Source organism: Pandoraea sp. NE5, assembly GCF_024363545.1.
Taxonomy (GTDB): domain Bacteria; phylum Pseudomonadota; class Gammaproteobacteria; order Burkholderiales; family Burkholderiaceae; genus Pandoraea; species Pandoraea cepalis.
Map to the genome: position 1 here is coordinate 1827690 of NZ_AP025517.1, position 57671 is coordinate 1885360.

The following is a 57671-nucleotide window of genomic DNA, read 5'->3' on the forward strand; positions in this document are numbered from 1 at the left end:
GCAAGAACATCTTCGGCTACCGCATGATGGTCTGGGCGATCCTCGCCATCGGCGCGCTCTCGGTCGTCGTCTGGGCGCACCACATGTTCATCAGCGGCATGAATCCGTACTTCGGATTCTTCTTCGCCACGACCACCCTCATCATCGCCATCCCTACCGCGATCAAGGTCTACAACTGGGTGCTCACGCTGTGGCGCGGTGACATCCATCTGACCGTGCCGATGCTGTTCGCCATCGGCTTCATCAGCACCTTCGTGATCGGCGGCCTCACCGGACTCTTCCTCGGCAACGTCAGCGTCGACATGCCGCTGTCGAATACCTACTTCGTGGTCGCGCACTTCCACATGGTGATGGGCGTGTCGCCGCTGCTCGTGATCTTCGGCGGCATCTACCACTGGTATCCGCTCATCACCGGCAGACGGATGAACGACCGCCTCGGCCAATGGCATTTCTGGATCACGTTCCTCGGCACCTACGCGATCTTCTTCCCGATGCACTACCTCGGCATTCTCGGCATGCCGCGCCGCTACTACGAGTTCAAGGGCTACAGTTTCATCCCCGAGTCGGCGCACACGATGAACGCCTACATCTCGATAGCGGCGTTCATCGTGGCCGCCGGGCAATTGCTGTTCCTGTTCAACCTCGCCTGGAGCGTGCGGCACGGCAAGCCGGCCGGCGCGAACCCGTGGCGTGCGGCGTCGCTCGAATGGCAAACGCCCGACGTGCCGCCTGAGCATGGTAACTGGGGGCCGATTGCGCCCGTGGTCTATCGCTGGCCTTATGAATACAGCGTACCGGGCGACATCGACGACGTCGTGCCGCAGAACCTCGCCCCAGATCCACGACGCCCCGCCACGCTCGTACAGGGCGACTCGGCGGCGCTGCACCGTCGCGACACGCCGCCGCCCCCACCGCCCAAGTCACCCAAGTCACCCAAGGGAGCCGCACCATGAAGCCCGCTCCGTCATGGCCGTCCCCGCCATCGGGGGGCGTGCCCATCGCTCAGCCGCAGCGTCGCGCGGCGTCGCAGGTCGCGCTCTGGTGGCTCATGGGTGTGATCGGCATGCTGTTCGCGCTGATGCTCGTGGCGTATGTGATGCGCATGAGTCTCGGAGACTGGCGTCCGCTACCGTCGATCAACGCACTGTGGATCAACACGGGGATGCTGGCCGCCGCATGCCTCGTGATGCAGTCGTCGGTCTGGCAAGCTCGACACGGAGAGTTGCGACGCTCACGTCGGGACTGGGCGCTGGCGGGTGGGTTCGCGCTCGCGTTCGTCATCGGGCAACTTTGGGTGTGGCATGACCTGACCCTGCGCCACTTCGGCGTGGCCGGCAATCCCGCCAATAGCTTCTTCTACCTGCTCACGGGGTTACACGCGCTGCATCTGCTCGGGGGCGGCGTGGCGTGGGCGTGCCTCGCGTCGCGTCGGCTTACCCATGCCGCGCGCGCACGACGCCTGTCGTTGACCGCGCAGTACTGGCACTTCCTTTTCGTGCTCTGGATCGTGCTGTTCGCGGCCATCGTCAATCTCACGCCGGAGATCGCGCAGCGACTGTGCGGCACTGCCGCCGTCGGTTCGTAACGCGTCGAGGAGCGACATCGTGAATACGCCTTCGTCTGCATCGTCCTCGTCGACCGAATTACCCGCCGGCTGGCGCGGCGTCGTCACCGATTGGTCGGGAGATCGCGCCGCGTTCCACGTGCCATGGGGCAAGGCGATGATGTGGATCTTCCTGCTCTCGGACACGTTCGTGTTCAGCAGCTTCCTCATCGGCTACATGACGGTGCGCATCTCGACGACCGCCCCCTGGCCAAATCCGGCGGAGATATTCGCGCTCAATGTGAACGGCCATCCGGTGCCGCTGCTGCTCATCGCCATCATGACGTTCACGCTCATCACCAGCAGCGGCACCATGGCGATGGCGGTGAACTACGCCTACCGGCGCGATCGCGACAAGACGGCCGCCTGCATTCTCGCCACGGCCTATTTCGGCATGGCGTTCGTCGGCATGCAAGCATTCGAGTGGACCAACCTGATCGTGCACGAAGGCATCCGGCCCTGGGGCAATGCGATGGGCGCAGCGCAGTTCGGTGCGTGCTTCTTCATGATCACGGGCTTTCACGGGCTGCACGTGAGTGCGGGCGTCATCTATCTGCTCACGGTGATGCGCAAGGTGCTCAACGGCACACTCGAACGGCGCGGCAACTACCAGCTCGTCGAGATCGCGGGCCTTTACTGGCACTTCGTCGATCTCGTCTGGGTGTTCATCTTTGCGCTGTTTTATCTCTGGTAGGAGGAGCGATGGAATCCTCTGCGACATCCGCAACGCAAGCGTCTGGCGCCAGCGGCGAACACTCGGGCCAACAGCATTCGGTCAGCCTCTATCTCAAGGTGTGGGGGCTGTTGTTCGTGCTCTCGACGCTGTCGTACCTCGTCGACTACGCCGATCTGCAGGGCTACTTGCGATGGGGGCTGATTCTCGCGCTGATGGTGGCCAAGGCCGGCCTGATCGTGGCGGTGTTCATGCACATGCGCTGGGAGCGGCTCGCACTCGTCTACGCGATCCTGATTCCGCCGCTCGCGTTGCTTGTGCTGATGGCCCTCATGGCCGCGGAAGCCGACTACACGTTCCTCACGCGGCTGGCGCATTTTCGGTAGATCGCACCGAGCGCCCGCCGCGACGCCTCACAACAATTCCACCAGCCGCCGGTCGCTCTTGCGGCAGTATTCCGAGCACGCCGTGCGCGCGGCCGTGGCCGCCCCATGCACGAAGAGCGGGGCGTCGGCACGTCGCGACATCGACACCACGATGGACGGCGGCGCCGGCTGCAACGGCAGCTCCGCGACTTCACCGCTCGCAATCAGATCGTCGACGAACAGCCGCGGAATCGCCGCGACACCAAAGCCGTCTCTCACCAGCTGCACGATCACGGCAATCGACGGCGACCCGGTGATGCGCGTCTCCGAGAGGGGCACGCCGTGCACGCCCGCCAGTTTCGCCACGATGTCCTCGAGCGCCCGGTGCGGCGCCGTGCCGCGCCCGTAGGTCAGGATCGGATGCTGCAGCACCTGCTTCGCGAGCCCGCTGCGCGTGTTCGGAAACATGCCCGTGCGCGCGATCCAGTGCACCGGATAGTTGGCGAGCGCATCGCACACCACGCTGCTGTCGTCGCTGCCCTCCACGCGGATGATGAGATCGAGCTCGTCCGCGATCAGGCGGCGCTGCAACTGCACCGAGACGTCCACCGTCAACTCGACTTCCAGCGAGGGATAGTCGGCCGCCAGGCGTCGCAGATAGTGCGGCAGCCAGCTATGCACGACGGTCTCGATCACGCCGAGACGCAACCGTCCGCGCAAGGTGCTTTCGCCCGATGCCGCCGTCTGCAGACGGCGCGCCGCCTCCACCACCGCCTTGGCATAGCCCAGCAGGTATTCGCCGTTGGGTGTGAGACGAAATTCGCGAGTGTCGCGATCGACCAGCACGGTTTTCAGCTCCTCCTCGAGCGCCTTGAGCCGCTGTGAGATCGCCGCCGGCGTGGCGTGCAGTGCCGCGGCCGTCGCACGGAAGTTGCGCAGCTTGGCCAGCGTGACGAACGTTTCGAGAAATCGCGTGTTCATGGGACTCGGCGGGTCGGGAGCGTGCCCAAAATTTGACCTCGGATCGGAGAAGAAAAAAACAACGAACCTCGGGAAAACCCGTGACGTTGTTAAGAAATTCTATACGGCAGCGCGTAGAAAAACTCGTTAGCGACAACTTTTTTTTCTTTCTATGCTTCAGCCATCCGATGCCACCGATGCATCCCCCTCAATGCCGGAGCTGTCATGAACCATCCCGCCGTGCTCGTCGACCTCGCCTCGCAACGCGACGCCATCACGCCCTTCGCCTTCCGTCAGGCCGTGCGCAGCGGTCAGTTCCGCAAGCCGACCGCCGGGTACTGCGGCGACTTCGCGCAAGCCAACCTCGCGATTCTGCCGGAGGCTTACGCACACGACTTCCTGCGCTTCTGCCAAAGCAATCCGAAGGCGTGCCCGCTGCTCGGCGTGGGCGAGCCAGGGCAATGGCACGTGCCGGCGCTGGGTCGCGAGGTGGATATCCGCACCGACGTGCCGGGTTACAACGTTTACCGCGACGGCAAGCTCGCCGAACAGGTCGATCACCTGGCCGAAGTCTGGCAGGACGACTTCGTCGTCTTCGCCATCGGCTGCTCGTTCTCCTTTGAGGGCATGCTGGCGCAGGCGGGCATTGGGTTGCGTCACGTGGAAGAGGGACGCAACGTGCCGATGTATCGAACCAATATCGCCAATCAGCGCGCCGGAAAGTTCGGTGGCGAGCTGGTCGTGTCGATGCGCCCGATGAAGGGGGCCGATGCCATTCGCGCTGTGCAGATCACGAGCCGGTTCCCCGGCGTGCACGGCGCGCCGATCCATATCGGTGACCCGGCGGCGCTCGGCATCGCGGATTTGAATAAGCCGGAGTTTGGCGACGCCGTCACCATTCGCGACGGCGAGCTGCCTGTCTACTGGGCCTGTGGCGTGACGCCGCAGACCGCAATCATGGAGGCCAGGCTGCCAGTCGCCATCGCGCACCGGCCGGGCTACATGCTGATGACGGATATCCCGAACGCGTCGCTCGCCGTTTTCTGATCGCGCGCGACGTGCGTTGCACGGCACCCTGGCATCACGGCAATACCGGCCAGCGACGCATGACCTGAAGCACCCCGCAAATTTCACGCAAGCAGCACGCATCACTGAAGCTTTACCCGAGCACCAAGCACGACAGAAACACCGCGCCATGACGGGAGGCGGCAGGGGAAGGATCGCCTGCCGGTGACCGCACACGCCCATCGGAGAGCGCGGCCCGAGGGCACATCACACGGCAAGTCACGACATCACCGGAGCCTTTTTTTCTCATGGAAAGCAAAACCCCTCTCGCGCCCCCGGCGGCGGCAGTCTCCGCCGGCACGTTGGATACGTCTGACAAAGGCGGCAGCCTGTTCGGCTGGTACGGCGACGCCACCCCGCGCCAAAAGCGTGCCTTCTGGAGCTGCAAGGTCGGTTACATGCTCGACGGCATGGACACCCAGATGCTGAGCTTCGTCATTCCGACGCTGGTCGCGACGTGGGGCATCAGCCTTGCCGACGCGGGCTTCATCGGCACGCTCACGCTGCTCGCCTCGGCGCTTGGCGGCTGGGCGGCCGGCATTCTGTCGGATCGCATCGGTCGTGTGCGCACACTGCAGCTCACCGTGCTGTGGTTCGCCGTCTTCACCGGGCTGTGCGGACTCGCGCAGAACTACCATCAACTGCTCGCCGCGCGTGCGCTCATGGGCTTCGGTTTCGGCGGCGAATGGACGGCCGGCGCCGTGCTCATCGGTGAAGTGATGCGCGCCCGCGACCGTGGCAAGGCCGTGGGGCTCGTGCAGTCCGGCTGGGCCATCGGCTGGGGCCTGACGGCCATTCTCTACTCGGTGCTGTTCTCGCTGTTCCCCGCCGAAATGGCCTGGCGCGGACTGTTCCTGATCGGCCTGCTGCCCGCGCTGCTCGTGCTTTTCATTCGTCGCTACGTGCAGGAGCCGGAGGTCTATCAGAAGGAGAAGGCCAAGCAGACGTCGGACGACGCGCCCGGCCTGGCGGCCATCTTCAGCCCGGCATTGCTCTCGACGACGATTCGCGCCGCCCTGTTGACCACCGGCGCACAAGGCGGCTACTACGCCATCACGACGTGGCTGCCCACGTACCTGAAGACGGAGCGCCATCTCACGGTGATGGGCACCGGCGGCTACCTCGCCATGATCATCTTCGGCTCGTGGGTCGGCTATTTGGTCAGCTCGTATCTGACGGACCGGCTCGGCCGCAAGCCGAACTTCATTCTGTTCGCCGTGGGCTCGATGGTGATCGCGTTCTCGTACACGTCGTTGCCGCTGACCGATAGCGCCATGTTCTGGCTCGGCTTCCCCCTCGGTTTCTTCGCCTCGGGCATCTTCAGCGGCATGGGCGCATTCCTGACCGAGTTGTTCCCGACCCGCGTGCGCGGTTCCGGCCAGGGCTTCTGCTACAACGTCGGCCGTGCCGTGGGCGCCCTGTTCCCGTTCCTGATCGGCATGCTCTCGAAGCAATACGGCCTGGGCACGACCATCGGGATCTTCGCCGGCGTGGCCTACGGCGTGCTGATTCTCGCGGCGCTCACGCTGCCCGAGACGCGTGGCCGTGATCTCGATTCGCTCGAGGCGCACACGCAGTGACACGCGACACCCTGTGCCAATGAAATACCGCGGCAGCCGTCGCTGCCGCGTCCGATGACTTCTCTTTAATTCTCCCGGTAGCGAGATTTGCGAGTGTGTGGCGCGGCGGACGACATCGGCCGCGCCACACGCCGGGACACGCGCGCCCCGCGCCAACACAGCATGACGACGGTGCCCCGGCACCGTCACCCCGTCGATTCACGTTTGACCATTGCTTTGCGAGTGACCCCATGACGAACGCCCTCACGCCCTCCGCTCAAAACCGCGCGCCTGCGCACCAGACCGCTTCACGCTGGCAGTTCTGGATCGACCGCGGCGGTACCTTCACCGACATCGTGGCCCGGCGCCCAGACGGCACGCTCGTCACGCACAAGCTGCTCTCCGAGAACCCCGAGCAATATCGCGACGCCGCCGTGGCCGGCATCCGTCACCTGCTGGACCTCGCGCCGGGCGAGCCGATCACGCCCGAGCGGGTCGAGATGGTGAAAATGGGAACCACCGTGGCCACCAACGCGCTGCTCGAACGCAAGGGCGAGCCGCTCGCGCTCGTGACGACGCAAGGGTTTCGCGACGCGCTGCGCATCGCCTATCAGAACCGCCCGCGCCTGTTCGATCTCGATATCGCATTGCCGGAGGCGCTGTATGCGGAGGTCGTCGAGATCGACGAACGTGTCGGTGCGCATGGTGAAATCGTGCGCGAACTCGATGCCGAGGCGACGCGCCGCGCACTGGAAGCGGTCTACGCCAAGGGGATCCGCGCACTCGCCATCGTGCTGATGCATGGCTATCGTTATCAGGCCCACGAAAAGGCGCTGGCGACGATGGCGCGCGAGCTGGGCTTCTCGCAAGTGTCCGTCTCGCACGAAGTCTCGCCGCTCATGAAGCTCGTCTCGCGCGGCGACACGACCGTCGTCGACGCGTATCTGTCGCCGATCCTGCGACGCTACGTCGAGCAAGTCGCGCAGGAAATGCCGGGCGTCAATCTGCAGTTCATGCAGAGTAGCGGCGGCCTCACCCGTGCCGACAACTTCCAGGGCAAGGACGCCATTCTGTCCGGCCCGGCCGGTGGCATCGTCGGGATGGTGCGCGCGTCGAGCGCGGCAGGCTTCGAGCGGGTGATCGGTTTCGACATGGGCGGCACGTCGACCGACGTCTCGCATTACCACGGCGAGTTCGAGCGCGTGTTCGAAACGCAAGTCGCCGGGGTGCGCATGCGCGCGCCGATGATGAGCATCCACACGGTGGCCGCGGGTGGCGGGTCGGTGTTGTCGTTCGACGGCACGCGTCTGCGCGTGGGGCCGGATTCGGCCGGCGCCAATCCGGGCCCGGCAGCGTATCGACGCGGCGGCCCGCTCACGGTCACCGACTGCAACGTCATGCTCGGCAAGATTCAGCCCGCGCATTTCCCGAAGGTGTTCGGCCCGCACGCCAACGAGCCGCTCGACCGCGATGTCGTGGTGGCGAAGTTCACCGCATTGGCCGCGGAGATCGAACAGGCGACCGGCCGCCATCAGACGCCCGAAGCGCTCGCCGAAGGCTTCCTCGAAATCGCAATCGGCAGCATGGCCAACGCCATCAAGAAGATCTCGGTGCAGCGCGGTCACGACGTGAGCCGCTACGTGCTGACGACGTTCGGCGGGGCGGGCGGTCAGCACGCCTGCGGCGTTGCCGATGCGCTCGGCATGACGAAGGTCTTCGCGCATCCGCTCGCCGGCGTGCTCTCGGCCTACGGCATGGGCCTCGCGGATCAGACAGCGATGCGTGAGCGCATGATCGAAGCGCCGCTGTCGGACGACGGCTTGGCGGCGCTGGAAGACGCGCTTGGCGGGCTCGCCGACGACGCAGTGAATGTCCTGCTCTCGCAGGGCGTGCCGCCGTCACGCATCGACACGGTGCGTCGAGTTCATGTGCGTTACGCGGGCACCGATTCGGCGCTGGCGGTGCCGTTCGGTAACGTCGCACAAATGCGCGCGGCCTTCGAAGCCGCCTATCGTCAGCGCTATTCGTTCCTGATGGACGGAGCGGCGCTGATCGTCGAGGTGGCGTCGGTCGAAGCCATCGGCCGCTCGGACGCCCCCGTCGACATCGCTTCGCTCGATGCCCGCACGTCGGGCGCACCGCAGGCGGTCGATCGCGTGAAGCTCTACGCCGGTGGCGCTTGGCACGAGGCGGCGCTGTTTGCCCGCGATACGCTGCTCGCGGGTGACACCATCGATGGGCCCGCCATCGTTGCCGAGAAGAGCGGCACGACGGTAATCGAGCCCGGCTGGCAGGCGCAGATGAGCGCGCAGGGCAACCTCGTGCTGGCGCGCGTGGTGCCGCGCGCCACGCAACGCGATGCCGCTGACCGGGACACGCAAGCCGATCCGGTGCGTCTGGAGATCTTCAACAATCTCTTCATGTCGATTGCCGAACAGATGGGGCTGCGTCTGCAGAACACGGCGTATTCGGTGAACATCAAGGAGCGTCTGGATTTCTCGTGCGCACTGTTCGACCGTGACGGCAACCTCATCGCCAACGCGCCGCATATGCCGGTGCATCTGGGCTCGATGGGCGAGAGCATCAAGACGGTGATCGAGCGCAATCGCGGCAAGATGCGCGACGGCGACGTCTTCATGCTCAACGACCCGTATCACGGGGGTACGCATTTGCCGGACGTCACGGTCATCACGCCGGTGTTCGTGGGCGCGGAAGGTGCCGCGAACGCCGAGCCGCTCTTCTACGTCGGCTCGCGCGGCCATCACGCGGATATCGGCGGGATCACGCCGGGATCGATGCCGCCGGATTCGACGCACGTCGAGGAGGAGGGGGTGCTCATCGATAACTGGCAACTGGTCGCGGCGGGCGAACTGCGCGATCGCGAGACGCGCGGGCTGCTGGCCGGTGCGCGGTACCCGGCGCGCAACATCGACCAGAACATGGCCGATCTGCGGGCGCAGGTCGCGGCGAACCAGAAGGGGGTCGATGAACTGCGTCGCATGGTGAGCGAGTTCGGGCGCGACGTGGTGCTCGCCTATATGGGGCACGTGCAGGACAACGCCGAAGCCGCCGTGCGCCGCGTGATCGGCGCGTTGGCCGACGGGCACTATCGCTACGCGCTGGATAACGGTGCGGTGATCGAGGTGGCAATTCGCGTCGATCACGCGACGCAAGGCGCGACCATCGACTTCACCGGAACGTCGGCGCAGTTGCCGAACAACTTCAATGCGCCGCGGGCCGTATGCATGGCCGCCGTGCTGTACGTCTTCCGCACGTTGGTCGACGACGACATTCCGCTCAACGCGGGCTGCCTGAAGCCGCTGACCGTGATCGTGCCACAGGGCTCGATGCTCAATCCTGTGTACCCGGCGGCGGTGGTGTCCGGCAACGTGGAGACGTCGTCCGCCATCACCAACGCGCTCTATGGTGCGCTCGGACGCGTGGCGTCGAGCCAGGGCACGATGAACAACTTCACATTCGGCAACGAGACGTATCAGTACTACGAGACCATCGCGGGCGGTAGCGGTGCGGGCGAGGGATTCCATGGCGCCGACGCGGTACAGACGCACATGACCAACTCGCGACTGACCGATCCCGAAGTGCTGGAGTGGCGCTATCCGGTGCGCCTGGAGAGCCACCGGATTCGTGTCGGGTCGGGCGGCGCGGGGCGCTGGCATGGCGGTAACGGGGCCGTGCGACGTATTCGCTTCCTTACCCCGATGACCGCGTCGATTCTCTCCAACAACCGCGTGCATGCGCCGTTCGGGGCGCAAGGCGGGGCGGTGGGGGCGCTGGGGGCGAACTACGTGGAGCGCGTGGATGGCACGCGCGAGACACTGGCGCACATCGGACGCACGCAAATGCAGCCGGGCGACATCTTTGTCGTCGAGACGCCGGGAGGGGGCGGGTTCGGCGTCGCGTGAGTGAATCGTGAGCGATAAACACGCCGCGCGAATGGGAAATCACTGAAGTGCGGCGTGATACCGGAAGGGAATGCTGCCTTTGCAAAGGCGAGCGTCGAGTGTCTTTGTACGATGCGTTATGTCTTTCGACTGACCGCAACATACGGAGGCGCTTCCATGTCTGACCCGTTGCAACATCCCACCCTCACGCCCCCCGCGTCCGTCGCTCCAGTGCAGGACGCGGCGGACGATCTTCTCGTTCAGTACGAACGCGCATGCGCCGACATGCAGCTGGCCGGGCGCAAGTTGCACCGCCAGATGCAGGACTACCACGCGGTGCTCGACGAAGTGGCGCGTCTCGAAGCGGCCGGCACCCCCGACGCCCGCGAGAAGCTCAAGCGTCTTGAGGCACTCGTGCGGAGCGAGGCATTTCAACGTGACGAACGTGAAATTCGTCGCATGACGGCGGCCCTTGCGCACACGCTCGACCGGATGCGCGCCGATGCGCCCGTGCCGCTCGCCGCGGCGTCAACCGTTCCCGCGAAGCGTGCGCCCGCCGTGCGCCGCGTCTGCGCCTGAGACGAGATTCGGCATGATCGATCGAATCTCCGGCACCCCATCCCCATCGCGCGCGTACACCGATGTCGCTGGCCAGCTTCGCGCCAAGCCCACCGATTCCCAAAATCCGCTGCTCTCGACGATCGCCGTCGCCAGCGATCAGTTGACTACCCTGCAATCGATGGCCGACGCGTGGCTGGCGCAGGCGCAAACGCGCATCAACGTCGCTCGCGACGCCCGCGATTTTGCAACGGTAGTGGGGGACATGGCGCAGCGGGCTTCCCTGGGCACGACTCCCGAAGGGTTGCCGCCAGCGCTGCGAGACTTCGCGATTCGGCACGAGTTGCTGTCGACTCAGGCCGCCGACACGCCGTTAGATGCGGCCGCTCTGAAGGCGCTGGAATCCCGGCTTCAGTCGCTGGCCCTGACCGACGGGGCGTCAAGCACTAGCGAGCAGATCCAGCTCAAACGTTTCGTTACCCGCTACGACAACACCCTCACGCTCTACAACGCGGTGATCGCCAAACTTGGCGAAATCATGAAGAAGATCGTGACCAGCATCTAACCCGCATCCAAAGATCCAAAGGGCCGCGCAGGTCTGCCGTCGCGCGTCGATATTGACGCGCGTTTGCCCGCCCCGATTTCACCGACTTCAGGAATCAAGTGTCATGACGCCTATCCAGTACGCCTCTTCCCGCCTCGTACCCTCGCAAACCGGACTCACGCGCGACATCAATGTCGGTGGCGTCACGAAGTCGCTAGATTTTCACGGAACGCTCGCGCAATACGCCATGTTGATGATGGAGATGAACAACGGCGAGGCGCAGCACATGATCCAGGAAATGCAGCGACGTCAGAAAGAGGGACAAGAGGCGCGCGAGGTCGGGAACCTGATCGAATCGCTGATCAACGACATCGGCTCGGACACGTCGAAGAAGAAAACCGTCGGTGACGGCATCCGGGCGTTCTTCGACAAGCACAACATCCAGATCACCGTGTACGGCGACGGGACGAAGAAGACCATGATGGAGTGGGAGTCGCGCACCAAGCGGGTCGGCGAGCCAGGCTACACCACACCGACGGGAGGCAACGCGCAATACAACGCGTCCGATCTGCGCACACTGAAGGCTGCCGCCGAGGGCTTCACCGAGCAGGCCTCTGACAGCCGCACGGTTGACCAGATCAAGATCAACAAGAAGCTGCAGGAGTACAACGGCGCCTCCACGCTGGTGAACACGATCTACAGTTCGCAGGGCTCGCAGCTCAACCAGATCAACGGGTCGATGCGCACATGATGGCGGCAACGTCCCTGGACACCGCGCCGCCGGCCCCGGGCGCGGACGACGCGCCAGCGATCCTTTCGCGATTCTTCGAACGCGGGGGCGCGCTGCGCATGCTGGCCGATCTGGACGAGGCGGACCTCGCGCGTGTGCGCGCCCATGCCTGCCAGCGGTTCGCCCAAGGCCAGATCGCGGCGGCGCAACGGGTGTACTTCGTACTCGCCACGCTCGACCAATGGTCGTTTGACGATTGGTTCGGGCTCGGCCTGTGCTACCAGCGACTCGGGCAGCACGAACAGGCGCTGCCGTGCTTCGCGAAAGCCGGCCTGATTCACGCGTCGGACCCGCGCCCGCCGTATCTCGCCGGGATGAGCTACGAGCACGCAGGCAACCGGGAATTCGCTCGCAAATCGTTTGACGCAACGCTGCGCATCTGCGGACAACTGCCTCAGCACGACAAGCTCGCCCGCTCGGCACGGGCGCGGCGCGACGCGCTGAATGCCACTTCGGATCCTAAATCAACATGACCGCCATTTATTCCCCACGAGCCGCGTACGCGCCTGCCTGGACCGGCAACGTCGGCAACGCGCCCGCAGCTGCCGTCGCCGTTGCGAACGACGTCATCGAGTCGCCGGATGCCGCTCGTCAACGACGCGAACGCTTGGACTGGCTGCGCACCGAGGACTTTGCGCCAGACCCGTCGACCGGCGTCGACTGGCAAGACGCCGACGACGCGTTCGCCCGCCTGCTGAATCGCCTCTTTGCCGTCGGCAGCGGACTGGCGGCGAACGCGCTGGGGGCGTCCAGCGCCGACGGCACTTCGAACGCTGCGAACGCCTCAACGCTCTCTGCGCTCGAGAACGTCGATCCGTCCACGCTGGCGATGATGGCGTCGATGATCGCGATGGACGCGCTGGGCGACACCGCGAAGTCCACGCAGCGGGCGCTGACGTTGATGGGCGAGCGTCAGGAAAAGCTGCGTCAGGAGGACATCAAGAAGTATCGCGAGCAGATGGACGCGAAGACAGAGGATGCCAACAAGGCCCGCAAAGGCGGCATCTTTGGCGTGGTGTTCGACTGGCTCATCGCGGCGGTCGACGTGGTGGTCGGCGCGGTCAAGGTCGTGACGGGCGTCCTCAGCATGAATCCGCTGATGATCGCGGGCGGTGTGGCCGATGTTGGCGCAGGCATTGCCGGGCTCGGCGTGGCGTTCCACAAGACGATGGCGCTCGTCGACCCGAAGAACGCGGCCTATCACGAGAAAGAAGCGACCAAGTGGGGACACGCCCAACTGGCGTTCCAGATGCTCGGCATGGTCGTCGGCTTCGGCACGTCGATCAGGGGCTTCATTGCCAAGCGCGCGACGACCAAAGCCGCGAGCCGTGTGTTCAAGGCGGGCGCGGGCGAGGCGCTGGAGCAGGCGGTCAAGTCGGGCGACAAGGCTGCCGTCGCGGCGATCAAGTCTCGCGTGGTCTCCGAGATCGGTTTCGTCGTCGGCAACGAGGTCGGAAAGCGCGTGGGCAAGTCGCTGTTGCAAAGCGGCACGCAGAGCGGTCGCCGACTGGCGAAAGCGGGCTTCAATCGCATGGCCGAGCAGTTCACGCAGCAGATGGTCGAACAGATGGCCTCGCGCGCTTTCGACAAAGTCGCAAAGAACGCCGCGAAGCAAGTCGCCAAGAGCAAGGCGGTGACATCGAAGGAACTGACCAAGTCCTTCACGTCGAGCATGAATATTCAGGGCTATTTTGCCGTGGCGCGTGGCTCATGGTCGCTCTCGGGCGCACTGCGCGGCACGTTCACCGGCGCCAACGCCCTTGGGCAGGGGATCGTCGGCGCACAGCGCGCGAAACTGCAACTCGAAGCGCGCGATCTCGGCGTCGACATGATGTGGCTGCAGATGCTCATGCAAATGAATGGCGACGACAAGAAACGTGCCGCCAAGCGGATGGAAACGCTCGTGGGTCAGCAGAGCGACATCGCAGTGTCCACGGGCGAGCAAGTGCAGAAAACGGGCGAGATGCGCATTCGTATCGCGGCCTCGTTGTCCCGGGCGTGAGCCCGCGCGGATCTTTCGGACGCGGTTTTCCGCCGCGTCGTCTACCTACGGAGTGATGACATGACTTATGCATTGAGTTCGACGTCGGCGAATCCGCGTCAGGCCGGTATTGCCGCCTCCGACGCCCAGCAACGCGCCGCGACCGACGACGAGGGCGCGCGCGTATTGCCGCGCATTCGCGAGCAGGTCGACGGCCTTCAATCCGCGCAGGCGCTCATCGCCCTGTTTCTCGCCATGCGGGTGGCAGAGCGCAACACCGACCAGGCGTATCGCACGCGTCACGATGCAATGGTCTTCGAGCGCGGCCAGACCGCGCGCAGCGAGAAGTACAACGCCAACAACTTGCATTACCGCGCCGGGCTGTATTCGGCCATTGGCGGTATCGTCTCCGGCACCTTCTCATTGGCCGGCGGTGTGGGATCGGGCGCGGCAGGGTTTGGGGGCGAGTTGGGCAAGTTGCGAGTGGTCGGCACGGCGGTCGGCGAAACGACCAAGGGCGTCAGCCAGTTCGTGAAGTCGCCGTTCGATGTCGTGTCCAACGACGATTCGCTTGCCGGACGCGATAACGATGTGCTTGGCGAGTTCGAGATGTCGCTCACCGAGGAGACGCGTCGCACGAACGATCGGCTGCGTCAGCGCATTGACGCGACCAGTGCGGACATCCGTGAAGTGTCGCGCGCGATGTACGGCATGATCGGCCAGCAAGTCACGAAGATGTACGACACCATCCGATAAGCCCATGACCGTTTGCGAGCGCGCCGTTGCGGCATTCTTCAGAGCCCACCGTTTCACGGCGCGCGTTGAAATCTGCGAGCGCACGCACGTCGAACTGGGACAGCGCGTCGAGAACGGCGAACTGTCCCTTTGTCATCGTCTCGACCGTGTGCCTGCCGGTGTCGTGCTGACGATCACCGACTTCCGCCTCGACGCCGAAGCGAAGGCAAGCGAGCATGCCGTGAGGCGCTTCTGCCAACTGATCCGGACACTGTTGCGCACGGTGCCCCATGTCGGCTACGTGCGCGGCATGATCCTGCCCGGCGTGAGCGACACGCGCGTTCGTGCGACACGTCTTCGCCTCGGTGCGATTCTCGAACGCGAGGGGGCGTTCTGGCGTGAGGAAGACGGCGATCGATGGCTGGTCTTCTGTCGGGAACCCAGCCGCCGATAGGGGCATTCAGGGCAACATGCCGAGCAGGTGCCACCAGAGATAGTCGAGCGGGAAGAGCAGGACGAGGGTGATGAGCGTCATGACGACGGTCAGCCGCGTGCCATCGCGCATGCCGACGCCGCCCAGATGCATCGCAATCATCATCGGCGGGCTCTGATAGGGCAGGAGGACGGTGGAGAACACCGGCACTTGCAACATCAGCACGGTGTAGAGCGGCAGGCCGCTCGCGCTCGCGAGCTGTCCCGCGAGCGGAGTGAGCACCGCCGGCAGACCGGGAAGCGTGGCGACCAGTCCGATGGCCGCGCCGATGGCGATGAGCCATGCGGCATTGATCGCGGGGGTGCCCGGCGTCATGCTCACCGCATCCAGGCATAGCCGTGCGAGCTTCTCGCCCAGCCCCGAATCCGCGACGACCGCGCCCACACCGAGAAAGCCCGCGACGTAAATAAGCGGCGTGATGTGCATCTGCTCGGTGAAGGTCTTGGGCGTGATGATGTGAATCGCGGGGAGCAGGCAGAGGATTGCCGCGGCAACGGAAATCCACGCGGGCGAGATGCCGTGCCAGGCATCGGTCGCGAATCCGGCGAGCGCCAACGCCAGCAATACCGACAGGCGTCGGGCATCGTTTGACAGCGGTGGCGGGGCACCGTTGGTCACCTGGGTGAGGGGGCCGTCGTCGGGGAACAGGCGGCAGATCACCCACACCAGAATGGCGGCCTTGAGCGCACCGAGGACAGGGAAGTGCAGCAGCAGGTAGGGCGCGTAGTGCAGCTTTACGCCGTAGAACGAGTCCGCCGCGCCCATGAGCACACTGTTCGGAATGTTGGCGGGCAGGATCGTCGTAGGCGGCATGTAGCTCGCGGCGGCGACCATCATCACGAGACCGGTGCGTCCGCGCCGACCCTCGGTGAGGCCGATGCGATCGGCGAGCGCGAGCACGATGGGGATCAGCAGCAGAATGCGTCCCGTCGTCGAGGGCATGACGAAAGCCAGACCCACGCAGGCGACCATCACTGACGCCACATAACGCGCATACGTTGGGCGCTTGAGTGCGAACAACGTCGCGGCCAGCCGCGCGCCGAGTCCTGTCGTGCGCACCGCGATACCCGTCACCGCACCCCCAAAGACGAGCCACCACGCAGCCGAATGAAACCCGGCAAAGATCACTTCCGGCTTCGCGACATGCAGCAGGACGGCGAGCAGGAAGAACGTCAGCGTGGTGATCGGCTCCGGGAACAGGCCGAAGGCCCACGCCCCGATGGTGAACAGCACGAGCACGGCGGCCTGTGCCGCGGTGGGCGACAGGCCAAGGGCGGAACTGCCATGGCTGGCGGCCCACAAGGCGGCAGCGAACATCCCGTAAATGACGTAACCGCCAAGGGTGCGCACGCGTGAGCGCAGGCGTTCGCGGCGTAATGCGTCGGCCGCCGAGGGGCGGTGATGGCGGGGATCAGGGGTGTCCGGCGAGGCGGATTCGGTCATGGCGCTTGTCGTTGTGGTGTTAGGCCAGGCAGGCGTGTTACGCGGTCCGGCGGCGATGGGGGGCGCGCTTGCATCGCCGTGGGCATATCGTATGCTAGCGACTTCGACAGCGTCACCCGATCAGGACAAATTCCGTCGCGAACATGCCACGCTCTATACTCGTGCCTGCCCAGTGCCCCAACGTCTTTGCCATACCGCGCAGATCGCACGACTTCCGCCACGAATCGTGGGCGACGCGATGACGGCTGTCCCACCGAAGCCCTGGTTCCTCTACCTGCTGGAGTGCGCGGGCGGTCGCATCTACACGGGCATCGCCGTCGACGTCGAGGCGCGATATGCGGCGCACGTCGCGGGCAAGGGCGCACGCTTCACGCGCGCCTATCCGCCATTGCGCATCCTGCTCTCGCTCACCTTTGCCGATCGCTCAGCCGCCTCGCGGGCCGAGTACCGCGTCAAGCAACTGAGCGCGTCGCAGAAGCGCGCGCTCATTGCCGGCACGTTCCCTTGCGATCTCGGCGATGTCCGCGCCGCCGCCGACTTCAAGGCACCAGGCGTGCCTGACGAATGATCCGGCGCACGTCGCGCTGGATCGCGCCGAACTGGCCGCGCGACGGAATTGGCGACACCACGAGCGCCCAACTGTCGCCGGGTACGGTCTTCTCCACCACGGTGTAATAGGTCGACTGGGTGCGGAAGAAGTCGGCGATGCCGTCGTGGCTGATGCGATAGTTTCGCTCGCCCGCGCCGGGCACCATGAATACGCCAAGCGTGTAGTAAACGTCGCGATCCGCGCTGACCGGGCCGGACCGCTTGTCGAGCAACAATGTGCGCAGCGTCTTCTCCGTGAGCAGGCTCGGCCGGCGAATGTCGAACACGCGCCACACCTTGAGCAGCGCGCTCGTCGACATCTGCCACCCGGCGAACGGAGCCAGCAGACGCCAGTTGTCGGGCAGGGTGGCGCCGGTGATGCCAAGCGGCGCGAAAATGTGCGTTTCGCAGAAGTGCTTGTAATCGTCGCCGGAAACCGCTTCGATCACCATGCCGAGCAACAGGTACGACACGTTCGAGTAGACGAAATCGGACTTGCCGGTCGAGTGCCCGGCGTCGCCGGCGTCGAGATAGTTGAAGAAGTCCGCGCTGCCGCCCACACGCCGGATCGCCAGTCCGCTGAACAGGCCGTTCACGGGATCGTTGTAGCCGTTCGTGGCAAGCCCCGCGCGATGCGCGAGCAGGCGTCGCACGGTCAGCTCGCGCAACGACGGGTCGAGCGGCTTGCCGTGCTGTTTCGAATAAGTGTCGAGCAGATCGCCGAGTGTTGCGTCGAGCGAGAGTTTGCCCGCCTGCACGAGCAGCGCGATGCCGATGGCCGTCACCGACTTCGACAGGCTGGCGACGGGCAGCAACTGTCGGACGTTGTCGCCCGACGTGGCCGCTTCGAGCCCCACGCCAGCATCGGATTCCGTGCGCAGCCACACATGCGACAGGTTGTAGCGCTCCTTGAGCTGCGCCACGCCCTGCGTGAGCGTCGCCTGGCCGATGGGCACCGCCGGTTGGATCGGTTTGGGCGCGCCGGATGACGGCAGCGCCACGACCACCGGATTCGTAATCGCGGCAACGGGCGACGACGCCGCTGCCGACGTGGACGTGGCCGTCGACGCGGTTTGGGCGAGCGCATGGCCCGCGGTCATTAACATGGCAGTGCCCAGCAAGGCACTCAGGACACCGACGACAGCGCGGCGCACGGAGGCACTCCGTCGCCCCGTCGCGAGAGCGACGACATGCTCGTTGCGCCGCGATACCCGCGGCATTGTCAGACGTGCCCCTGCCGGACGGCTGTGCCGTTCGACGTACATTTTCTATTCCCCCCGCGCACGATGCTTCGAACCACAAATCGACTCTCTTCGGAGACGGAAAGGTTCGGGGTGCGCACGTGTCGCTTTGCTGCGCTCTTCGATATCGAAGTTTAGGAAAAACTTCGTTCAAATAACCAGTAAAAACGCTGAATTCTACATTAAATTGCATTTATGGAGATCAAACACCCATAGTGGCGCACAATCGCGCGGTGGCAACGTCGGGCGGCCGGGGCGGCTCCCGAGCCGTCGCCGACGAGACCTGTAACGCATCGCGGTGTAAGCTATCGCCCTGACAGGCTCTGACTCGCCCACAGGCCATGGGAGCGGCGTCCCGTAGGTGACGTCGTGCCGGCTGAAGGATCGACCGATACATGACTGAACCCTCCCGCGCGCGCCCGAGCCGGCCCGCCGATGCACCTTCCTCCGTGGCGCTGCCGATGGACGCCGTTGCGGCGTCCGCCGGTGGCGGGGCCGCGGGCGGCCCGCCCGAGCCGCCGCCCGCCGACGAAGCCGCCTGGTTTGCGTTGCCCGCGCCCCTGCGCTGGCTCCGGCGCGTGCCGTGGACCGCGGCCCGGCCGTGGCTGATCGCGGCCGGCGTCGTTCTGCTCGGCCTCTTTGTCTTCGACGCGTTGCATCACATGCTGCGTCACGTGCATTACGACGACATCGTTGCCGAGATACACAACACCCCCGTGACGCGTCTGGCGCTTGCCATGCTGGCAACCCTGGCGAGTTACGCGGCCCTCACCGGTTACGACATCTCAGGCCTTGGCTTCGCCGGGGCGACGGTCAAGCGCTCGACGGTCGTGCTCACCTCGTTCATCGCCTACGCGCTCGGAAACTCCGTCGGTCTGGGGGTGCTCACCGGCGGCACGGTGCGAATGCGGATGTACGCCGCCGCGGGCGTCGATGCATCGAAGGTGGCGCAGGCGGTAGCGTTCAACGCCGGCGCGTTCGGTCTCGGCATGACCGTGTTCGGTTCGCTCGGCATGTTGTGGGGTGCGTCGCGCGTCTCGGCGCTGGTGCCGATTCCGGCGTGGGTGTTGCAGATGCTCGCCTTGCTGCTGCTGGCCGGCGCCGCCGCGTTTCTGGTACTGTGCGCGCGCAAGCGCACGGTGCGCTTGCTCAACCGCTGGCCGATCCCGCTGCCGCCGCTGCGGGTCGCGGTGCGCCAGTTGCTGATCTCGGCCGCCGATCTGGGCATGGCGGCCGCCGCCTTGTGGTGTTTGCTGCCCGCCAACGTGGTGGATCTGCCGACCTTCGTCGTCTTCTATGCCATTGCCATGGCGCTTGGCGTACTCAGCCACGTGCCGGGCGGCGTGGGGGTGTTCGAAGCGGTGATTCTGCTCGCGACCAACGGGCACGCACCGATCAGTCAGGTGGCGGGGGCGCTGGTGCTCTATCGCGGTATTTACTATCTGCTGCCGCTGATGCTTGCCGCCTGTCTGCTCGCCGGGTTCGAGTTGCGCCAGGGCCCGGCGGCGCCGATCGGCCGGGCGGCCGTGCGGCTCTTCCCCGGCCTGTTGGCGGCGCTCACGCTCGTTGCCGGGGTCATGTTGCTGATCTCCGGTGTGACGCCCGCCACGCGCGACGCGGAAGACTTCCTTCGCCACCACGTGCCGCTGTTCCTCGTTGAAGTGTCGCACTTGCTCGGCAGTGTGGCGGGGCTGGCCATGCTGTTCCTCGCGCGAGGTCTGCTGCACCGGCTTGATGCGGCCTGGTGGGGCTCGCTCGGCCTGACGATCATCGCTGCCGTCCTCGCGATTCCCAAGGGCATTGCCGTGTCGGAGTGCTTCGTATTGGCCATGCTGGCGACGCTGCTGCTCGTCTCGCGCGAACAGTTCGACCGGCGCTCGTCGCTTTTCACGCAAACGTTCGAGCCGGGCTGGATCATTGCCGTGCTCTCGGTGCTCGGGGCCTGTACCTGGCTGATGTTCATGGCGTACCGGCGCGTCGAATACGCAAATCAGCTTTGGTGGCAGTTCACGTTCGACGGCGATGCTCCGCGTTCCATGCGCGCGTTGATGGTCGTGGCCGTGATCGGACTCGGGCTGTCCTTGTGGCAATTGCTGCGTCAGTCCGCCGGCGCGATCGTGCCCGCGAGCGAGGAGGAACTGGCGCGCGCGCGCGCCGTCATCCGCAAGCAACCGGCCGCCGACGCCTGTCTGGCGCTGATGGGCGACAAGAGCTTCCTGTTCTCGCCGTCTGGCAACGCTTTCATCATGTACGCAAAGCATCGCCGTTCGTGGGTGTCGCTCTCGGATCCGGTGGGCGACCAGAAGGAGTGGCCCGAACTGATTTGGCGCTTCATCGAGCTGGCCGATGCGCACGGCGGACGCGCGGCGTTCTACAAGACCCGCCCGCAGGCGCTGCCGCTCTATATCGACGCGGGACTGCGGGCCTTCAAGCTCGGCGAGGAAGCGTTCGTCTCGCTGCCGGAGTTCGGGCTGCAAGGCGCGCGTCGCGCCAATCTGCGGCATGGGGTGGCGCGCGGTGAACGCGAAGGGTTGACGCTGGAGATTGTGGCGGCGGAAGACGTCGCGCCGCATCTCGCGGAAATGCGGCGCGTATCGGACGCGTGGCTTGCGCGCCAACATACGCGCGAGAAGGGTTTCTCGTTGGGCGCGTTTACCGACGCGTACGTGGCGCGCCAACCCGTGGCGCTTGTGCGCCGCGAGACGCGCCTCGTCGCGTTTGCCACGTTGATGTGCCCCGACGTCCAGCGCATCGAAGCGAGCATCGATCTGATGCGGCAGGTGCCGGACGCTCCCCCCGGCACGATGGACTTCCTGTTCGCGAAGCTGATGCTGCACTTCAAATCGCAGGGCTATCAGCGTTTCGGTCTGGGAATGGCCCCGATGTCGGGCATGGAGACGCATCAGCTTGCGCCCCGCTGGCATCGCTTCGGCCGCATGATGTTCGCGCACGGTGCTCGCTTTTACAACTTCCGCGGGCTGCGCAGCTTCAAGGACAAATTCGATCCGCAATGGGAGGCGCGTTATCTGATGACGCCGGGCGGTATCGCACCGATGCTCACGCTGGCCGACGTGGCGTCGCTGGTGGGCGGCGGATGGAAAGGAATCATGACGAAATGACAGGTCACACGATGGCGAAGCACGACAAGGCGGACGATGGGCAGGCGAGATCGCGCAAGCGCGGGCGCGGCGAGGGCGCGCCGCGCTGGGTCCGCCGCGTCGCGGCGAGTGCCGCGACAGGGGCGGTGATGATGACGTCCGTCGCCGTACTGGCCCAGACGCCGGCACCCGCGCAAGCCCCGGAGATCCTGACGCATGGCCGCTTCGAGAACGTGCCCATCTTCCGTCCGGAAGGGGCGCCGAATGCGACGGTGCTCTTTTTCTCCGACGACGACGGCTGGACGCCGCGCGCCGAACGGATGGCTCGCGCCCTCGCGGACACCGGCGCGTTGGTGGCCGGCATCGACACGGCACGGTTGATGGCGAATTACACCAAGGACGAGATCGCTTGCGTATATGCGGCGGGCGATCTCGACAACTTCGGTCGATGGGTCGAGGCGGCCGTCAAGCTGCCCGGCTACACGCCGCCCATTCTCGTCGGCGACGGCGTGGGCGGCACGTTCGCCTATGCGATGCTTGCGCAGGCGGGTAACGATACGTTCTCCGGCGCGCTGTCCGTCGACTTCTGTCCGGTACTGCCGATGTCCCGGCCGTTGTGTCAGGGCGAGGGGGTGCACTTCGGACGCGGTATCACGCACACGGTCGGCGGCGCGCCGATGCGATTGCTGCCCGCGCCCGTCATGAGCGCACCATGGGTGGCAATGGGCGGGCCGGTCGGCGGACCCAACGCGCGCGCGCCGCGCTGCCCGGATCACGTGGCGCAGGCGTTCGCCGCCCGCACGCCGAATTCGAGCTGGCTCGTCGGTGGGCTGGCGGGCAGCCTGGGCGCGATGGAGGTCTCCGGCACGGCCGCCGAGACGGGCACGCCGCCGACGTCCGTGCTGGCCGATTGGGTGACGCAGTACAAGAACGCGTTCCGGCGTCTGAACGCGCACCACGTGGCGGGGACGGCCCGGCCGCCCGCCGCGGTGGCCGATCTGCCCGTCGTCGAGGTGCCGGCCACCGGCAAGCCTGCCCCCAATATGACCGACACGTTCGCCATACTGATGTCGGGCGACGGCGGCTGGGCCGGACTCGACCGCGATGTCGCGGGCGCGCTCTCCGCGCACGGCATTCCGGTGGTGGGCGTGGATTCGCTGCGCTATTTCTGGTCGGCACGCACCCCGGCTTCCGGCGCGCTCGATATCGACCGCCTCATGCGCTTCTATCAGACGCGCTGGAACAAGAAGCGCGTGATCCTGATCGGCTACTCGCAAGGGGCCGATGTGCTGCCGTTCATGGTCAATCGTCTGTCGCCGGTGGCCCGCGAGCGGGTGGCGCTGCTGGTGCTGATGGGACTCGGGCAGAAGGCGGACTTCGAGTTCCGCATGACCAATTGGGTGATGTCGAGCCAGAACGGCCTGCCGATTCGTCCGGAGGTGGAGCGTCTGCCCGACGGGATGGCGATGTGCATCTATGGGGCCGACGAAGACGACAGCAACTGTCCGGGGCTCGATCCCAAGCGCGTTCAGGTCGTCAAGATGCCCGGCGGGCACCATTTCGACGGGAACTACACTGGGCTGGCCGACGTGATTCTCCAGGGCGTCGCCAAGCGGTGACGGCCGATGGCGGAGCGGCGCCGCTTGGCGCGCCGCCTTGCCTTCCGTGCAGTGGCTCCGTACACTGCCGCCAGTTTTCCCATCGACCCACGTCCCGCACCTTCCGCACCGTTCGGATTCGGCGGCACGACACCCAGGAGAAGATCGACATGGCAGAGGGTTATTTCCCGAAGTGGCGGCAGCAGGACACGGCCTCCGGCCGCGTGATCGCCCCCGATGAGCGCCTGGCGTGGCCGCAAACCATCGCGATGGGCGTGCAGCACGTGGTCGCCATGTTCGGCTCGACCGTACTTGCACCGCTGCTCATGGGGTTCGATCCGAACCTTGCCATCTTCATGTCGGGAATTGGCACGCTGCTCTTCTTCGTGCTCGTCGGCGGACGCGTACCCAGCTATCTCGGCTCGAGCTTCGCCTTCATCGGCCTGGTCATCTCGGTGACGGGCTATGCGGGCAGCGGGCCGAACCTGAATATTCCGGTGGCGCTCGGCGGGATCATCGCCTGCGGCGTGCTCTACGCCACCATCGGCCTGATCGTGATGGCTGTCGGCACTCGCTGGATCGAAGCCCTCATGCCGCCGGTGGTGACGGGCGCGGTCGTCGCCGTCATCGGCCTGAACCTCGCGCCGGTCGCGGTGAAGGGCGTCTCGGCGACGCCCTTCGACACGTGGATGGCGCTGGCGACCGTGCTGTGCGTCGGTCTCGTGGCGGTGCTCGCGCGCGGCATGGTGCAACGCCTGTTGATTCTCGTGGGCCTGCTGCTGGCCTATGCGCTGTACGCCGTGCTGACCAACGGCATGGGCCTCGGCAAGCCGATCGACTTCGCCGTGGTGGCCCATGCCGCCTGGTTCGGCCTGCCGCACTTCGCGGCGCCAGTGTTCAAGCCGGAAGCGATGGTATTGCTCGCCCCGATTGCCATCATCCTTGTGGCGGAGAACCTCGGACACATCAAGGCGGTAAGCGCCATGACCGGGCAGAGCCTCGACCGCTACATGGGCCGCGCCTTCCTCGGCGATGGTCTGGCGACCATTGTGTCGGGCAGCGTCGGGGGCACGGGCGTGACGACTTACGCCGAGAATATCGGCGTGATGGCCGTCACGAAGATCTATTCGACGCTGGTGTTTGCCATGGCGGCGGTGATCGCGCTGGTGCTGGGCTTCTCGCCGAAATTCGGCGCGGTGATTCAGACGATTCCGGGTCCGGTGCTGGGTGGCGTGTCGATCGTGGTGTTCGGTCTGATTACCGTGGCCGGCGCGCGCATCTGGGTGCAGAACAAGGTCGACTTCTCGGATAACCGCAACCTGATCGTCGCCGCCGTCACGCTGGTGCTCGGCGCGGGCGACTTCACGCTGAAGTTCGGTAGCTTCTCGCTGGGGGGCATCGGTTGCGCCACGTTCGGCGCCATCATCCTCCACGCGTTGCTGCGCGGGCGTGGGGCGTCGGCACCGGCGGCGATGTAGGTCGACTCGCTCGCCTCACCGGTCACACCGGACGCGCTGGACCGGCTGGATTCGCCGGAATTGACGGCACGAGAGATCACGGCACGATGATTACGTCGTGCCGTTTTCATTGGTGACAGCGGGCGTGGCCTGCAGCCGTTCAAGCAATTGCCGCGCGTAGACAGGCAGGGCGTCGCGCTCACGCACGCACAGCACCAGCGTGCGCAGGGCCCACGCGTCGGAGAGCGGCACGATGCCGAGGCCCAGCGCGGCGGCCGAGCGTGCGGCGGCGCTCAGCGGCACGATGCCCAGCGCGGCCCCCGCCGCCACGGCGCGGCACAGACTGTCGAAGTCTCGCAGGCGCACACGGTAGTGCAACGGCCGACCGGCTCGCCTGGCGTGCCCGTCGAGGTGCTCGGCCAGTGCACTGTGCTCGGGCAGGCCAATGAACTCCGAGTCCAGAACGTCGATGAAAGCCACCTCGGCGCGCGAGGCCAATGCGTGCCCAGGCGGTGTGACGACCACCAGCCGGTCCTGCCGGAATGGCACCGTCTCGAGCCCCGTCAATTCGATCCAGTCCGAGACCACGCCAATGTCGGCGGCGCCTTCCAGGACCGCTTGCACGACGGCCGGGCTCGTCTGCTCGCGCAGGGAGATCTCCACATTCGGATGCTCGGCGAGGAATGCCCCCAGCAGATCCGGCAGAAACTCGGACATCGCCACGGTGTTCGAGGCAATACGCACGTTCCCCCTGAGCCCAGCCGCGTATTCGCCGAGTTCGCCGCGCATCTGCTCGATCTGGGCGAGCACGCGCCGGGCGTGAGCGAGCAGGGCGCGGCCAGCGGGGGTGGGCATTACGCCCTGGCGGTGGCGCATGAAGAGCGCGACGCCCAGCGCCTCTTCGAGCCCGCGGATACGGGCGCTGGCAGACGCCAGTGTCAGATGGGCGCGCTCGGCGCCGCCGGTGATGCTGCCGGCTTCGGCAACCAGCAGGCACAGTCGCAGGTCGGTCAGGTCGAATCGCACGGGGCAGGCAGGCCGGGAGGCTTCGGGGGCAATGACGCCAGTGTAGCGGCTTGGGCGATAGGCGCGCAGACACCCGGTGGAACGTCCGAATTTCGGACCCCGGGGAGGGCAAATGGCGATGCCGACTGACTTGGGAAAGGGCGCATGGTAAACTACGCGCTTCCAAGACACGGCCGTACCCGCGACGGCCTCGCCCGCCAAGCCGCTTGATTTCATTCGCCGGCGGGTCGTCTTGCAGGCGTCTTTCGGCGCATCGCCCTAATGAGCGCGATGCCTGTCGCACGCCCTACGCGGGCATTCCCTCAAGAACACACAACATCGATACGCGCGGGGACACACTTCGTGGAGTCCGCGCATTGGTCCATATATGTCTTTTGAAAAGCTCGGCCTGTCGGCCGACATCCTGCGTGCCGTGGCCGACCTTGGCTACACGCACCCGACGCCCATTCAACTGCAAGCGATTCCGGCCGTCCTGCAAGGCGGCGATCTCCTCGCCGGTGCCCAGACCGGGACCGGCAAGACGGCGGGCTTCACGCTGCCTATCCTGCAAATGCTCTCCACGCGTGCGCGCGCGGCGGCGGCCAACGGCAAGCGCTCCGTGCGCGCGCTCGTGCTGACGCCCACGCGCGAGTTGGCCGCCCAGGTCGAGGAAAGCGTCACGCAATACGGCAAGTACCTGCCGCTCACGTCCATGACCGTGTTCGGCGGCGTGTCGATGGTGCCGCAGGTCAAACAATTGGCGCGCGGCGTGGACATTCTCGTCGCGACCCCTGGCCGTCTGCTCGATCACATGCAGCAGAAAACGGTCGATCTTTCTGGCGTCGAGATTCTCGTGCTGGACGAAGCCGACCGCATGCTCGACATGGGCTTCATTCGCGATATTCGTCGTGTGCTGGCGGTGCTGCCGTCGAAGCGCCAGAACCTGCTGTTCTCGGCCACGTTCTCCGACGAGATCAAGCAACTGGCCGACGGCCTGCTCAAGTCGCCCGCGCTCATCGAAGTGGCGCGTCGCAACACGACGGCGGAAACCGTCGCGCAGAAGATCCACCCGGTCGATCGCGACCGTAAGCGCGAGCTGCTCGAACACCTCGTGCGCGAGCACAACTGGTTCCAGGTGCTCGTGTTCACGCGCACCAAGCACGGCGCGAACCGGCTCGCCGAGCAGCTCACGAAGGGCGGCATTCCGGCGCTCGCCATTCACGGTAACAAGAGTCAGGGCGCCCGCACGCGAGCGCTCGCCGAATTCAAGAGCGGCACATTGCAGGTGCTGGTTGCGACCGATATTGCCGCGCGCGGCATCGACATCGACCAGTTGCCCCACGTGGTCAACTTCGACCTGCCGGAAGTGGCGGAGGACTATGTCCACCGCATCGGCCGCACCGGACGCGCCGGCGCAAACGGCGAGGCCGTGTCGCTCGTGTGCGTGGACGAGCATCAACTGCTCACGCAGATCGAACGTCTCATCAAGCGCACGATCGATCGCGAAGTGATCCCGGGCTTCGATCCGGATCCGCATGCCGTGGCGCAACCGATTCGCAAGGCGCAACAAGGCCGTGGGGCCGGTGGTGGACGGGGCGGGCGCGGCGGCGACGACGACGACGCGCGCCAACCGGCCCGCGCCCCGCGTGAAGCGCGTGAGCCGCGCGATGGCGGTCGTGGCGCACGCCAGGGCAACGAGCCGAAGGCGCGTCGCGAAGGCGAGCGCGGTGGCCGAAAGAACAGCAGTGCCGTGAACGGCGGAAATGCGGGGCACGGCGCGCAGGTCGCGAACGCGGGACAAGGCGGGCAGCAACGCCATCAGGCGCAGGCGCCCAAGCGTCAGGGCGATGCCCAACGCGCGGCCACACCGGCGGCCGGTGCAGCACGCCAAGGTCGTGACGGCCGCACGGGGCAGACCGCCTCGCGCGGGCAAGGAGGCGGCGCGGAGCGCAGCGATTTCGCACAGCGCGCGCCGCGTCCGGCGCGTCGCGACGCGGTTGGCGGCGCCTTGCTGATGGGCAAGGCAAAACGCGACTGAACGGCTCAGGAAGGGCATCGGGCGCAAATTAAGTAAAATATTAAGCTTTTGCGCCCGGTGGCCCGGGCGTGGCAGGGACAATGAGGCGTCAGGCAAGGCGGCCTCATCGGCTCACCCGCGCACGTGCCGCATTCCCCTTCCCTGAGGATTTCATGATCGCCCGTATTACCCGGCTGTTCCCGTTGTGGGCTCTGCTGCTGTCCGTTTCCGCTTATTTCTCGCCGGGCAGTTTTTCCAGCGTTACGCCGCACGTCACGGCGCTCCTGACCGTGGTGATGTTTGCGATGGGCGTCACGCTCACCGTCGACGACTTCAAGCGCGTGCTCACGCGACCCGCGCCGATCGTCGCCGGGGTGGTGTTGCACTATCTCGTGATGCCGCTGGCCGCCTGGGTGATCGCGCGCGTGCTGCACATGCCGCCCGATCTGACGGCCGGCATGGTGCTTGTGGGCAGCGTTGCGAGCGGCACAGCCTCGAATGTCATGATTTATCTCGCCCGCGGCGACGTGGCCCTGTCGGTGACGATCAGCGCAATGTCGACGCTCGTCGGCGTGTTCGCGACCCCGCTGCTCACGCGCTTGTACGTCGACGCCTCCATCGTGGTCGACGTCGAGGGCATGCTGCTGTCGATTCTGCAAATCGTGGCGCTGCCGATTGGCGCGGGCCTGCTCATCAATCGCTATTTCGGTCGTGCGGTGCGCGCGGTCGAAGGCTATCTGCCGCTCGTGTCGATGATCGCGATCGTGCTCATCATCGGCGCGGTAGTCGGCGCGAATCAGGGCAACATTGCCACGGTGGGCCCGTTGGTGATGCTCGGTGTCGTGTTGCACAACGGTCTGGGCCTGCTGGGCGGGTACTGGGGCGGTCGTCTGCTGGGCTTCGACGAATCGATCTGCCGCACGTTGGCCATCGAAGTCGGTATGCAGAACTCCGGCCTGGCGGCAACACTCGGCAAAATCTACTTCACGCCGCTCGCCGCACTGCCGGGGGCGCTCTTCTCGGTCTGGCACAACTTGTCGGGCTCGCTGCTCGCGGGCTACTGGCGGGGTCGTCCGACCGGCACCGCCAACGATGCGCCGGCGGTGGTCACACGTCCGTCTCACTGAGTGTTTTCGTGCGCCGCATGCGAGTGTGTGCGGCGCGCAACGGCCGCCCACACTGTCATCGCGGGCATTTGCCTTTCTGACGCGCATCGCCTACAACTTCGATATACCGTCGCGCCCCGGCATGCGAAGCGGCGCGACCGGTGGCAGTCAACGTTTTGGCGGGAGTGCGTTATGTCTTTGCGAGTCAACGGTATTGTCATCGACGCACGCCGCGTCGCCGATGAGATCGATCAGCATCAGGACGAGGCCGATCCGGAAGTCGCCGCACAGCACGCGTTGGTGAGTCGTGAATTGCTGCGCCAGCGCGCATTCGACTTGCGTTTATTCGACAAGAACGACGCGATGCCCGCGAGCGACGACGCTATCGTCGATGCACTGTTCACGCGGGACGTTCAAGTGCATCGTCCCACCGACGCCGAATGCCGCGCCTACTTCCACGAACACGCCGGGCAGTTCCGTGTTGGCGACCGGGTGCAGGCGAGTCATATTCTGTTTGCGATGTCGGCGAGTGTGCCGCTGTCGACGACCTTGGAGCGGGCGCAGTCGGCACTGGACGCCGTGCGCTCCAATCCCGATTCGTTCGAAGCGGTGGCGCAATCGATGTCGGATTGCCCGTCAGGTCGCACGGGCGGAAGTCTAGGTATGCTCGCGCGTGGCAGTGGCGCACCCGAGTTTGAGTTGGTGCTGTTTTGTGGCGACCGACTCGGCGTGGTGCCGAGACTGGTCAACACGCGCTACGGTTTCCACGTTGTGCGGATCGAACGCCGGGTGAAAGGACACATGCCGCCCTACGAACGCGTGGCCGAGCGTATCGCCGCGCAGTTGTACGAGCAGGCGCGTGCGCGGGCACTGCGGCACTACGTGGCGCTGCTCGCCGGTGTCGCCGAAATTAGCGGCGCCAATGACGATGACGGACCGGTGCGTGTGCAATAGCGGATGGTCGGCTGTCGGAACGGCGTGCGTGTCCAGCCAGGTGCGGCAGGGCGCGCGAGTGTGTCGATGGACTGATCGGGCAACGTCGTAGCGTTCAGTGTAGTGTCCCAAAGGGCTGGGTTCTGTGTCAGGCAGAACCCAGCCCTTTCGTTTTTCCGCGCCACGCAGCGCGTTCGGTGAGGCAGCGCACCGCGCCCGCGTTGCCGTCGTCATGTGCCATCCAATGATGGAATTGAGATCCAACGCGTTGCGGAGTTCACGTTTGCGATCGCTCGTGTTGAGCACTATCGGTGACCGCCCGATGAGATGCGAACGATGAACCGCGTTCGCCTATCCTTAGGATGTCGTGATATTCAGGTGTCATTTTCACGATACTTAAAGCATGCCTAATGAACATGCGGGGGATCCCTGATGGCAACCACTGCGACGTGCGCCGTCGTTGGCGGCGGCATTTCCGGCATTGCGGCTGCGCATTATCTACGCGACGCCGGCCTTCATGTCGAGCTTATCGAGCAGCACCGGTCCCCCGGTGGCCGGATCACCACTGCGACGCTCGACGGCGACCGAATCGATCTCGGCGGCAAGAACATCGGCCGGCACTATCTGCGCTTTCGCAAGCTCGCGCACGCCCTCGGACCCTTCGCGTTCGAGCCGTTCGGCATCAACACATCGCGCATTCGCGACGGAAAGATCGTCACGCTCGATAGCACGCGCCGCCTTGGCAGCACGCTTGCGTATCTGCGCGGTTGTCCTGCGGCGGATGCCATGCGCCTTGCCGCGCTTTGCGCGCGCGTGTGGCTCGACGCGCGCAATCGGTTCCTGGACGGACCGTCCTTTGCCCGGCTGGCGCGAGATGCCGACGATGCGCCGCTGGCTTCGCATTTCAGCCCGGCGTTCTGTCGCGCTGTGGTGCGGGCAATGTCGGTGCGAATGAACGGTGCGGAGCCCGACGAAATTCACCTCGGCAATTTCGGCACCCACCTGGGCATGTGGCTCGACACCTATGATCAGCTCAAGGCGGGCATGGGGGCGTTTATCGGTGCGGCGACCGCGCCGCTGGCGGTGCGCTTCAATGCCCGCGTCGAGCGGCTCATGGTGCGTCACGGACGGGTTTCCGGTTTGCAGGTGCGGCAATTCGATGGGCGAACCGATCATCTGGAATACGACCATGTGGTGCTCGCCACGCCGGCAGGGGTGAGCGCGGATCTGCTGCGCGAACACGACGCGGCACTCGCCGCCGCACTCGACGAAATACGTTATTTTCCGGTGCTCGTGGTGGTGGCCGCTTACCGCCGGCCGATATTCTCCGCGAACGTGCGCGGTCTGTCGTTAGGCCCGGACAACGCGCTGAGCAACGCCGGCGCCTACGGCATCGACAGACTCGACCGCGTGCGCTACACGTTCAGTGGCCGCAAGGCGCGCGCCGTCATCGCAAGTGCGCGAAGCGCGGGCAGCCTTGCCGGGCCGGAAGCCGAAGCATTGCTGGATCTCGCCGAGACGACCTTGCGCCAGTACGTTCCCGTGGAACGGGCCGACCGGCGCGACGTTGTCGCGCATCTTTTCGATCCGGGGTTGTGTGCGTACGCGCCGCATCACTATCGGCTGCGCGCATGGCTCGACGATCGGCGCCATGGCATCGACGGTCTTGCGTTCGCCGGCGATTATCTGCGCGGTGCGTCGATTGAGGCCTGCATGCTCTCTGCTCAGGAGGCCGCGGTTCGCATCGCCCAGTCGCACCTCGCGCACGATCTACGCGCATCGCGTGCCATCGATTACGGCTTCCACGCATCGTCGTAAGTCCAGCATCGATCCCTCAGGCCAGCTCGCCGTCAACCCGGTAGGCCAGGTTCCGTCCCCCCATTGTCTGAACGGAGTCGCCATGAACCTTCAAACGCCCGTGACCGGCCGCCCTGCCGGTACCTCCGATGTCACCACCGCTGACGCCTTTGCCATGCCGGGCAAGCTCGACCGGACGATGGTTCACAAGACCAATCCGGTCAATGTCTTCGTCGCGTCGATCGAGCGGGCGCAAGCCACAACCGAGGGGCACGATACCTTTTCCGCTGTGCTTGCGATCGATCCGCACCACGCGTTCTTCTTCGAACATCCACTCGACCACGTTCCTGGCCTGATGATGATCGAAGCCACTCGCCAGACCGGCACTGCGATCTCGCACCGCTTCTACGAGGTGCCGCACGACCTCATCTTTGTGCTCAATTCGCTGGAAGTCACCTTCGAGCATTTCGCCGAGCTGCACGCGCCACTGTCGGTGCGATTCGTGATCGTCGCCAAATCCTATCGTCATGACCGCTTGTCCGCGCTGGCTTGCGAAACGCAGTGGCTGCAGTTCGGCCGCCCACTGGGCACGATGAACGCGCGCTGGAGCTTCGCTTCGCCGGCGCTGCTTGCCCGCTTGCGTCACTCGGCCAAGGCGGACGACATCCATTGAATCACATCGATGGCGATGAGCCGTGCGTTGCAGGGAGGCATCATGAGACATCTCGCCCGACTTCTGGGTCTGCGTTACACCGAAGATCTTGCACCGCTGGCGCTGGTGGCCGGTGCTGCATTGTTGCAGTGGGCCGCCTATTTTCTCGTGCACGATCCGTGGGTGGCGATCACGTGCGCGACGATGCTCCTGTTGCCCCAGATCGCCGTTTCGACCGCCGTGCACAACCAGTCGCACATGGGCATGTTCGCGGGCGCCTGGGCCAATCGCGTGCTGGAATGGGTGATGACCCTGGAGACCGGCATGTACGCGGCAAAGTTTCGCCTGCATCACAGCCGGGGACATCACCTGCACTACACCGAACCGGAGCGGGATCCGTCGCGCTGGATCGATGCCGGCGGTTGCCGGATGTCGCGGCTCGCTTACGTAGCTCATTATTTCCTGACATACGATTATCACGTGCTGCGCATCGGCCGGACCTGCACGCGATTGCGTCGACGCTGCCTCTGGCAGGTCGCGGCCAGCAACCTCGTATTGGTCGCTTTGCTGTTTCATGACCCGCGCAATGCGCTGCTGTTTTTCGTCATGCCAAGGATCCTGGTCTGGCTCAACTTCATTCACATGACGTACGACGATCATATCGATCTCTACGCCAGCGATCCGTTCAAGGCATCGCACACGAAGGCCAACCGGTGGCTCAATCTTGTGTTTTTCAACAACGGCTATCACCTCGCGCATCACGTGCGGCCGGGCTTGCACTGGAGCCGGCTACCGGAATTCCATCGGCAGATCGCCCACCGGATCGACGTGGCGCCATCGTCGACGCCATTGAATCGCTGGTTCCGATAATCCGGGGGAGATCATGACGGTTTCATCGACACGGGCGCGCTGCACGCCCACCGAAGCCCCATCGACCGCCTGGCGTGCCATCGTCGTCGGCGCGGGCATGGCGGGCTTGCTCGCCGCGCATGCACTGGCGGGGCACTTCGATGAAGTGTGGCTCGTCGAGCGCGACGCGCTGCCCGATTCTCCAGCCCCGAGGGCGGGCGTGCCGCAGGGGCACTACGTGCATCAACTGCTGATGCGGGGGCGCCGAACGCTCGATGCGCTGTTTCCCGATTTGGGCCAGGCCTTGCTCGACGCGGGCGCGGTGCCGCTCGACTGGTATCGGTCCGTGCGCTGGTTCGGTGCCGCGGGTTGGATGCCGCCCGCGGGCGAGGGCTTCGTCACATGGTCGACGAGCCGTGGCCTGCTCGAGTTCGCGGTGCGTCAGCGCGTGCTCGCCAAGCGGAACGTTCGTGTTCTGACCGGCTGCGACGTCACGGGGTTGCGCTTCGATGCGGCGCTCGCACGCGTTTGCGGCGTGGCGATTCGGCGTCGCGCGGGCGGATCGCGCGGACAAGCCGAAGATGCCGAAGATGTCACGACCTTGCCGGCCGCCTTCGTTGTCGACGCGAGCGGGCGCAACTCGCATGCGCCGTCGTGGCTGCGAGCGATGGGGCTGGACGCCGTACGCGAGACGGTCGTCGACGCCCGTGTCGGGTACGCGAGCCGACTCTATGCGGTGCCGAAGCCGTCGGTCTGGCGCGACTGGCAAGCGCTGGTGGTGCACGGCCGGCCACCCGAATGCCTGCGCAGCGGCACGATCTTCCCCATCGAGGACAACCGGTGGATCGTCACGTTGACGGGGGCGGGCGGCGATTATCCGCCGGGCGATGCCGACGGCTTCCTGGCTTTCGCGAAAAGCCTGCGGGTGCCGACCCTCCACGATGCGATTGCCCACGCCGAGCCGGTCTCGCCGATCCGTCAGTTTCGCCGGACGGAAAATCGGTTACGCCACTTCGACGAAATGCGGCGCTGGCCCGCAGGCTTCGCGGTGCTTGGCGACGCCGCATGCAGCTTCAATCCGGTGTACGGACAGGGCATGACGATTGCGGCATTGAGCGCGGTGGCGCTCGACGCCCATCTGCATCTCATTCGTCGCGCCAACGATGCCCCGGGTGGATTGGCCTTGCAGCGTGCCCTCGCCCACGTGGCGCAGCGCGCGTGGATTTTCGCGACTGGCGTCGATTTACGTCAGACGGGGGAGCGGGGCGCCACGCATTGGCGGGCGCGGCTCATGCAACATTACGTGGAGTCGCTGCTCGGTCTCGCCGTCGACGATGCCGCCATCTACCGACGCTTTCTGCGCGTGATGCACATGGTCGAGCCGCCGTCCGCGTTGTTTTCCCCCTCGGTGACGGCGCGGGTTGCCTGGCGGATTGCCTCGCAGCGCGCGGCGCTCGCATTTGCGCCGCGACGTTCCGCATCGCGTTACCCACGGGATTTGGCGGGTGTGAGAAAAAACGGACAAAAGTGACCGCTCATAAAAGGAAAGCGGGCGCGTCGCTACGAGGGATCGCGCTCGCCTGCCTCTACCTCCCGACGCTCAACCGGCAATCAGTTCGAGCGTCAGCGTGTCGAGCGTGAACGAGCCGTCGTCCTGAATCCTGAAATGACGACGCACGTCGTCGGCCATGGCCGTTTGCAGCGCGCGAATGGCTACCTGCATCGGCGCTGGCGTACGCATGCGCGCGATCCACGTCTTGAAGTCGAGATCGAGCGTGCGCGGCGTGAGCGACGCCACCGATAATCCCGCCCCAGCGGCCATCGTCAGCCATTCGCTCGCGGCGTAGTTGCGCACGTGCGACGTATCGCGCAACACTTCGACCGCTTGCAGATACGTGTCGAACAGCGGCCGCCCCGTCGAGGCGACGTCGCAGATCACGACGCGTCCGCTGGGCTTGAGCACGCGACGCATCTCGCGCAGCGCGGCACCCACGTCGGCCCAGTGATGCGCACTGTATCGGCTGAAGACGAGATCGAAGCTGGCATCGGCGAACGGCAGCGATTCGGCTGCGCCCAGTTGCGTGTCGATGTTCGTCAGGCCGCGCTTGGCCGCTTCGCCTGCGACCACGCCGAGCATGTCGGCGGACAGATCGTACGCCACCACGCGCGCGACGTGCGGCGCCGCGAAGAAGCTCACGTGTCCCGCGCCGCACCCCAGGTCGAGCACCTGCGCACCCGGATGCGCGCGAGCGATCGCGGCGAGTTGCTCCAGATCGGCGCCCTGCGCGTGATTGGCACTCGTCAGATAGGCCGATGCCTGCGGGCCGAACTGGCCGGTGACGACGGCGTTATGGCCATGATGCGCGTGGTGGGTGTCCTGCGCCCCTGCGGGGGCGGTGGACGAACCCGGGCGGGAAGGGTATGACGGGGTTTCGCTCACGGTGAGTCTCCTACGTGGGTGGGGCAGGGCGCGATGCAAGGGGAGTCGGCCCGCCTGGGCGCTTGCGCGATGTTGGTAAGTCTCACGATAATGGCTCGTTGATACCGGTACAAGTTACCTATTTATCCTGGTATGAAAACTACCCCTATCCCTAAGCCCGAATTGGCGTCTGACGCGCCAGCCCCTCACGGTGACGATGCGCGCCAGCGTCGCGCGCTCGGCGACTTCTTGCGCGCGCATCGCGAGCGGCTGACCCCGGCGGCCGCCGGACTGCCGCCTTTGGGGCGGCGTCGCACGCCGGGATTGCGGCGCGAGGAAGTGGCGCAGTTGTGCGGCTTGTCGGCCACCTGGTACACCTGGATCGAGCAGGCACGCGACGTGTCGATCTCGGCGGGCGCACTGGCGGCCGTTGCCGGCGCGCTGCGGCTTTCGCGTGCCGAACGGGCCTACCTGTTCGATCTGGCGGGCAAGCGCGATCCGGAGCGCGGTGCCGTGCCGTTGCCGCACCATGCGTCGGCACAGGTGCAGGCGGCCGTCGCCGCCGTGGCGGCTCCGGCCTACGCGCTGGATCGATGCTGGGACGTCCTGGTCTGGAACGCGGCCGCCGCCGACATCTTCCATGGCTGGCTCGACGCGCCGGGCGCGAAGAATCTGCTGCGCTACATCTTTCTCGATGCGGGTGCGCCCACGTTGATTCAGGATTGGGAGCGTCGCGCGCGCCGGGTGGTCGCGGAGTTTCGTGCCGAATGCAGTGCCTACCTTGACGATACGCCCGTGCGTGCCCTCACGGACGAATTGCAGCGCGACAGCCGCAGGTTCGCCTCGCTCTGGTCGCAGCAGGATGTCGTCGAACGCGAAGGCGGGCGGCGTGGTTTTCATCACCCGGCGCGCGGCGATATCGATTTCGCACAGGTCACGTTCCGCCTGTCGGGGCACGACGACGTCAAGCTTGTGATGTTGCTGCCGTAGTGCGGTCGCTCAGAGGGCTGGGCGCAACCACTGGATGAGCAGCGTGATGCTGGCCATGCCAAGCAGGGTCATGATGAGCGAGCCCCCGACGTGAACCGCCACGGTGAGCGCTGCCCAGCCCATCTGCCCTTCGCGCAGCAGCGTGGTGACTTCGGCGGAGAAGGTGGAGAACGTTGTGAGGCCACCGAGAAAGCCGGTCACGATCAACAGTCGCCACTCGACCGGAATCGACGGAAAGTGGCTGAAGAGCGCGACGGCAACACCGATGAGATAGCCGCCGACGAGATTGGCGACGAGCGTGCCGAGCGGGAGCGTCGGCAGGATCGCATTGAGCTGTACGCTCAGTGCCCAGCGCAGTAGCGCGCCTAACGCTGCCCCGAGGCTGATGGCGAAGACCGACGCAAACATGGTTGACTCCTCTGCCGAGCGGATGCGGAGAAAAAAACGGCCGACCTTTTCAGGCCGGCCGCTCTCGCCTCTCAAGCGAATACTGCGGGCGTTGCCACGAGACTCAGTCCTTCGGGAACGACGTGGCGCCACCGTGCGCGCCCGACCACTCGGCCGGTGCGTGCAGGAACTTCTCGACTTCGTCGAGCGTCTTCGTGTCGAAGTGGTTCTGCTGCTTGGCAACGCGCAGCACGTCCCACCACGTGGCGAGCGAGTGCAGCTCGACATCGATGTCCTTGAGCACCTGGCGGCTCTCCGGGAAGATGTCGTAGTGGAAGACCACGAACACGTGATTGACCTTCGCGCCGGCGTCGCGCAGCGCCTTGCAGAAGTTGATCTTGCTGCGGCCATCGGTCGTGAGGTCTTCGACGAGCAGCACGCGCGAGCCTTCCGGCAGATCGCCTTCGATCTGCGCGTTGCGGCCGAAACCCTTCGGCTTTTTGCGAACGTACTGCATCGGCAGCATCAGCTTGTCGGCGATCCAGGCCGCGAACGGAATGCCTGCGGTTTCACCGCCGGCGACCGTGTCGAACTGCTCGCAGCCGACGTCCTGAATGATGACGGCTTCGGCGAAATCCATCAGCGTACGGCGCACGCGCGGGTACGAGATCAACTTGCGGCAGTCGGTGTACACCGGGCTGGCCCAGCCCGACGTGAAGATGTACGGCTTCTCGGCGTTGAAATGCACCGCGCCCACTTCGAGCAGGATCTTGGCGGTGATGTCGGAAATCGCCTGGCGGTCGATGCCAATCATGATGCGGTTCCTAAGCGTAGCTGCCCGCCGTGCGGCGCGCAGCCAGGAGTCATGGGTGAGTCGGCGGGGACCGTAGCGCAAGGCGCTGCGGCAGGACGCCGTCTAAGGCGGCGGGTCGGCACGTCTGGCAACGACCGACCGGCGCTTAAGCGCGAATTATGCCACAAGTTTCAGCAAACGCGCGGTCAATTATGCACGGAGCGTATATTTTCCATTCGACCACTCCGCACAATGTTTGCGCACGGCGCATATCAAAACCCGCCGCCGACAGATGAATCCAAAAAAAGAGACAGTTGCCGACGCTTAATGACAGGCATACACTCACGCCCAAAATTCCGACCTGACGAAACGCGCCCATGCCTAACGATGCCTCGCCCTCGCTTGCCGCACCGGTGGTGCCGCACGATACCGCCTACGCGAACCGCGCCCTGTGGGCGTCGGCCATCGGCTACGCCATGGACGGTTTCGATCTGCTGATCCTCGGCTTCATCCTGCCGGCCATTGCGGCCGATCTCGCGCTCACCGGCGCCCAATCGGGCGCGCTTGTCACCTGGACCCTCGTGGGCGCGGTCGTTGGCGGTATCGTCTTCGGCATGCTGTCCGATCGCTACGGGCGCGTGCGCGTGTTGTCGTGGACGATTCTGCTGTTTGCGGTGTTCACCGGCCTGTGCTCGCTTGCGCAGGGCTATTGGGATCTGCTGGCTTACCGGACGATTGCCGGTATCGGACTGGGCGGCGAGTTCGGCATCGGCATGGCGCTCGCGGCGGAGGCTTGCCCGCCGGCGCGTCGTGCGCGGGCATCGTCGTTCGTGGGGCTGGGGTGGCAGGCCGGGGTGCTTGCCGCCGCGTTGCTCACGCCGTTGCTGCTGCCGCACATCGGCTGGCGTGGCATGTTCGCCGTCGGCCTGCTGCCGGCGGTCGTGTCGTTCATCATGCGTCGCGCGCTCGGCGAGCCCGAGATGTTCCTTGCACAACAGCGGCAGCCGCGCGAACACGCGCCGCTCAAGCTGCTGGTCAAAGACGGCGCGACCACGCGCGCGAGCCTCGGCGTGGCGATTCTGTGCTCGGTACAGAATTTCGGCTACTACGGCCTGATGATCTGGATGCCCTCGTATCTGTCGAAGACGTTCGGTTACTCGCTCACCAAGTCGGCCATGTGGACGGCGGTGACGGTGCTGGGCATGGCATTCGGCATCTGGCTGTTTGGCCGGCTTGCAGACCGCTTCGGCCGTCGGCCGACGTTCATCGGCTACCAGATCGGCGCGGTCGTGATGGTGTTCGTCTACGCGCAATTGCACACGCCGTTCTCGCTGCTGATCGGCGGCGCGGCGATGGGCATGTTCGTGAACGGCATGATCGGCGGCTACGGCGCGCTGATCTCGGAGCTGTACCCTACCGCGGCGCGTGCCACGGCGCAGAACGTGCTGTTCAACATCGGCCGTGCCGTCGGCGGTTTCGGGCCGCTCACCGTCGGTGCGCTGGCGGCGGCCTACTCGTTCAAGCTGGCGCTCGTCTTCCTCGCGAGCATTTATGTGCTCGATATTCTCGCTACGCTTTTCCTGATTCCGGAGCGTCGCGGCGAAGCGCTGTCCTAACCTCTGTTGCCCGCTACGCCGGCCGCGCAGGCGGCGTCGAGCTTTCGGCGCAAGGTGTACACTTTGCGTCCTGCGGTGCATCCGGCGCACCGCAAGCCCCCACGGTCCGACGCGCGCGAGCGCGGCATGCAGGATCGGGGGACGCGCGGCGGCCATCACGCTGCCGCGCGGTGAAGAACCCCGTCGACGACACAATCGCCGAATCCCTCCGGTTGGCTCTTCCCCCGCCGTGATCCGTCAAAAGACGGCTGAGTCCACGCGCTGCCCGCATGCGGCACGGACCCCGGCCGTCGCCCTGTCCTTAGGTATCGAGATATGGATGAACAACTGAAACAAAGCGCCCTGGCGTACCACGAGAATCCGCGTCCGGGCAAAATCTCGGTGACGCCGACCAAGCCGCTGTCGAACCAGATCGATCTGTCGCTGGCTTACTCTCCCGGCGTGGCCTACGCCTGCGAGGCGATTGCCGAAGATCCGCTCGCTGCCAATCGCTACACGTCGCGCAGCAATCTCGTCGGTGTGATCACCAATGGCACAGCCGTGCTCGGCCTGGGCAACATCGGTCCGCTTGCCGCCAAACCGGTGATGGAAGGCAAGGGCTGTCTGTTCAAGAAGTTCGCCGGTATCGACGTGTTCGACATCGAACTCGCCGAGCATGACCCGGACAAGCTCGTTGAAGCGATCGCCATGCTCGAGCCGACGCTCGGCGGCATCAACCTCGAAGACATCAAGGCGCCCGAGTGCTTCTACATCGAGAAGAAGCTGCGCGAGCGCATGAAGATTCCCGTCTTCCACGACGATCAGCACGGCACCGCCATCATTGCCTCGGCCGCGATCCTCAACGGCCTGAAGGTCGTGGGCAAGGACATCGGCCGCGTCAAGCTGGTGTGCTCGGGCGCCGGCGCTGCCGCCATCGCCTGTCTGGACCTGCTCGTGAATCTCGGCCTGAAGAAGGAGAACATTCTCGTTCTCGATTCGAAGGGCGTGATCCACACCGGCCGCGACAAGCTCGACGAGAGCAAGGCGCGCTACGCCGCGGCGACCGATGCCCGTACGCTAGCCGACGCGAGCAACGGGGCAGACGTCTTCCTCGGCTGCTCGACCGCCGGCGTGCTGACCGGCGACATGGTCAAGACCATGGGCACGAAGCCGCTGATTCTCGCGCTCGCCAACCCCGAGCCGGAAATCCGCCCGGAAATCGCGAAGGCTGCGCGTCCGGACTGCATCATCGCGACCGGCCGTTCGGACTACCCGAACCAGGTCAACAACGTGCTGTGCTTCCCGTTCATCTTCCGCGGTGCGCTCGACGTTGGTGCGACCACCATCACGGAAGAGATGAAGCTCGCCACCGTGCGCGCCATCGCCGAGCTGGCGCAGGAAGAAGAGCAAAGCGAAGAAGTCGCGCGCGCCTATGAAGGCCAGTCGCTCGAATTCGGGCCGGAATACATCATTCCGAAGCCGTTCGATCCGCGTCTGATCATCAAGATCGCACCGGCCGTGGCGCAAGCCGCGATGGACTCGGGCGTGGCCACGCGTCCGATCGCCGACATGGACGCCTACCGCGAGCAACTCGGCACGACCGTGTATCGCACCGGCTTCATCATGCGTCCGGTGTTCGCTGCCGCCCGTGCCCGCTTCGGTAACGACGCCGCGCGCATCGTGTTCGCCGAAGGGGAAGACGAGCGCGTGCTGCGCGCTGCCCAATTCGTGCTGGCCGAGCGCATCGCCAAACCGATCATCATCGGCCGTCCGGCCGTGGTGGAAATGCGCCTGCAGAAGATCGGCTCGAAGCTCAAACCGGGCGTTGACTTCGAGATCGTGAATCCGGAAGACGACGCGCGTTATCAGCGTTGCTGGCAGGCGTATCACGACCTGGGTGCGCGTCACGGTGTGACGCCGGAAGTCGCCAAGGCCGCCATGCGCAAGGACAACACGCTGATTGGCGCGATCCTCGTGCATCTGGGCGAAGCCGACGGCATGATCTGCGGCATGATCGATACGTACCACCGCCATCTGGATGTGGTCGATCAGGTGCTGGGCCGTGCCGCCGGTGTCGAGAACTACGCGGCGATGAACCTGTTGATGCTCGAGAAGCGCAACCTGTTCATCAGCGACACCTACGTCAACGAGACGCCAACCTCGGAGCAGCTCGCCGAGATGACCGTGCTCGCCGCGAAGGAAATCGAGCGCTTCGGCATCGCCCCGAAGGTGGCGCTGCTCTCGAACTCGAACTTCGGTAGCGTGAAGTCGGCTTCGGCACAACGCATGGCCCGCGCCTGCGAACTGCTCGCCAAGCGTGCGCCGTCGCTGGAAGTCGACGGCGAAATGCACGGCGACGCCGCGTTGTCGGAGTCGGTGCGTCGTGCCGCGTATCCGGCGTCGCGTCTGTCGGGCGAAGCGAACCTGCTCGTCATGCCGAACGTGGAAGCGGCGAACATCACGTACAACCTGCTCAAGATGACGGGCGGCGAAGGCGTGACGGTGGGCCCGTTCCTGCTCGGCTGCGCCAAGCCGGTTCACATCCTGACGCCGGCCGCGACCGTGCGCCGCATCATCAACATGACGGCCGTTGCCGCGGCCAACGTCATTCGTTGAGCCTCGGGACGGAGGTGTCGCCGCAGCGCCTGCGGCGCGCACGTCCGCCGAGGGTGCGCTAGCGCATAAAAGAATCCCGCCAGACGCTTACGCGCTGGCGGGATTTTTTTGGGACTGACGGATAGCGGGTCAGGCGCTCAGGTGGTCAAGCGGCAGCGCGATGCGAACCGCCGTCGCGGAACTGCGTGAGCAACTTCGTCCACTTGATGCGGGTGGCGGCGAGGTTCTGCTCCTTGACGTGCCCGAAGCCGCGAATCTCCTGCGGCAGTTCCGCCAATTGCACGGCCAGCGACAGATTGTGCTCGCCGAGGCGCGACAACAACTCGTTGACCAGCGTTTCATACTCGCCGATCAGCGCCCGCTCCGTGCGACGCTCTTGCGTCCGGCCGAAGATATCGAACGCTCCGCCACGCAGCCCCTTGAACCTGGCGAGCACGCCGAACGCCTTCATCATCCACGCGCCATAGGTCTGCTTGATGAGATGACCCTTGTCGTCGTGCTTGGCCAGCGACGGCGGTGCCAGATGGAAGCGCAACGTGAAGTCGCCTTCGAACTGCTCGTTGAGCTTCTTCATGAAGGCCGGGTCGGTGTACAGGCGGGCCACTTCGTACTCGTCCTTGTAGGCCATGAGCTTGTAGAGCCCGCGCGCGACCGCTTCGGTGAGCGGCATCGGCATGCCCTCCGGCGTGAGTCCGGCTTCGGCAGCGCGCACGCGATCCACCGTTTGCTTGAAGCGCTCTGCGTAGGCACGATCCTGATACGCCACGAGTTGGTCGTAGCGACGCTCGATCAACCGGTCGAGCGCATGCGGCGTGTGCAGGGTGATCAGCTTGCCACCGGCGGCCGCCGGCGCCGGTGCCTCGTTCTGCTGCGCAAGCTTGCGTACGCTCGCCAGATCGTGCGCGGCACGACGTCCCCATTCGAACGCCTGTTTGTTCTTCTCGACGGCCACCCCGTTGAGCTCGATGGCGCGCGTGAGCGCAGCGTACGAGAGCGGTACCCAGCCCTTCTGCCATGCGTAGCCCAACACGAATGGGTTCGTGTAGATGGTGTCGCCGAGCAGTCGCAGCGAGAGGTGATTGGCGTCGACGAAGTCAACGTTTTCACCGGCGGCCGCGCGGATGTCGTGCTCCGTGCTCGTGCCGGGGAAGCGCCAGTTCGGATTGCGGATGAAGTCGGCCGTCGGCGTATGGGCGCTGTTGACCACGATGTTTGTCACGCCGTGCTGCACGCGTGAGAGCGTGTCGTCGCTCGCCGTCGTGATGGCGTCGCAGCCGATGACGACGCGGGCGTCGCCCATGGCGATGCGCGTGGCATGAATGTCTTCCGGCTGCAGGGCGATCTGCACGTGGCTCGTCACCGCGCCGCCCTTCTGGGCGAGGCCGGTCACGTCGAGCGTGGTGACGCCCTTGTTCTCGAGGTGCGCGGCCATGCCGAGCAACGCGCCAATGGTCACCACGCCCGTGCCGCCCACCCCCGTCACGAGAATGCCGTACGGACGCGCGATGGCGGGCAGCGCCGGTTCCGGCAGCGGCGGCAGCTCGCTGCTGTCGACCTGCGCCGTCTTGGGCTTGCGCAACTGACCGCCTTCGACCGTCACGAAGCTCGGGCAGAAGCCGTTCAGGCACGAGTAGTCCTTGTTGCACGTCGACTGATTGATCTGACGTTTCGTGCCGAATTCCGTCTCCAGCGGCTCGACCGAGAGGCAGTTCGACTTCACCGAGCAGTCGCCGCAACCTTCGCAGACCGCTTCGTTGATCACCACGCGCTTTGCCGGATCGGGGAATGCACCGCGTTTGCGACGGCGGCGCTTCTCGGTGGCGCACGTCTGGTCGTAGATCAGGATCGACGTGCCCTTGACCAGTCGCAGTTCGCGCTGCACGCGGTCGAGGTCGTTGCGGTGGTAAACCGGCACATCGCCGACGAGCTTCACGCCGTCGTACTTCTCGGGCTCGTCCGTCACGATGACGATCTTCGTCGCGCCTTCGGCATCCACCTGCGCCACGATCTGCGGCACCGTCAGCGTGCCGTCGACCGGCTGGCCACCGGTCATGGCGACCGCGTCGTTGTACAGGATCTTGTAGGTGATGTTGACCTTCGACGAGATCGCCGCGCGAATCGCGAGCAGGCCCGAGTGGAAGTACGTACCGTCGCCCAGGTTGGCGAAGATGTGCTCGTCGCACGAGAACGGTGCCTGACCGATCCAGGGCACGCCTTCACCGCCCATCTGCGAGAACGTGTCGGTGCGCCGATCCATCCACACGGTCATGTAGTGACAGCCGATGCCGGCGATGGCGCGCGAGCCTTCGGGCACGTTGGTCGACGTGTTGTGCGGACAACCCGAGCAGAACCACGGCTTGCGCTCGACGGCCACGCGCGGCTTGGCGAGAGCTTGCTCCTTCGCGTCGATCACGCGCAGGCGGGTCGCGATGCGCTCGCGCACGTCGCTCGGCAACTCGAACTTTTCCAGACGCGTGGCAATCGCCTTGGCGATCAGCGCGGGGGAGAGTTCGTAGTGGGCGGGCAGCAGCCAATTGGCCATCGGCACCGACCATTCGCCGCCGGCGCCATCCTTTTCGTCGAACTTGCCATACACGCGCGGGCGCACGTCGTCGCGCCAGTTGTACAGCTCTTCCTTGATCGCGTATTCGAGGATCTGGCGCTTTTCCTCGACCACGAGAATTTCCTGGAGCCCTTGTGCGAACGCGCGCGCACCCTGCGCTTCAAGCGGCCACACACAGCCCACCTTGTACAGACGAATGCCGATGCGCTGACACGTGGCTTCGTCCAGCCCCAGATCGGCGAGCGCCTGACAGACGTCGAGATACGCCTTGCCGCCGGTCATGATGCCGAAGCGCGCATGGGGCGAATCGATCATTACGCGGTCGAGCTTGTTGGCGCGCACGTACGCAAGGCCCGCGTACCACTTGTAGTCGAGCAAACGCGCTTCCTGCACCAGCGGCGGGTCGGGCCAGCGAATGTTCAGGCCGTCGGGCGGCATGATGAAGTCGTCCGGCAGGTGAATGTCGACGTTGTGCGGATCGATCATCACCGAGGCCGACGACTCGACCACATCCGTCACGCATTTCATCGCGACCCACAGGCCCGAGTAACGGCTCATGGCCCAGCCATGCAGGCCGTAATCGAGATACTCCTGCACGTTCGACGGATACAGCACGGGAATGCCGGCGGCCTTGAAAACGTGCTCGGACTGGTGCGCGAGGGTGGAGGACTTGGCTGCGTGGTCGTCGCCCGCGAGCACCAGCACGCCGCCGTGCTTCGACGAGCCGGCCGAGTTACCGTGCTTGAGCACGTCCATCGAGCGGTCGACGCCGGGGCCCTTGCCGTACCACATGGAGAATACGCCGTCGTACTTGGCGGGGTACAGGTTGACCTGCTGCGACCCCCACACGGCGGTCGCCGCGAGGTCTTCATTCAAGCCGGGCTGAAAAACGACATGATGGCTGGCGAGGTGCTGCTTCGCTTTCCATAGCGACAGATCCAGCCCGCCCAGCGGCGAGCCGCGATAGCCCGATATGAAGCCTGCGGTGTTGAGTCCGGCCGCAGCGTCGCGCGCCTGCTGCAACATCGGAAGCCGGACCAGGGCCTGAATGCCGCTCATGTAGGCGCGACCGCGCTCGAGCGTGTATTTGTCGTCGAGCGTGACCGATTCCAGTGCGGCCAGCAAGCTCGGATTGACGGGGGCGTTCATGGGGTGTGCTCCTCACTCTCACTGATTTTGGGATCGCCAAAACTTCCTGCCCCTCCCGCTCTCGTGAAGCAGGACGGCAGCGGTGAATGCCGGCCTCTGATGGTTGCGTGCCCGGGGACTCACTTGCGTGATGCCACCAGGCGAGCGGGGGCCTTTTTTGTATTGCGCTCACCGGTCGAACTCATGGTAGCACCGGTGTCATGGCATTGCCTGACGGGGACGGTGGCGTCTCATCGGTGACCGATCCAGCGAAGTATAGCGATCATTGTGACGTTTACGTAAACGTCAGATAGCTCTCGTATACCCTCGTCGATGGGTTGGGTGTGCTGTGCCTCGTCGTGTCCACCGATGCGGCATCGCGACGACGGGCGGCTTTCGGATTTCGCTTCGAAATGGCGCAATTGTGTCGCGATGATGTCGGCAACCGTACGCTTGTCAGCATCTTCTGACGCGCGGGTAACAACGTGTAACGGTTGGCGGCGGGAGGGAACGGCGCGGGCAGAATGGTTACTAACGCTTTACCCGACACGTTGGGTACGTACTTTGCGCACAGTCAGTGCGCGTTGCAATGCCGCAATACGTAAGAAGGAGTCACTGTGAATCAACGAAACATCGCCAAATTCCTGTTGGTTTCCGCTTCGTTTCTGACCCTGGAAGTGAGCGTCGCTCGCGCCGACGAAATGGCGCGCGACACGACGGCCGAACCCATTCCGATCGTTTCCCCGGTTTCCCCGGTGGCCCCGATCACGCAGCCGCGCTCCACGCAATCGCCGCAGCGTTACGAAGGCCCGCTCGACCAGCGCACGATCGATCCGCGAGAATTCCAGCGTCGCTGAGGCGACCCGATGTCCCAAAGGCGTCGCCCACCCGCGATGCGCCCCGATACCCCAAGGCGCCACCTCACCCGGTGGCGCTTTTTTTGTCCCGAGCGCCTTTGCTGTAATCTCCCGTAATCATCGAATCGGGGGAGATGGATTCCTTGAGATTGGAATAATACGCAATAATATTGCGAACTATTAGCAATAACGGGAAATAATGTGCCAAAACTCGAACTGGACAAAATCGATCGCCGCATTCTCGCCTTGCTTCAAAGCAATGGCCGGCTGTCCAATCTCGAAATCGCAGAGCAGGTGAGACTCTCGCCGAGCCCATGCCTGCGACGCATTCGTCGCCTGGAGGAAGCGGGCGTCATTCGCGGCTATGTCGCCTTGCTGGAGCCCACGCGCATCGGCCTCGGCCTGCTGGCCTACGTCAATGTACGGCTAGACAAGCGCCATCCTGGCGATGGGCAGGGTGGCTCGGTCATCGAACACTTCCGCGCCGTGGTCGATACCTGGACGGAGGTCGTCGGCTGCTATGCGATGGCTGGCGACATGGACTACCTGCTGCGCGTGCACGTGCGCGACATGGCGCACTTCTCGCGCTTCATGCAGGCGCAGTTGCTCGTGCATCCGAGCGTGGTCGACGTCAAAACGAGCTTCGTCCTCGATCAGCTCAAGGAGACGACAGCGCTGCCGCTTCCGTAAATCGGCGGTGGTCGCTATTCTGACGCGAACAAAAAACCCGGCCAACTGACCGGGTTTCGTTTTTTCGGGGGGCGTGGGTGCGCGGTTCAGGCGGCGCGCTGGTTCGGCAGGAGTGCGCCGAACAGGCGGCGGGCGGTGCGAAGCTGACGCTTGACCGCATAATCGAAGGCGGCGACCTGCTCCTGCATCATTTCCGAGAGCATCGACTGCGTGTCGGCGGGGGGCAGGCTCAAATAGCCGTCGGCCTCGCCGTAAGCGTAGTTGATTTCCATGCCGGCCTTCTTCGCGATGCGCATCATGCGGGCATTGCGCGACAGGCAGTGCATGTAAAGCGTGTCGACGCGCTGGTTGCGGCAGTGGATCGTGGCGCGTTCGAACAGACGCGAGCCAATCCCGCGGCCACGGGCCGATTCGAGCACCGAGACCCCGAATTCGGCGACACGCCCGTTCTGGCCTTCCGGCAGATGCGCAACATGAGCGACCGCCACGAGAGCCAGATTGTCGTCGTACACGCCAAAAACGCTGTCGCGCGAGAAGTCGAGGCTGGCGACGTAACGAGTGATCACGTCATCGGTGACGATCTGGCCGAAACGCAGCAGACGGTCTTCTTCGCCGAGGGCCAGGAAGTGGCGCTGGAGTCGATGGATGTCGCCGGAGGTCAGCTCACGAATCAGCACGCTCGACCGCTCGTTGGCGGCAACCGTCGCGCGTGCGACGTCGGGCGTGGGGTTCGGGGCAGTCATGGCGCAATCCTTGGGTATTCTTTAGTGCGTACACTGGATTGTGCGACGCAAAAGAATTATACCTGATTGGCTAGGTGAAAACCCTAGTTTGTGGCGGGAGTGTCTGGAGGGAAGTGTCTAAGTTGCTGAAGAGCCGCGCCGTTTCTCGATGTCACCCCCAATGACGTTCGACGATAAGTTGCTGCGAGGCAACAAAAAAAGGGCGATGCATCGCCCTTTTTTTGAAAGTGAGTGACTACTGGCTAAGCGCGCGATGGCGCCGCTGCTGCGGGGATGGCGGCTTCGATCCCGCCCGGCAGCGGGGTGACGAGGCCGTGCTCGAGCACGGCGATCACCTCGTTGGCGAAATCGCGATATCGCATGCGACCGCCGGGCTTGAGCCATGTGAAGGTCCAGTTGATCATGCCGAACAGCATCATCGTGAGTGCCGTCTGGTTGTGCTTGGTCACCCGGTCAGGGAACGCTCGCGAGAGTTGACGGGCAAACGCCGCGACCACGTCACGCTGACGATTGAGCACGATCTCCCGTTGCTCGTCGTTGAGAAACTTCACGTCGTTGAGCAGTGCAATATGACGCGTCTGCGACGTCTCGTACTCATCGAGAAAGGCGCGGATCAGTTCATGGAACGTATCGCGCTCGGACAGCCCGCGGCGTTGGCCGAGCGCCTCGACCTCGGTGACGATCAGCATCAAGCGCTTGGTGTAGCGCTCGAGCAGATCGAACAGGATGGCGTCCTTGCTCGCGTAATAGTGATACAGCCGGGCCTTCGACGTGCCGCACGCGGCGGCCAGTTCGGACATCGAGGCGCTCGGATAACTCGCGTGTGCGAATGCTTCGGCGGCGACATCGAGAATCTGTTCGCGCTGCGATTCGTGATCGGGCGCTTTGGTACGTGCCATAAACGGGGGTTACTCCAGTCGTAGATCGCACGCGGCGGGCGCCGTGGTGTCGCCGCGCAACGCGAACCGGCCTGCCGCGCCGAGTTCGCGGCAGCGCCACAGCAGAAAACTGTCGGTCGCAAAAAAACCTTCGAAGCGCGGCATTGCCTCGCCCAGAAAGGCGGCCATGGGCGTCCACGCGACGGGCGCCAGGCCGAGAATCTGGTCATCGATTTCGGCGAACGTCGCGCCTTCGAACGTGTTGTTCACCCAGCGGCGGACCTGCGTGTTCGCCTGCTTGAGCGCGCGCCATTCCAACGACAGACGGCCAATGCGCAGCAGCGAAATCGGGGCGATACGTGCAAATCGCTCGGCCAGCACCTCTGGCGCGTACATGCCGACGCTCGTCCGTCGCGTGGCGTCCTGCGGGGACCCGGGCGTCGCCAGATCGCTGCCACGCAACACGATCTCGTTCAGGCGTGCGGGCGTATTGCGCAACATGAAGGCCACGCGTCGCAGCGTGAGCTGGTCCGACGCACTGTCCCCATGCCAGCAGACCACCGCACTGTCGCCCTCGACCAAGCGTTGCAGCGACGCCAGTTCCTCGCGCAATTCCCCCGCGTAGTCGCGCCCGGCAGACGGCAGCACGCGTTGCCAGAATGCCGCCCGCTGCCGCTCGTTCTCGTCGATCTCGCGCAGCGGACCAATGGCCAGATCGTCACGCAGAACAAGCACGGGATCGGCGCGAAGCGCTTGCGCCATCGCCGCGCGCAACTGCTGCGCGGCGATATCGCCACAGACGACATGGATGGTATTCATGCCCGCTAGTTTACGGTATTCCCGCAACCTCGGGTTGACGCTCCCGTAATGCCCGAAATAATCGGGACATTGGCGGGATTTCACGCCTGTTCCCGCCGTGTTGACGTAGTGTTCGCACGACTTGGCAAACAGGCGTTCGATCCGCCGGCCCCGCTGTCGCGGCTCCGGCGAGTCGAATGGTCAACGCAGATTCAACGTAGATTCAGCGCGGGTTCAGCGCTCGTCGTAGCTCACCACAACGCGTTCCGTGAGGGGCCGTGCCTGGCACGTCAACACGAAACCTTGCTCGACTTCGTAGTCTTCCAGCGTGTAGTTCTTGTCCATCGCCACTTCGCCCTCGAGCACCTTGGCGCGGCACGTGCAGCACACGCCGCCCTTGCACGCGTACGGCAGCGACAGACCGGCGGCAAGACCGGTATCCAGAATGCTCTGGCCCTCATACGGCTGACGCAGGCGGCGCTCCTTGCCGTCCATGACGACGACCAGCTCCGCCATCGGCGTATCGTCGGTGATGACGACCGGCTTCGCAGCGACCTGCGGCGTCGGTACGCCGAACCGTTCGACATGAATCTTCTCTTTGGCCACACCGGCGGCATGGAGCGCGGCTTCGGCGGCGTCCATCATCGGGCCCGGGCCACAGATGAACGCTTCGTCGATACTCGATGCCGGGATGAGCGTCTCAAGGAAAGCGGTGCACTTGTCCTGGTTGAGCAGGCCGTTGAACAGTTCCACCTCCTGCGCTTCGTCCGAGAGTACGTGATACAGACGCAAGCGGCCCAGATAGGTGTTCTTCAGGTCTTCGAGCGCTTCGGCGAACATGATGGCGGGCACCGCGCGGTTACCGTAGACCAGAGTGAACTGGCTGTGCGGCTCGGCGGCCAGCGTCGTCTTGATGAGCGCGAGCATCGGCGTGATGCCCGAACCGCCGGCGAAGCCGACATAGTGCTTTGTGTGGTCGGCCGACAGACGCGTGAAGAAACGGCCATCCGGCGTCATCACGTCGATCTGTTGCCCCGGCTTCAACTGATCGTTCGCGAAGTTCGAGAACTTGCCGCCCGGCACGCGCTTGATGCCCACGCGCAGTTCGCCCGTGGCATCGTAGTCGGGCACGCCGACGCAGATCGAGTATGAGCGACGCGCTTCTTCGCCGTCGATCTCGGTCTTGAGCGTGAGGAACTGCCCTTGCGTGAAGCGATAGGCGTCGCGCAATGCGTCCGGCACCGTGAAGGCGATGGAGATGGCGTCGGCGGTCTCGGGCCGGATTTCGCGGATGGTCAGCGAATGGAATTGCGGGGTCGTCATCGTGGGCTTCCTTGATGCTCGGGTGCGATTGCCGCCGGGCAAAGTGTCGGCATCGCTACGCGCGAAGCCGGATCAATCGGGTCAATCAATAGGGCTTGAAATAGTCGAACGGCTCGCGGCACGTACGGCAACGGTAATGCGCTTTGCAGGCCGTCGAACCGAACGCGGATACCACTTCGGTGTCGGACGAGCCGCAATGCGGGCACGTCACGCCGTCTTTCGGGCGGCCGTAGAACGTGATCTTGCGGGGCGCGTCGGCGGCCACGGCGTGCGTGCCCGTGGGCGGCGCAATGCCATAGCCGCGCAGCTTTTCGCGCGCCTCGGGGCTGATCCAGTCGGTCGTCCAGGCGGGGGCGAGCACCGTCGTGACGTGCCACGGACCGAGGCCCGCGCGCGTCATGGCGGCGTCGATGTCCTCGGCGATCTGTTGCATCGCCGGGCAACCCGAGTACGTCGGCGTAATCACGATCTCAAACGCCGCACTACCGCTGGCGTTTGTGACGACGCGCACGTCGCGCAGGATGCCGAGTTCACGAATCGACACAACCGGAATCTCCGGATCGGGCACCGCTTCGAGCGTCTGCCATGCGAGCGGCAGCGACGCCTCCGAGGCCGGCGTGAGCACGTCGGGCGCAACGGGGGGAGTGAGCGGCAGATTCATGGTCGTATCGGCGAAGTGAGCGACGAAGGGAGTGGCGAGCGAATTCATCGTAGGCATGACGTGCGCGGCGCGCGGTGGCTTACCAGGTCGCGCCGGGATGCTGGCGAGCCAGCCCCTGCATCTCGCCGAGCAGATAGCTCATGTGCTCGGAGTGATGACCGAACTTGCCCGTGCTCTCGAACGCGCCGCCGACCGGTGCGTCGAGCGTGGCTTCTTGCAGCGCGTCGCTCACCGTGGCTTGCCAAGTGTCCTTCAGGCTGGCCATCGCGACGCCGGTGCCGGCGGCGGCCACGGCGTCCTCCAGCACGTCCGGCTTGAAGATCTCGTTCATGTACGGCATCAGATAGTCGAGCGCGGCTTGCGCGCGGCGGTGCGATTCCTCGGTGCCGTCGCCGAAGCGCACCAGCCAGTCGCGCGCGTGGTGCAGGTGGTAATGCGCTTCCTTGACCGACTTGGCGGCGATGGCGGCGAGGTCCGGATCCATCGACTGCGTGAGGGCTTGCCACACTTCGACCATCAGGGCCGAGTAGAGGAAGTTGCGCACGATGGTCACCGCGTAGTCGCGCTCGGCGGCCGTCGTGCCGGCGGTCGGACCGTAGTGGGGCAGTTCGACCAGCGTCCAGTTGCGGAACGCGAATTCGTCGCGCCAGAAGGCGTAATCGTCTTCCTGTTTCGCGATGCCGGTCAGCGCGGTGTCGATCTTGGCGGCATGCTGATACAGCATGCGTGCCTGACCGATGAGATCGAGGCTCAGGTTGGTGAGCGCAATGTCTTCTTCCAGCACGGGGCCGTGACCGCACCATTCCGCATTGCGCTGACCGAGGATCAGCGCGTTGTCGGCGAGGCGCAGCAGATAGGACAAATGTTCCTGCGTCGGTTTCATGTTCTGGGGTCTCGCATGGGGCGCGCCGATCAACGCGGCGCGCTGCCGCTTACATGTGGTTCACTTCTTCCGGCAACTGGTAGAAGGTCGGATGGCGGTAGATCTTGTCGGCGGCCGGATCGAACAGCTCGGCCTTGTCTTCGGGGGCCGACGCCGTGATGGCGGCGGACGGCACGACCCAAAGGCTCACCCCTTCCTGGCGGCGCGTGTAGACGTCGCGCGCCATATGCAACGCCATCTCGGCGTCCGCGGCGTGCAGGCTACCGCAGTGTTTGTGTTCGAGGCCCATCTTGCTGCGCACGAACACTTCCCAGAGGGGCCATTCCTTGCTGCTTGCTTGCGTCATGATCGTTCCTGATGTCTTGTAAGGGGCTGCCGGTGACTGGGCGCGTGCGGGCTCAGGCGGCTTGCTTCTCGGCACGCTGGCGTTGTTTGGCGGCGTGCGCCAGGGCGGCGTCGCGCACCCAGGCGCCTTTTTCGTGGGCGGCCACGCGCGTGCCGACACGTTCCTTGTTGCACGGGCCGTCGCCGCCGACCACGCGCCAGAATTCGCTCCAGTCGATCTCGCCGTAGTCGTGTGCCTTGCGGGCCTCGTTCCACTTCAGATCCGGATCGGGAAAGCTCACGCCGAGCACCTTGGCCTGTTCGACGGCGGCGTCGACGAATTTCTGACGCAGATCGTCGTTCGAAATGCGCTTGATGCCCCACTGCATGGTTTGCGTGCTGTGGATCGAGTCCTTGTCGCTCGGGCCGAACATCATCAGCACCGGCCACCACCAGCGGTTCACGGCTTCCTGAACCATGTCGCGTTGGGCTTGCGTGCCGCTCATCATTGAGAGCAGGGCGTCGAAACCCTGACGCTGGTGGAACGACTCTTCCTTGCACACGCGGATCATGGCCCGCGCATACGGGCCGTACGAGCAGCGGCACAGCGGTACCTGGTTCATGATGGCGGCGCCGTCGACGAGCCAGCCGATCACGCCGACATCGGCCCAGGTGAGCGTCGGGTAATTGAAGATGCTGGAGTACTTGGCCTTGCCCGAGTGCAGCGCGTCGATCATCTGGTCGCGCGACGTGCCGAGCGTTTCGGCGGCGGAATACAGATAGAGGCCGTGGCCGGCTTCGTCCTGCACCTTGGCGAGCAGGATGGCCTTGCGCTTGAGGCTGGGCGCGCGCGAGATCCAGTTGCCTTCCGGCAGCATGCCGACGACTTCCGAGTGCGCGTGTTGCGAGATCTGGCGCACGAGCGTCTTGCGGTACTCGGCGGGCATGTAGTCCTGCGGCTCGATCTTCTGATCGGCGGCGACGCGGGCGTCGAAGCGGGCTTGTTGTGCCTGCTCCGCCTCGCTCAGGGCGCGCACACCCTTGGGGCTGTTGCCGGCCAGGTCGATGGCTTGCGTATACATAGAGGAAGGTCTCCGCGGCATGTGGGGATATGGAACGCATTATAAACCGACCGGCCGGTCGGTCAATAAATGTTTTCCATGAGATGGCGGAGATTGTTTGTTGCAGAGTATGGAGCGCCAGCGAAGGTGGGATTCGCCGCGCGCCGAAGGGGGGCGGGCGCGCGTGAGCGACTGGGGGGGGCGTGCGGTGACGCCGGAAAGCGAGAAGCGATGTCTCAGCGTGCGGATGCCGAGGCGCACCGCTTCAACGCCTCGACAAACGCCGCGGCGAGCGGCGACAGGGGGTCGCCGCGGCGCCATGCCACGCCCATCGGCGCGGGCAGCGGTGGAGGGCGCAAAGGCAGAATCGTGACGTCGCCCTTGTCGCGCAGGGCATGGGCCAGGCGGCTCGGCAGCACGGTAATCGCGTTGCAGGTTTGCAGCATCCCGAGCGCGAGGGAGACGGAAAACGCCTCGACGATCATGCCGGGCCCCGGCACGCCGTCCGCGAGAAATTGCGATTGCAGCGCGTGGCTGATCGGGGACTCCTTGGGCGGGAGCAGCCAAGGATAGCCGGCAACGTCGCGCCAGCCAAGTGCCGGCACTTGGGCAAGCGGATGCTCGCGACGGCAGATGACGAGCAGATCCTCGTGGAACAGCGGTTCCAGTTCGACCGCGCTGCGAAAATACTCCGGCACCAGACGTCCCACGACCAGATCGAAGCTGCCATCGTGAAGCCCCGCGGCCAGCCCGAAGGAACCACTCTCGCGCACGGTGATGACGCAACGCGGATGGGACTCGGCCAGCAATGCGATCGCCTGCGGCAGGAGTTGAGGCATGGCGATGAACAGGGCGCCGACGACCAGGCTCTCGCGGTGCTCGTTCATCAGGTCTCGGAGTTCGTCCTCGGCCGAGCGGAGATTGCCAAGAATCATGCGGGCGTGGCGGGCCAGCGTCCGACCGAACGTCGTCGGCACCATGCCGGACGCGGTACGCTCGTAGAGCTTCACCCCCAGTAGGTCTTCCAGCGCAGCCAGTGTCTTGGAGAGCGCCGCGCGCGTGAGATTCAGGCGATCGGCGGCCTTCGTCAAGCTGTGCGTTTCATCGAGCACCGCCACAGCCTGGAGGTACTTGAGCTTGAGGCGCGACGGTGGCGCCTGACCGGTTCTGACATTCATTTTCGATCTCCATCAACGCGTTACCGGTAACGAGGCGACGGGCCCGTTCTGTACATAGCGCACCCATGAGTCTCGCGCTATTGGCCCGCCATCGGCGCCCCCGACTGCGTCAGCCGTGCGTCAACCAATGGTTGATGGCTGATTCCAACAATTCACCTTCCCGGCAATGACCTGAACCTACACTGGCCTGCCAGACACCCGATGCGGTGTCGGGCGCAGGCGGTCGAGGCCATGCCTTTCCGTCTAATAATTTTAAGTTTCAATTATATAAGCATAAAAAATAGTCGCATTCACGCGTCCCGAACACAACTCGGGGAGATGGCGGATGCGAAGCGGGCTGGGCCTATCGGGCAAGGGCCTGCGCAAAACCTGTCCTTGCCACGCATCCAGTTCAAATCAAGGGAGACAACGTGAATCATCACGGCATTTGGGTACGTTCATTCATCACCGCAGGCCTTCTGGGCGGTGCGCTCGCCAACCCTGCGCAGGCGCAGAGCCATATCGAGATCAGCGGACTGCTGGGCGCTGGCGTGGGCTACACGAGCAACGTTGGCGGGGGCGTTGCTGTGACGGCAAACCCTGGCGTTCTGCGGCCGAACGCCCTGATCTTTCGCGGCGATGAAGACCTCGGCGGCGGCAACCGTGCCGTGTTTTATCTCGGCTCGCTGTTCAGCATTGTCAACGGCAACGTGTTCGGCGGTCCGGGCAGTCTGTTTTCCCGCGAATCGTATGTCGGACTGGCGAATCGATACGGCACGGTGACCGTCGGGAATCAACGCGACTTCATGTTCGACAGCCTGACGTTGAACCGCTACCCGGGGAGCTTCTTCGAGGGATCCTACGCCGCCCATCAGGGGCCGTTCGCGAAGTTCGGCGTGTCGTATTCCTCGCAAGGGTCGTTCGACTTCGATCGCGTGAATGGCGAGGCGATCGCCAACACCGTCAAATTCAAAAGCGCCGATTTCTCGGGCCTGACGTTCGGCGCGATGTACGGCTTCGGCGGCGTGCCCGGAAGTTTCGGCCGATCCTCCGCCAGCAGTTTCGGCATCAATTACGACTACGCGAATGCTGGCATCGGTGCGGCGTACACGATGGTCAAGTCGCCGCAAACGAACAACGGCAACGATGGCATCCGCAATATCGGTCTCGGGGTCCGCTATGGGTTCGGCAAGGTGTTGATCTCGGCACTTGCCACCCTGTCCCGAAACACGGCGACCGGGGCGCAGATCAACGCCTTCGACGTGAGCGTTGGATACGACTTCACCGCCGCGTGGTACGCGAGCGCGACGTATACGCACATGCGCGGCAACGCCCAGCTGAACGACAACCGCGCCAATCAACTCACGTCCCTTGTCGGCTACCGGCTGTCGAAGCGTACGACGCTGTACGTCGACGCCGCGCTGCAAATCGCTTCAGGCAACGGTGCGATGGCGCAAGTGAACGCGTCGGCCGGCCCTGCGAGCGGCGGTCACCAGTTCGTCAGTACCGTCAGCATCCAACACACCTTTTGACGCGTCGTCGCCCCCAAGGAGGTCTGATATGAACAACGAGATGCAGCGAAACCGGCGCAATCTTCTCAAAGCCTGCGGCGCCGTGGCTGGCAGCATGATGGTTCCCGCGCTGCTGGCGCCGGTGTCGGCGGCGTTGCACGCGGCGGAACGGCCTTCGCAGCCTGCCCAGCCAGAGCGAGACGAGTTCATCTTGCGCGGTGGGTACGTGCTGACAATGGATTCGTCACTCGGCGAATTCCCCGTGGGCGACGTGCACGTAAAGGGCGGTGCCATCGTCGCCGTGGCCGCGCGCGTTGATCTGCCGAACGTGCGAATCATCGACGCGAGCCGTACGATCGTCATGCCGGGGTTCGTGGACACGCATCAACACATGTGGACGAGCCTGTTGCGCGGCTCCCTGCGCGGCGACGATCCGACCTTCGGCTATTTCCCGAGCAAGGCCCGTGCCGGTGCCGTCATGACGCCGGAGGACATCTACCACTCGGTGCGTTTCGGGTTGGCGCAGAACCTGATGTCCGGCATCACCACCGTGCACGACTTTTGTCACAACGTGCGCTCGCCAGCGCATGCGCGGGCGGATCTACAGGCGCTGGAGGATCTTGGCGTTCGCGCCCGATTCTCATACGGGCGCTTCGGCGAGCCGTCATCGCAGCCTATGGACTGGCAGGATGTCGAGCGAGTCCGGCAGGCGATATTGCCGAAGCGTCCGCGGCTGACATTGGGCGTTGTCGTCGCACCGGTGACGGAAAAAGACGGTTCGATGCGCGCCAGCGTATTCGATGATCTCAGCACGTCGATGGCGCATGCCCAGGCCATGCAGCTTCCTTACACGCTGCACTACGGGAATCTGACGCACGGCATTATCGACGTGATGGCCAGGCATCAATGGCTGAATTCGGACCTGCTGCTGGTGCATCCGCAAGGGTTCACGGCGGCGGAGCGCCAGACGCTCGCGGCATCGAACGTGCGCATCAGTATCGCGCCCGCCATCGAGCTGCAGTACTCCACGGTGAGAAGTGGATATACCCAATTTGCGGAAATGGAAGCGCTTCACGCGCAAATGGGGCTTTCGACCGATTCTTCGGCGGCATCGGCCAATGCCAACTTCTTCAACGAAATGCGGGCCCTGCTGTGGGCACACAAGTCGAGAAGCGACACGAACGTCAAACTTACGCCGCGCCGGTTGGTGGAACTCGCGACCATCGAGGGTGCGCGCACGCTCAATCTTGCCGATCGCACTGGGTCATTGTCCCCGGGAAAA

49 protein-coding genes (2 of these 49 cut by a window edge) are annotated in these 57671 nt (G+C 65.0%); 32 read left to right on the forward strand and 17 right to left on the reverse strand.

What is annotated here, in order from left to right; genetic code table 11:
* The 4 genes in view from ctaD to PanNE5_RS08340 are tightly spaced (at most 19 nt apart) and all read left to right on the forward strand, a layout consistent with a single transcriptional unit that may run on beyond the window.
* A protein-coding gene (ctaD, locus tag PanNE5_RS08325) for a cytochrome c oxidase subunit I (protein WP_261939603.1) crosses the window boundary here: on the forward strand, nt 1–953 show its 3' portion. Its footprint begins 895 nt before the window's first position; only the last 953 of its 1848 coding nucleotides appear in the window; its start codon lies off the left edge, out of view; its stop codon occupies nt 951–953.
* Complete coding sequence (locus PanNE5_RS08330) at nt 950–1585, forward strand: heme-copper oxidase subunit III (protein WP_017233548.1); 636 nt, start codon at nt 950–952, stop codon at nt 1583–1585. The genes ctaD and PanNE5_RS08330 overlap by 4 nt, the downstream gene beginning before the upstream one ends.
* 19 nt (nt 1586–1604) lie before the next feature.
* Nucleotides 1605–2297, forward strand: coding sequence for a heme-copper oxidase subunit III family protein (locus tag PanNE5_RS08335; protein WP_150564583.1), 693 nt, complete (start codon nt 1605–1607; stop codon nt 2295–2297).
* Between the two features lie 8 nt (nt 2298–2305).
* The gene (locus tag PanNE5_RS08340; protein ID WP_017233546.1) at nt 2306–2662 is read left to right on the forward strand and encodes a cytochrome C oxidase subunit IV family protein; all 357 of its coding nucleotides are present in this window, start codon (nt 2306–2308) and stop codon (nt 2660–2662) included.
* 27 nt (nt 2663–2689) lie between these two features.
* On the opposite strand, the gene PanNE5_RS08345 is transcribed toward PanNE5_RS08340, so the two are convergent.
* Nucleotides 2690–3622: a LysR family transcriptional regulator gene (locus PanNE5_RS08345; RefSeq protein WP_261939604.1), complete on the reverse strand. Its 933-nt coding sequence runs from the start codon at nt 3620–3622 to the stop codon at nt 2690–2692.
* A 252-nt stretch (nt 3623–3874) separates the two neighbouring features.
* Between PanNE5_RS08345 and PanNE5_RS08350 the strand changes: the two genes are divergently transcribed.
* From PanNE5_RS08350 to PanNE5_RS08395, 10 genes are all read left to right on the forward strand, one after another.
* Nucleotides 3875–4648: a putative hydro-lyase gene (locus tag PanNE5_RS08350; RefSeq protein ID WP_261939825.1), complete on the forward strand. Its 774-nt coding sequence runs from the start codon at nt 3875–3877 to the stop codon at nt 4646–4648.
* Between the two features lie 266 nt (nt 4649–4914).
* Nucleotides 4915–6246 (forward strand): MFS transporter, encoded by a 1332-nt coding sequence (locus tag PanNE5_RS08355; protein WP_150564585.1) that lies wholly within the window; start codon nt 4915–4917, stop codon nt 6244–6246.
* A 230-nt stretch (nt 6247–6476) separates the two neighbouring features.
* Nucleotides 6477–10148: a hydantoinase B/oxoprolinase family protein gene (locus PanNE5_RS08360; protein WP_261939605.1), complete on the forward strand. Its 3672-nt coding sequence runs from the start codon at nt 6477–6479 to the stop codon at nt 10146–10148.
* Nucleotides 10149–10304: 156 nt separating this feature from the next.
* Entirely contained in the window at nt 10305–10706 is a 402-nt protein-coding gene (locus PanNE5_RS08365) for a hypothetical protein (RefSeq protein ID WP_150564587.1), read from the forward strand.
* A gap of 13 nt (nt 10707–10719) precedes the next feature.
* Nucleotides 10720–11250 carry a hypothetical protein gene (locus tag PanNE5_RS08370; protein ID WP_261939606.1) on the forward strand — a complete coding sequence of 177 codons (531 nt, stop codon included), beginning with the start codon at nt 10720–10722 and terminating at the stop codon, nt 11248–11250.
* Between the two features lie 103 nt (nt 11251–11353).
* Nucleotides 11354–11980: a hypothetical protein gene (locus PanNE5_RS08375; RefSeq protein WP_017233539.1), complete on the forward strand. Its 627-nt coding sequence runs from the start codon at nt 11354–11356 to the stop codon at nt 11978–11980.
* Complete coding sequence (locus PanNE5_RS08380; RefSeq protein WP_017233538.1) at nt 11977–12492, forward strand: tetratricopeptide repeat protein; 516 nt, start codon at nt 11977–11979, stop codon at nt 12490–12492. Before PanNE5_RS08375 ends, PanNE5_RS08380 begins: the two co-directional genes overlap by 4 nt.
* Nucleotides 12489–14021, forward strand: coding sequence for a type III secretion system translocon subunit SctE (gene sctE, locus PanNE5_RS08385; protein WP_261939607.1), 1533 nt, complete (start codon nt 12489–12491; stop codon nt 14019–14021). The genes PanNE5_RS08380 and sctE overlap by 4 nt, the downstream gene beginning before the upstream one ends.
* Nucleotides 14022–14081: 60 nt before the next feature.
* Nucleotides 14082–14756 (forward strand): hypothetical protein, encoded by a 675-nt coding sequence (locus PanNE5_RS08390; RefSeq protein WP_017233536.1) that lies wholly within the window; start codon nt 14082–14084, stop codon nt 14754–14756.
* Between the two features lie 4 nt (nt 14757–14760).
* Complete coding sequence (locus tag PanNE5_RS08395) at nt 14761–15189, forward strand: hypothetical protein (RefSeq protein ID WP_017233535.1); 429 nt, start codon at nt 14761–14763, stop codon at nt 15187–15189.
* A 6-nt stretch (nt 15190–15195) separates the two neighbouring features.
* On the opposite strand, the gene PanNE5_RS08400 is transcribed toward PanNE5_RS08395, so the two are convergent.
* Nucleotides 15196–16671, reverse strand: coding sequence for an SLC13 family permease (locus tag PanNE5_RS08400; RefSeq protein ID WP_261939608.1), 1476 nt, complete (start codon nt 16669–16671; stop codon nt 15196–15198).
* A 238-nt stretch (nt 16672–16909) separates the two neighbouring features.
* On the opposite strand from PanNE5_RS08400, the gene PanNE5_RS08405 reads away from it, so the two are divergent.
* Nucleotides 16910–17239: a GIY-YIG nuclease family protein gene (locus PanNE5_RS08405; protein WP_150564595.1), complete on the forward strand. Its 330-nt coding sequence runs from the start codon at nt 16910–16912 to the stop codon at nt 17237–17239.
* On the opposite strand, the gene PanNE5_RS08410 is transcribed toward PanNE5_RS08405, so the two are convergent.
* Nucleotides 17211–18413, reverse strand: coding sequence for a serine hydrolase domain-containing protein (locus PanNE5_RS08410; protein WP_261939609.1), 1203 nt, complete (start codon nt 18411–18413; stop codon nt 17211–17213). The genes PanNE5_RS08405 and PanNE5_RS08410 overlap by 29 nt on opposite strands.
* A gap of 482 nt (nt 18414–18895) precedes the next feature.
* Between PanNE5_RS08410 and mprF the strand changes: the two genes are divergently transcribed.
* The 3 genes from mprF to PanNE5_RS08425 all read left to right on the forward strand — a co-directional run bounded on the left by mprF (nt 18896) and on the right by PanNE5_RS08425 (nt 24674).
* On the forward strand, nt 18896–21619 hold the full coding sequence (mprF, locus tag PanNE5_RS08415) for a bifunctional lysylphosphatidylglycerol flippase/synthetase MprF (protein ID WP_261939610.1): 2724 nt from the start codon (nt 18896–18898) through the stop codon (nt 21617–21619).
* A complete protein-coding gene (locus PanNE5_RS08420; RefSeq protein WP_261939611.1) occupies nt 21616–23217 on the forward strand; it encodes a virulence factor family protein in 1602 nt (533 codons plus the stop codon). Before mprF ends, PanNE5_RS08420 begins: the two co-directional genes overlap by 4 nt.
* A 149-nt stretch (nt 23218–23366) precedes the next feature.
* Nucleotides 23367–24674, forward strand: coding sequence for a solute carrier family 23 protein (locus PanNE5_RS08425; protein WP_261939612.1), 1308 nt, complete (start codon nt 23367–23369; stop codon nt 24672–24674).
* A 90-nt stretch (nt 24675–24764) separates the two neighbouring features.
* Here the strand turns inward: PanNE5_RS08425 and PanNE5_RS08430 are convergent, their stop codons facing one another.
* Nucleotides 24765–25679 carry a LysR substrate-binding domain-containing protein gene (locus PanNE5_RS08430; protein WP_017231773.1) on the reverse strand — a complete coding sequence of 305 codons (915 nt, stop codon included), beginning with the start codon at nt 25677–25679 and terminating at the stop codon, nt 24765–24767.
* A gap of 367 nt (nt 25680–26046) precedes the next feature.
* Between PanNE5_RS08430 and PanNE5_RS08435 the strand changes: the two genes are divergently transcribed.
* The 7 genes from PanNE5_RS08435 to PanNE5_RS08465 all read left to right on the forward strand — a co-directional run bounded on the left by PanNE5_RS08435 (nt 26047) and on the right by PanNE5_RS08465 (nt 34543).
* Nucleotides 26047–27696 carry a DEAD/DEAH box helicase gene (locus PanNE5_RS08435; RefSeq protein WP_150564599.1) on the forward strand — a complete coding sequence of 550 codons (1650 nt, stop codon included), beginning with the start codon at nt 26047–26049 and terminating at the stop codon, nt 27694–27696.
* A gap of 152 nt (nt 27697–27848) precedes the next feature.
* The gene (locus tag PanNE5_RS08440; RefSeq protein ID WP_017231737.1) at nt 27849–28802 is read left to right on the forward strand and encodes a bile acid:sodium symporter family protein; all 954 of its coding nucleotides are present in this window, start codon (nt 27849–27851) and stop codon (nt 28800–28802) included.
* Between the two features lie 171 nt (nt 28803–28973).
* Complete coding sequence (locus tag PanNE5_RS08445; protein WP_017231736.1) at nt 28974–29735, forward strand: peptidylprolyl isomerase; 762 nt, start codon at nt 28974–28976, stop codon at nt 29733–29735.
* A 411-nt stretch (nt 29736–30146) separates the two neighbouring features.
* A complete protein-coding gene (locus tag PanNE5_RS08450) occupies nt 30147–31532 on the forward strand; it encodes a protoporphyrinogen/coproporphyrinogen oxidase (protein WP_261939613.1) in 1386 nt (461 codons plus the stop codon).
* An 82-nt stretch (nt 31533–31614) separates the two neighbouring features.
* A complete protein-coding gene (locus tag PanNE5_RS08455) occupies nt 31615–32184 on the forward strand; it encodes an AfsA-related hotdog domain-containing protein (protein WP_261939614.1) in 570 nt (189 codons plus the stop codon).
* A 42-nt stretch (nt 32185–32226) separates the two neighbouring features.
* Nucleotides 32227–33033 carry a fatty acid desaturase family protein gene (locus PanNE5_RS08460; protein WP_039829722.1) on the forward strand — a complete coding sequence of 269 codons (807 nt, stop codon included), beginning with the start codon at nt 32227–32229 and terminating at the stop codon, nt 33031–33033.
* A 13-nt stretch (nt 33034–33046) separates the two neighbouring features.
* Nucleotides 33047–34543 carry an NAD(P)/FAD-dependent oxidoreductase gene (locus tag PanNE5_RS08465; protein WP_261939615.1) on the forward strand — a complete coding sequence of 499 codons (1497 nt, stop codon included), beginning with the start codon at nt 33047–33049 and terminating at the stop codon, nt 34541–34543.
* Nucleotides 34544–34612: 69 nt separating this feature from the next.
* Here the strand turns inward: PanNE5_RS08465 and PanNE5_RS08470 are convergent, their stop codons facing one another.
* A complete protein-coding gene (locus tag PanNE5_RS08470; RefSeq protein ID WP_261939826.1) occupies nt 34613–35317 on the reverse strand; it encodes a class I SAM-dependent methyltransferase in 705 nt (234 codons plus the stop codon).
* Nucleotides 35318–35584: 267 nt separating this feature from the next.
* On the opposite strand from PanNE5_RS08470, the gene PanNE5_RS08475 reads away from it, so the two are divergent.
* Nucleotides 35585–36421 (forward strand): helix-turn-helix transcriptional regulator, encoded by an 837-nt coding sequence (locus tag PanNE5_RS08475; RefSeq protein ID WP_261939616.1) that lies wholly within the window; start codon nt 35585–35587, stop codon nt 36419–36421.
* Between the two features lie 9 nt (nt 36422–36430).
* Here PanNE5_RS08475 and crcB read toward each other — a convergent pair whose 3' ends face one another.
* Entirely contained in the window at nt 36431–36829 is a 399-nt protein-coding gene (gene crcB, locus PanNE5_RS08480) for a fluoride efflux transporter CrcB (RefSeq protein WP_017234977.1), read from the reverse strand.
* Between the two features lie 103 nt (nt 36830–36932).
* Nucleotides 36933–37622, reverse strand: coding sequence for an orotate phosphoribosyltransferase (locus PanNE5_RS08485; RefSeq protein ID WP_017234978.1), 690 nt, complete (start codon nt 37620–37622; stop codon nt 36933–36935).
* Between the two features lie 356 nt (nt 37623–37978).
* Between PanNE5_RS08485 and PanNE5_RS08490 the strand changes: the two genes are divergently transcribed.
* The gene (locus tag PanNE5_RS08490; RefSeq protein WP_261939617.1) at nt 37979–39217 is read left to right on the forward strand and encodes an MFS transporter; all 1239 of its coding nucleotides are present in this window, start codon (nt 37979–37981) and stop codon (nt 39215–39217) included.
* A 315-nt stretch (nt 39218–39532) separates the two neighbouring features.
* The gene (locus PanNE5_RS08495) at nt 39533–41812 is read left to right on the forward strand and encodes an NADP-dependent malic enzyme (protein WP_017234981.1); all 2280 of its coding nucleotides are present in this window, start codon (nt 39533–39535) and stop codon (nt 41810–41812) included.
* A gap of 145 nt (nt 41813–41957) precedes the next feature.
* On the opposite strand, the gene PanNE5_RS08500 is transcribed toward PanNE5_RS08495, so the two are convergent.
* A complete protein-coding gene (locus tag PanNE5_RS08500) occupies nt 41958–45524 on the reverse strand; it encodes an indolepyruvate ferredoxin oxidoreductase family protein (protein WP_261939618.1) in 3567 nt (1188 codons plus the stop codon).
* 596 nt (nt 45525–46120) lie between these two features.
* Here PanNE5_RS08500 and PanNE5_RS08505 point away from each other — a divergent pair.
* Nucleotides 46121–46360 (forward strand): hypothetical protein, encoded by a 240-nt coding sequence (locus PanNE5_RS08505; RefSeq protein WP_017234983.1) that lies wholly within the window; start codon nt 46121–46123, stop codon nt 46358–46360.
* Nucleotides 46361–46561: 201 nt separating this feature from the next.
* Nucleotides 46562–47050 carry an Lrp/AsnC family transcriptional regulator gene (locus tag PanNE5_RS08510; protein WP_017234984.1) on the forward strand — a complete coding sequence of 163 codons (489 nt, stop codon included), beginning with the start codon at nt 46562–46564 and terminating at the stop codon, nt 47048–47050.
* 86 nt (nt 47051–47136) lie between these two features.
* Here PanNE5_RS08510 and PanNE5_RS08515 read toward each other — a convergent pair whose 3' ends face one another.
* From PanNE5_RS08515 to PanNE5_RS08555, 9 genes are all read right to left on the reverse strand, one after another.
* Complete coding sequence (locus PanNE5_RS08515) at nt 47137–47793, reverse strand: GNAT family N-acetyltransferase (protein WP_017234985.1); 657 nt, start codon at nt 47791–47793, stop codon at nt 47137–47139.
* 242 nt (nt 47794–48035) lie between these two features.
* The gene (locus PanNE5_RS08520; RefSeq protein ID WP_017234986.1) at nt 48036–48692 is read right to left on the reverse strand and encodes a TetR/AcrR family transcriptional regulator; all 657 of its coding nucleotides are present in this window, start codon (nt 48690–48692) and stop codon (nt 48036–48038) included.
* Nucleotides 48693–48701: 9 nt separating this feature from the next.
* Entirely contained in the window at nt 48702–49490 is a 789-nt protein-coding gene (locus PanNE5_RS08525; RefSeq protein WP_261939619.1) for a DUF1835 domain-containing protein, read from the reverse strand.
* Nucleotides 49491–49703: 213 nt separating this feature from the next.
* Nucleotides 49704–50792, reverse strand: coding sequence for a 1,2-phenylacetyl-CoA epoxidase subunit PaaE (gene paaE, locus PanNE5_RS08530; protein WP_150564610.1), 1089 nt, complete (start codon nt 50790–50792; stop codon nt 49704–49706).
* Nucleotides 50793–50877: 85 nt separating this feature from the next.
* Nucleotides 50878–51453, reverse strand: a complete 576-nt coding sequence (gene paaD, locus PanNE5_RS08535; protein ID WP_026132152.1) for a 1,2-phenylacetyl-CoA epoxidase subunit PaaD — start codon at nt 51451–51453, stop codon at nt 50878–50880.
* A gap of 79 nt (nt 51454–51532) precedes the next feature.
* On the reverse strand, nt 51533–52336 hold the full coding sequence (paaC, locus tag PanNE5_RS08540; protein WP_017234990.1) for a 1,2-phenylacetyl-CoA epoxidase subunit PaaC: 804 nt from the start codon (nt 52334–52336) through the stop codon (nt 51533–51535).
* Between the two features lie 49 nt (nt 52337–52385).
* Complete coding sequence (gene paaB / locus PanNE5_RS08545; protein WP_017234991.1) at nt 52386–52682, reverse strand: 1,2-phenylacetyl-CoA epoxidase subunit PaaB; 297 nt, start codon at nt 52680–52682, stop codon at nt 52386–52388.
* A 52-nt stretch (nt 52683–52734) separates the two neighbouring features.
* Nucleotides 52735–53742: a 1,2-phenylacetyl-CoA epoxidase subunit PaaA gene (gene paaA / locus PanNE5_RS08550; protein WP_017234992.1), complete on the reverse strand. Its 1008-nt coding sequence runs from the start codon at nt 53740–53742 to the stop codon at nt 52735–52737.
* A 215-nt stretch (nt 53743–53957) separates the two neighbouring features.
* A complete protein-coding gene (locus PanNE5_RS08555; RefSeq protein WP_017234993.1) occupies nt 53958–54899 on the reverse strand; it encodes a LysR family transcriptional regulator in 942 nt (313 codons plus the stop codon).
* Between the two features lie 410 nt (nt 54900–55309).
* Here PanNE5_RS08555 and PanNE5_RS08560 point away from each other — a divergent pair, with 410 nt between their 5' ends.
* Together PanNE5_RS08560 and PanNE5_RS08565 are read left to right on the forward strand one after the other, a co-directional pair.
* Nucleotides 55310–56410 carry a porin gene (locus PanNE5_RS08560; RefSeq protein WP_017234994.1) on the forward strand — a complete coding sequence of 367 codons (1101 nt, stop codon included), beginning with the start codon at nt 55310–55312 and terminating at the stop codon, nt 56408–56410.
* A gap of 28 nt (nt 56411–56438) precedes the next feature.
* Nucleotides 56439–57671, forward strand: the 5' portion of a protein-coding gene (locus tag PanNE5_RS08565; protein WP_017234995.1) for an amidohydrolase family protein. The gene runs 228 nt beyond the window's last position; 1233 of the gene's 1461 nt are visible here — the first part of the coding sequence; its start codon is at nt 56439–56441; the stop codon falls past the right edge of the window.

Bases quoted from the DNA above. Each gene is read 5' to 3' on its own strand.
- PanNE5_RS08475 (WP_261939616.1), top strand. From the start codon at position 35,585: ATGAAAACTACCCCTATCCCTAAGCCCGAATTGGCGTCTGACGCGCCA.
- PanNE5_RS08425 (WP_261939612.1), top strand. From the start codon at position 23,367: ATGGCAGAGGGTTATTTCCCGAAGTGGCGGCAGCAGGACACGGCCTCC.
- PanNE5_RS08365 (WP_150564587.1), top strand. From the start codon at position 10,305: ATGTCTGACCCGTTGCAACATCCCACCCTCACGCCCCCCGCGTCCGTC.
- PanNE5_RS08555 (WP_017234993.1), bottom strand. From the start codon at position 54,899: ATGAATGTCAGAACCGGTCAGGCGCCACCGTCGCGCCTCAAGCTCAAG.
- PanNE5_RS08445 (WP_017231736.1), top strand. From the start codon at position 28,974: ATGTCTTTGCGAGTCAACGGTATTGTCATCGACGCACGCCGCGTCGCC.
- PanNE5_RS08460 (WP_039829722.1), top strand. From the start codon at position 32,227: ATGAGACATCTCGCCCGACTTCTGGGTCTGCGTTACACCGAAGATCTT.
- PanNE5_RS08330 (WP_017233548.1), top strand. From the start codon at position 950: ATGAAGCCCGCTCCGTCATGGCCGTCCCCGCCATCGGGGGGCGTGCCC.
- PanNE5_RS08495 (WP_017234981.1), top strand. From the start codon at position 39,533: ATGGATGAACAACTGAAACAAAGCGCCCTGGCGTACCACGAGAATCCG.
- PanNE5_RS08485 (WP_017234978.1), bottom strand. From the start codon at position 37,622: ATGATTGGCATCGACCGCCAGGCGATTTCCGACATCACCGCCAAGATC.
- paaB (WP_017234991.1), bottom strand. From the start codon at position 52,682: ATGACGCAAGCAAGCAGCAAGGAATGGCCCCTCTGGGAAGTGTTCGTG.
- PanNE5_RS08420 (WP_261939611.1), top strand. From the start codon at position 21,616: ATGACAGGTCACACGATGGCGAAGCACGACAAGGCGGACGATGGGCAG.
- paaC (WP_017234990.1), bottom strand. From the start codon at position 52,336: ATGAAACCGACGCAGGAACATTTGTCCTATCTGCTGCGCCTCGCCGAC.
- PanNE5_RS08370 (WP_261939606.1), top strand. From the start codon at position 10,720: ATGATCGATCGAATCTCCGGCACCCCATCCCCATCGCGCGCGTACACC.
- PanNE5_RS08525 (WP_261939619.1), bottom strand. From the start codon at position 49,490: ATGAATACCATCCATGTCGTCTGTGGCGATATCGCCGCGCAGCAGTTG.
- crcB (WP_017234977.1), bottom strand. From the start codon at position 36,829: ATGTTTGCGTCGGTCTTCGCCATCAGCCTCGGGGCAGCGTTAGGCGCG.
- PanNE5_RS08490 (WP_261939617.1), top strand. From the start codon at position 37,979: ATGCCTAACGATGCCTCGCCCTCGCTTGCCGCACCGGTGGTGCCGCAC.
- PanNE5_RS08520 (WP_017234986.1), bottom strand. From the start codon at position 48,692: ATGGCACGTACCAAAGCGCCCGATCACGAATCGCAGCGCGAACAGATT.
- PanNE5_RS08440 (WP_017231737.1), top strand. From the start codon at position 27,849: ATGATCGCCCGTATTACCCGGCTGTTCCCGTTGTGGGCTCTGCTGCTG.
- PanNE5_RS08345 (WP_261939604.1), bottom strand. From the start codon at position 3,622: ATGAACACGCGATTTCTCGAAACGTTCGTCACGCTGGCCAAGCTGCGC.
- PanNE5_RS08515 (WP_017234985.1), bottom strand. From the start codon at position 47,793: ATGACTGCCCCGAACCCCACGCCCGACGTCGCACGCGCGACGGTTGCC.
- PanNE5_RS08450 (WP_261939613.1), top strand. From the start codon at position 30,147: ATGGCAACCACTGCGACGTGCGCCGTCGTTGGCGGCGGCATTTCCGGC.
- PanNE5_RS08500 (WP_261939618.1), bottom strand. From the start codon at position 45,524: ATGAACGCCCCCGTCAATCCGAGCTTGCTGGCCGCACTGGAATCGGTC.
- PanNE5_RS08380 (WP_017233538.1), top strand. From the start codon at position 11,977: ATGATGGCGGCAACGTCCCTGGACACCGCGCCGCCGGCCCCGGGCGCG.
- PanNE5_RS08465 (WP_261939615.1), top strand. From the start codon at position 33,047: ATGACGGTTTCATCGACACGGGCGCGCTGCACGCCCACCGAAGCCCCA.
- PanNE5_RS08355 (WP_150564585.1), top strand. From the start codon at position 4,915: ATGGAAAGCAAAACCCCTCTCGCGCCCCCGGCGGCGGCAGTCTCCGCC.
- PanNE5_RS08340 (WP_017233546.1), top strand. From the start codon at position 2,306: ATGGAATCCTCTGCGACATCCGCAACGCAAGCGTCTGGCGCCAGCGGC.
- paaE (WP_150564610.1), bottom strand. From the start codon at position 50,792: ATGACGACCCCGCAATTCCATTCGCTGACCATCCGCGAAATCCGGCCC.
- sctE (WP_261939607.1), top strand. From the start codon at position 12,489: ATGACCGCCATTTATTCCCCACGAGCCGCGTACGCGCCTGCCTGGACC.
- PanNE5_RS08395 (WP_017233535.1), top strand. From the start codon at position 14,761: ATGACCGTTTGCGAGCGCGCCGTTGCGGCATTCTTCAGAGCCCACCGT.
- PanNE5_RS08400 (WP_261939608.1), bottom strand. From the start codon at position 16,671: ATGACCGAATCCGCCTCGCCGGACACCCCTGATCCCCGCCATCACCGC.
- mprF (WP_261939610.1), top strand. From the start codon at position 18,896: ATGACTGAACCCTCCCGCGCGCGCCCGAGCCGGCCCGCCGATGCACCT.
- PanNE5_RS08405 (WP_150564595.1), top strand. From the start codon at position 16,910: ATGACGGCTGTCCCACCGAAGCCCTGGTTCCTCTACCTGCTGGAGTGC.
- PanNE5_RS08375 (WP_017233539.1), top strand. From the start codon at position 11,354: ATGACGCCTATCCAGTACGCCTCTTCCCGCCTCGTACCCTCGCAAACC.
- paaD (WP_026132152.1), bottom strand. From the start codon at position 51,453: ATGAATCTGCCGCTCACTCCCCCCGTTGCGCCCGACGTGCTCACGCCG.
- PanNE5_RS08455 (WP_261939614.1), top strand. From the start codon at position 31,615: ATGAACCTTCAAACGCCCGTGACCGGCCGCCCTGCCGGTACCTCCGAT.
- paaA (WP_017234992.1), bottom strand. From the start codon at position 53,742: ATGTATACGCAAGCCATCGACCTGGCCGGCAACAGCCCCAAGGGTGTG.
- PanNE5_RS08360 (WP_261939605.1), top strand. From the start codon at position 6,477: ATGACGAACGCCCTCACGCCCTCCGCTCAAAACCGCGCGCCTGCGCAC.
- PanNE5_RS08435 (WP_150564599.1), top strand. From the start codon at position 26,047: ATGTCTTTTGAAAAGCTCGGCCTGTCGGCCGACATCCTGCGTGCCGTG.
- PanNE5_RS08390 (WP_017233536.1), top strand. From the start codon at position 14,082: ATGACTTATGCATTGAGTTCGACGTCGGCGAATCCGCGTCAGGCCGGT.